Raw genomic sequence first — 57,671 nt, forward strand, 5'->3', positions numbered from 1 at the left:
AAATTATATATTTTGTAATAACAACTTTTCTAATTTTATATTTGATACATCGTATTAATCGATATTATAAAAATTAGATTCAACTACTCTATATTTATCTTTTAGATTTAGTTGTTATTGTTTTAGTAGATTCTAATTTTGTTCTACCTTTATCTTTATAAGTATATACCTTCAATTTGTAATAATTGTTAACGGCATCATGATCGGTATATAAAACTGATTTAAAATAATAAAGTTTAGGATTAGCATATAAACCTATATAAGCTGATAGTCCTCCAGCAAATGATTGTTGAGCTATTGTAGGTAAATATGGTGTTCCAAACGCTAATAAAGCTTGTATAGGACCCTTAATTGTATGCTCTAAATATGTATCAGTATATTTGGTATTTACATATTTCCAATCATAACCACCAGTATTAATTACTACTCTAGGCGCTATAATGTTTTCACTTACTTCTGGTTGAACTTTTACACTATAATCTCCTGCTATCGTTCCATCTTCATTATATATTACTGTCTCCGAGGAAAGCAATTCAACACCATCCTCAAGTTCAATAGGTTGGGTATATATTGTTTCACTTTTCTCTATACCATGTTCTAAAGCAAAATTAATGTCACTTTCAATTTGCTTAAATACATCTACTAAAGCTTCTTCTCCTTTAATATCTTTTGAGCTTTCCTCTGCATTTGCTGTGAAAGGAATTAAACCAATGAATAAAGCTGTTAATACTGCAATTAATTTTTTTTTCATAACTATCTCCTTTGTAAATTTTTATAAAAAAGACTTCCACAAATGACTGTGAAAGTCTTTTTTTATGGGTTAAGGTTACTTATAGTCATCAAATCGTTATTTATAATAATCATAACTGTAATAACCCTGTTAGTGATAGTTCTTAATTGTAACAAAGACATTCAATATTGGAATGTTGTTAAATGACAATATTTGGTATAATTAAAACCTGTCGTTTATAATTATTGGAAAGACAGGTTTAGAATTGTTCCATTGGGAAGTGGCTCAGAAAATAAAAAAAACTGCTAAGTTAGTCCTTAGCAGCTACTTTGTTAAACATTTAATTCTCTTGTTTTTCCGTTAGCGACAGCATCACTTAATCCACTTAACTCTCCACCAACTGTTCTATTTATAATTAAATTTGGATTAAAGAAGTTAATGAAATTATTCTCAAACTCATAAAGGGAATGAGTTTTGAAAGCATTCAATCTAGTCATATCTAACGCACTAAAACTATCTACTGACAACATAGAATTTTCTTTATTTCCGAATATTAAACGGTCAAATTCTTTTTGGGTACTCCAATGTGACATAACACGTTTTTTCATATTCGTACTTTGTCCGATATAAACTTGATTATACTCATCAAATATCATCATGTAATATCCTGAAACTTTTTCTATATCATATAAATTAGTAACTTTAACAAACGGTTTATCATCTATCAGAAAATCATCAATTTCTTTATTAAAATCTTTCATTATTTAATGAGTTAAAAAACTTCATATTCAAATCAAAATTATACAAGCAGTTTTCAGTATGGTTTTAACAAATGAATCATCATAGACTTTACCTTTAATAAACGAGCTTTTATTACTTACCTTTATGTAGTTATCTCTTGTTAGTTTTAGTCCATCTGCTTTCACCCTAATGTTTACTCATTGCCATTCTTAAACCCTCATCTCTATTTTATAATTACATTTATGTATTTTTTACGTTCTGCACCATTTGTTATATAGTTAGTCTACTCTCAATGCCTTAATCTTCTTCCTCTTGAGCTACAGATATAGAGATATCATCACGTACAACAGACAGTTTCTTCTTTTCACCATTTGGATACACAATACTCCAAAACTTATATCCATTGTAACGGTCTGTGTAATTTTCACCCTGAATGTAATTTACTGCGGCAATAGCAGCAGCCGAAGGACTACTGTATTCTTCTCCTTCAAAAAGGATCCTACCACTTGTTAGGTCGATTTCAGCCTTTGTTACGGTATTTCCATAAGTAGACTCTAGATTTTTTTCGTCTTCATTTAGTCGTGAATATATCTCTTTCCAAGAAATATTTGATTTACGAATTGGAGCAGACGTTTTGACCTTCCTCTTTTCAGGTGTCTCATTTTTAACCGCATCGAATATTTCATCTAATACATCTTTGTACTTATCATAGATAGCTACACACAACTCATCATTTACTCTTGCCATCGGCTTATTTACTCCTTTATAGACCATACGAAGATTATGGATATATTCCTCTAAAATATTTTTATTTGCAGTTGTAATTTTGGGATGATTCAAGCTAGGTACAATAACAAAATCATATAGACCTTGATAATCAATTTGAATAAACTCAGGACATTTTGGTTTTACTGTGCCATCTGGAGATAAAAAGACCTTTAATTCATATTGATACGAGTCATCTAAATGTTTTAAGATTTTCGTATAAGTTTCCGTCTGATCTTTGTTTTCTCTTGCCAACACCTTATTCTCCACAATAATTCTCACCAAATCATTCACCAAATACAAATCAAATCGAGCCCGTAATTCCTGATTTGTCTCTGGAACCACCACAGACTCTGCTACCTCAGTTGCAACTTCCATTTCCTCTAGTTGAAGTGAGTCCGATTCAATTAAATCAAAATCAATAACAGTTTTCTCATTTGATAAATTTTCCTCACAAATATAGTAGAGAAAACGCTTTAGTGGAAACGTACCTAAACTTAACGAAGACGTTGGTGAAAGCAACCAACTGATAAAAGAACTATGCATTGTTTCTCGGTGTCCAAACCCCAATAATTGAAATAAACTCTCTTTTTCAAAAGATTCTTGTAAACGCAAGAAATTAGGATCGCTAATCAACTGATTCAACTTGGTTTTTAACTCTTGCTCATTTTTTATCATCTTCTAACCTCTCATTCTAGTTCTTTACCCCCTAATTATATCGTAATCCCTTTGAGTTATTTAATAATTGATTAATTTATAAAATGCGGTATTACTAACGAATTTGCGGGCATTTTTTTATATCAAATTAAATATTGACAGATTCGTCACAAATAGGTTCAGCGTTGAGGTTGAAGCGCGAGGATTAATTTATAAGCTTCATAGATTAGATATAAAAATATTTTTGTCCAACTTTCAGATTGAATTTGCATTCTTTATATGAATAAAATGTGTTCGAAATTCAATTTTTTCGAGGCATTACTAGTAGAGGGATAACGTTTAGTGTCACAGTGAGATCTCTAAAGTACGAGAGTAGCAAACCAAAACGTTCCTTTGAGGTACCATTCTGGTTGGTGAAAGGAGTTTTTACAAGGGTTGTTTTCTGGTGGATCTTACATAATGTACCTTTACCTCCTATGCATTTGCCGTTTTAAGGAAAGACTCCTTTGTTCCTTTATAATGAACAGGGTCATAACTAAAGTTTTGACACCATTCATTATAATAATCAAAAAGCCGACTTCCGAGTTTGGAGAAGGGAGCGGTGAATTTATTAATTTCCAACTGTATTAGAATTAATTTTAAATAAAGTTGAATTTATTTAAAGGAAAATTATGGGTGGGTATAGAATAGTAAACTATACCTCAAAGATTTATCCTTTATGAATAAATCCCAAAAAGGAGTTGGTAGGCATGTCTAAATTTAGATTAATTCCTTACAAGCTGGAAGAAATTAAAGGTAGTACAAACGAAGTACCACCTGGTGTTAGTTTAATAGAAGCTAAATCTATTTGGGAAAAAGGGTTTCAAGGGGAAGACGTGGTCGTAGCAGTTATTGATACAGGCTGTCAGACAGACCACCCTGATTTACAAGAGCGAATTATTGGTGGATATAATTTTACTGAAGATTACGGTGGGGATCCTAACGTATTCTTAGATAATAACGGTCACGGTACACATGTTTGTGGAACGATTGCAGCTTCTGAAAATGGAGAAGGGGTAGTTGGAGTAGCTCCAAAAGCAAAACTTCTCGTTTTAAAAGTACTAACTGGTGCTGGTGAAGGAAGCATTGAATCAATTGTACAGGCTATTGATTATGCGACGAATTGGAAAGGCTCTAATGGAGAAACTGTTCGAGTGATTTCAATGTCATTAGGTGGTCCAGGGGATGATTCTTCGTTACATGAAGCGATTCAAAGAGCGGTTGAACAAAATATAGCCGTTGTATGCGCAGCTGGTAATGAAGGTGATGGGGATGGTTCAACCAATGAATATAGCTATCCAGGTGCCTACGATGAAGTTATAGAAGTAGGTTCCGTAAGTCTTCAAAAACGATTATCCGATTTTAGTAATACAAATGATGAAATTGATTTAGTTGCACCAGGAGAAAAGATTCTTTCAACGTATCCGACAAATCAATTTGCTGTTCTTTCTGGTACATCAATGGCAACACCACATGTATCAGGGGCTATTGCATTGTTAATTCAACAGTTTGAGTCTGAGAATAATGAGAAAATTACTGAACCAGATTTGTTCGAACTTCTAATAAGTCATACAGTACCAATCGGATACAGTAAGTTTGAGGAAGGCCATGGACTTTTAAACCTAGGCGTAAATGTACCCTCAAAATCTCCGAATGTATTAAAATAATAGGTAAAGTCCCGGGTAGTGTTGCTAGACTATTCGGGACTTTTTTGGTGAGTAAAAAAAAGTTAAAATTAATAGAGGTGAAATGATTGTTTAAAAATAAAATAACTGAACTTTTAAAGATAGAATATCCAATTATTCAAGCTCCGATGGCTGGGGGAATTACAACTTCAAATTTTGTAGCTGAAGTATCAAATTGTGGAGCTTTAGGTACAATTGGAGCAGGGTATATGACTCCATCACAAATCCGTGAACAAATTAGAGAAATAAAAAAGTTAACTAATAATAACTTCGGAATTAATTTATTTGTCCCAAATGAATTTATTGTTAACGAGAATGAAATGTCTAAATCTATGGATTTATTACAATCTTTTAATGAAGAATTAAATATAATACAAAATGATCGCATACAAGTTCAAAATTTTAATCGGTATAATGATACATTTCATGAACAAATAAAAGCGATTATTGAAGAAGGTGTTCCTATTTGTTCGTTTACATTTGGCATACCTTCAATGGAAATAATAAACGAGTTAAAGCTCCATAATATTATTTTGATTGGAACAGCAACTACTGTAAATGAAGCGATTGAAATTGAGAAATCAGGAATGGATCTTGTTGTCGTTCAAGGTAGTGAAGCAGGTGGACATCGAGGTAATTTCTTAAACGATAATGAGGAAAGTTTAATTGGATTAATGTCGTTAATTCCACAAGTAATTGATCATGTTCGTATTCCTGTAATTGCAGCAGGAGGAATTATGGACGGAAGAGGTTTAATGGCGTCCCTTTGTTTAGGGGCGAAAGCTGTTCAAATGGGTACCGCTTTTTTAACCAGCATTGAAAGTGGGGCTCATGAGGTACATAAAAATACGATTCTAAATTCTACCGAAGACCAGTTAGTTTTGACTCGTGCATTTTCAGGGAAATGGGCAAGAGGAATCGAAAATAAATTTATTACCGAAATGAAAAAATACGAAGCTGATTTACCACAGTTTCCCGTTCAAAATACGATTACCCAAACAATGAGAAAAGCATCCTCGGTACAAAATAATAAAGAGTTTATGTCACTTTGGTCGGGACAAAGTCCTAGATTATCTAAAAAGGACTCGGTAGAAAACTTAATAAATGAAATAATGGATGAAGCTAAAAAACTAATTCAAGGTATAGAAAAATATTGAGTTAAATGCTATGAATATAGGTTGGTACTAATATTTTTGATTAGGAGGCTTTATCATTATTCGACAGAAGACTCCTTCCTCAATTACGTGAAGGTGTGATAACACCAGTAATAGGTGGGAGATGAATGTCGGTTAGGCGGGGTATGTCTAAAGGCTTTTTTGTTGTCTGCTTCATAACTCAATGATATGCTCAGGCTTAAGTAAAAGAAAGGCTGATATTAAAGTGAAATTAGAAATCAATAATTATGTTCAAACGTGCCTTTCCACAAATTAGAAAAGTGCTATCGGAAGAAATGTTTTGATCAAGAAGTTTCTGCTTACTAACTACTGGTGGTTCTCCCATCAATATAGTTAAGAAATAAATTAAAAATTAAGGAATGAAGTGAGGTGAAAACAATGCTAGTCAATAAAGCATATAAATTCCGTATCTATCCACTAAAGAACAGGAAACACTAATCGCCAAAACGATTGGATGTAGTCGTTTTGTATTCAATCACTTTTTAGGACAATGGAACGACACATACAAAGAAACTGGCAAAGGATTAACATACAATTCTTGTTCTGCTGAATTAACAAAGTTGAAAAAAGAATTAGTATGGCTCAAAGAAGTTGATAGTATTGCTCTTCAATCCCCACTGAAAAACCTCGCAGATTCGTATTCACGATTCTTCAAAAAGCAGAATAACGCACCACGCTTTAAATCTAAAAAGAATCGCGTTCAATCCTATACAACAAAAGAAACAAACGGAAATATTGCCGTTGTCGGAAACAAAATGAAACTACCTAAACTTGGTCTTGTTCGCTTTGCTAAAAGTCGCGAAGTACATGTTCGTGTTTTGAATGCAACCGTTAGACGAACTCCAAGTGGTAAATACTTTGTATCCATTCTTGCAGAAGTAGACGTACTACCACTAGAGAAAGCTGAATCATCGATTGGTATCGACTTAGGCATCACTGATTTTGCCATTTTTTCTGACGGAAGCAAAATTGACAACAATAAATTTACTACCAAAATGGAAAAAAAACTAAAACGTGAACAGCGAAAACTTTCAAGACGTGCGTTACATGCTAAACAGAATGGGATTAACCTTTTAGATGCAAAAAACTATCAGAAACAAAAACGAAAATTCGCTAGATTACACGAAAGAGTAATGAATCAACGTGATGATTTCCTTAACAAGTTGAGTACAGAAATCATCAAAAACCACGATCTAATCTGTATCGAAAACCTGAATACGAAAGGAATGTTACGTAATCACAAATTAGCCAAATCGATTTCTGATGTATCATGGTCTGCTTTTGTTACGAAATTAGAATATAAAGCTACGTGGTACGGTAAAACAATCATGAAAGTGAGTAGATGGTTTCCATCCAGTCAAATATGTTCCGATTGTGGGCACCAAGATGGTAAGAAACCTCTTGAAATAAGGGAATGGACCTGTCCAATTTGCCACGAACATCACGATCGAGACATAAATGCCAGTAAAAATATTCTAGCTGAAGGCTTACGAGCATTGGCTTTGGCTTAAATAATCATAGAACCGTAGGAATCTACAGGGATAGCTTGGCAAATAAGAGAAACCTCTGCTGGCAAAGAAATAACGCTAGCAAGTATGCTCAGTTCCCAAGAATCTCCCACTTCACACAACCAGTAAGGGTGTTAAGTAGTGAGTAGTTCAAGAATTATTGTGAAGGTATTAGAGAAAAGATAGGAAATGCTCCTTTAATTATTGTTCCTCCAAGCGTTGCTATCCTAAATGCTGTAGGTGAAATCTTATTTTATCAAAACGGAGGAGATAATTGGGGGATACCAGGTGGGATTTTACAATTAAATGAATCTGTTGAAGAATGTATTAAACGATCTGTTCTTGAAGATATTGGTCTTAAGTTAAATTCTTTATCATTAATTGGAGTATATTCCGGAGCAGAATTTATAAATAAAGTTGAGGGAAGCGGAGATGAATATCATACAGTAGCAATTGAGTATATTTGTACAGATTTCGAAAATGAAATTTGTCCAGATCAAAATCAATCAATTGAAGTCCAATTCTTTCATTTAAGTCAATTGCCTGATGATATCGATCCGTTTATTAAAAGTCAGTTGAAAAAATTAAAATTTTAGACAAGTAAAAAAGGTTCTAATAGGTTTTTTTCGAAGAACCTATATTTAGAACCTTTTTTGTATTTTTTATCAGTTACTTTTGAAGCATACGATCAATATAAGATTTTATAGCTTCAATTTTACCAGATACTTGTTCTTCTCTTTGTTCATCTTTTTTTATTTTATCTAAAGATTTTTCCAAAATCGTTTTTGCTTCCGCTTGAGGGATTACAACTACTCCATCTGCATCACCAACAATAATATCGCCTGGGTTAACTGATGTACCTCCACATGAGATTGGAATATTAATTTCGCCTATACCAATTTTTCCACTTGCAGCTACAGTTGTTCCTTTACAAAATACTGGGAAATTTAATTTTTTAATACCGCTGATATCGCGGATTACCCCATCAACAACTATTGCACTAACACCCATTGTTTGCGCCATTCCAACAACAAAGTCCCCTGCAATTGCTCGGTATTGATCTCCTTTTGCATCGATTACGATGACATCACCTGGATTTGCTTCACGAATTGCCTTCAATACAGCTAAATTATCTCCAACAGGGATTTTAACAGTCAGTGCTCTTCCAACAAATCTATATTCTTCTTTTAAAGGCTTTATTGACGGATCCATATTATTTAGCCCATCCATTACATCTGAAATACAAGTTGTTGGTATATTTTTAAATTGATTAATAATAGAAATCACTCCCATATAAATCATTTATTTTATAAAATTATATAAATAATTTGATCTCGTGAGCATTTCGAAAAAATTATTAAGCTTGATAAAAAATAATTATCGAATTAAGAAAGGTTGCAATAGATTAATATCGAATAAAATAAGTTGATAATAAAAAATAAAATCGTTAATCAGTTAATAAATATAGAAATGTTTGATGTTGAATTCAAAATACTTTCTAAAATAGTTCATGTAAACAATGAATACGATTGATTATCAATACATTATTAATAATATTTTACATTAAACTATATATAGAACATCTTGTTTCATTTAATTGAGGTTGTTGAGAATGTAATGTAACGTGATTGACTTCATTATTTAATATATAGATTTAACCTTGTATAGTAACATTTAATTAAGGAGTTGAGGTGCTTGAGAAACAAAACTAAATACGTTTATTTAACACACAAGGTTAAAATAGAATCCACTGAAAAACTGGAAAAGCTATCCCAACTTACAGGGAAAACTAGTGCAGAATTAATTGAAAAAATGATAGAAGAAATGTATGACCTCCATATAAATTCAAAAGAAAATGAAGAAGATCTTATTGAAGTTCTTGATGACGAAAATTTATTTGATGAAATTACAGATCAAGAAATTAGAGATGCCGAGCTAAGATGGAGAAACTCAAAACAAGGGGTTAAAGATTTTAGTCAAAGAATGGAAGATTGGAAGAAAGAAGAAAAAAGGAAAAATGCCGAGAAAGCAAAAGAATATAAAAAGAAAATAGTTGATTGGGCAAGAGTCTGGGAAGAGTATTTAAGAAATTACTCTACTTCAATCAAGAAAAATAAAAAACATAATTTCAAGTATTTCGATCCGAATGATAGTGCTGAAGTTTGGAAGAAACAAATGAGGGAATATACTAAGCTTTGGCACCCTGATTATGCACCGGACCATGGAAATCCTCAAAAATTTGGTGAAATGAAAGCTGAATATGATATTTTAAGAGGCAAAATTCCTACTGAAGAATATAGTTTATAAATTAATCGGTAATACATATAAAGATTCAATCTATGGTATCGTTTTATAAGAATAGTAAAAAGTAGTGGAACTAAAATCGTTCCACTACTCATTAAACCTACTCTATTTAATCTTCTTCTTTTGCACTATCCTCAGCAATTACTCTTAGTTCTTGATAAAAAAGATCATGATTACATTCTGGATTTTCAGTTTGTTTATATTTGTCTACAATTTCAAGTAATTCACCAGTATCACCTTTTGCATTGATAATTTCTAATATTTGATTCATATCATCAGTATATTCATCATCTTTTTTCATTACAGACCCTCCATTCACATTTAGATGTTAATTATTATTTGCTAGCATTATGAAAAAAATAGATCGATTTTTGAAAAATATAGACACCTAATTAAAAATTGGTAGATTTTCATACAAACCCCACCATTTGTTGGTCTTGGCCAGACAGTTCATACTTCACTTTTTTTAAATTAATATTAAAATTTGAATTTTCTAGCGGAATAGTATAATTTGGATAGTAATTATGATTACGAAAATACTATTGATTAACTATATACTGGAATAAAGTAGTAAAATCTTAATCATAAATGATCGAAAATGGTGGGGGATAAGAAATGAACTTTAACTTTAATGAAGAACATAATAGAAAAAATACAAATAGTACAAAGTGGGATTCAGTTGATCGAGTATTTGGATGTACGGAAGTACTACCTTTATGGGTTGCCGATATGGATTTTGCTTGTGCACCCGGGATTGTAGAGGCTATGACGAAACGAGCTCAACATCCTATATATGGTTATGGACATATACCAGAAGAATTTTTTGAATCAGCAATGAATTGGGCAAGTAAACGTTATAATACATCGATAAAAAGAGAATGGTTAACAAATATACCTGGTGTAGTTCCAGCATTAAATTTAGCCATTGATGCTTTCACAAAACCTGGTGATGAAATCATCATTCAGCCACCAGTTTACTTTCCATTTTTCAGTACTATTAGAAATAATGGAAGAAACATAGTTGAAAATTCTTTAATTGAAGAAGATGGTTATTATTATATGGATTTAGAAGATCTAGAAAATAAAATTACTTCTAAAACTAAAATGATTATTTTATGTAGCCCTGCAAATCCTATTGGAAGAGTCTGGACAAAAGAGGAATTATCAGGTTTGTTTGAAATATGTAAAAAGAATAAAATTGTTGTAATAGCAGATGAAATTCATGCTGACTTAGTCTATAAGAAAGGTAGTCACATACCTTTTTATTCATTAAGTGAAGATGCAGCAAATATGAGTATTACATTTATGTCGCCAAGTAAAACATTCAATATTGCAGGCTTATTTTCGTCACTTGCTGTTATTCCAAATCAAGAATTATTTACTGAATTTTCTCATGCAATTGCTCGTTCAAGTTTAGAAAACTTAAATATTTTTGGAATTGAAGCAGTTATCGCTGCTTATAACGAAGGTGAAAAGTGGCTTGATGAATTATTGATTTATTTAAAAGGAAATGCGGAGTTTATACATAATTACTTAAAAACAAATATTCCGGGTGTAAAAATGAGAGTTACAGAAGCAACTTACTTAGGTTGGCTTGATTTTAGAGGTTTAGGCCTAAGAGGTGACCAATTAAACGAATTTATGATTAATGATGCTAAATTAGGTTTAAATGAAGGTCGCGGTTTCGGAATAAATGGAGATGGTTTTATGAGATTGAATTACGCTTGTACACGTAAAACATTAGAAGAAGCCATGACACGATTAGAAAAAGCTGTAAAAGCTAAGATGAAATAGATAGGGAGATGGCATTTATGACGTTAAAAATTACACCATGTATTGTAATGAGTGGTAACGCTAAAGAAGCAGTTCATTTTTATGAAAGAGAACTTGAAGCAGTGGTTCTTACTATGCAAACATACGGAGAAATGCCAATTCCTTGTCCAGAAGCATTAAAGAATAGTGTTGCAAATGCCATTTTAAAAATCGGTGAAAGTGACCTTATGTTATTCGATGCCCCGATTCAATCGAATCCGGTTATGGACAAAGAATCTAAACAAAATACACCTAATTATGAAAATAAAAAAGTAGAAGTCACCATTAATCTTTCGATTGATAGCGTAGAAAAAACAAAGCGAATTTTTAATTCATTGCAACAAGATGGGCACGTCATTGCCCCGCTAGAAGCAGTACCATTTAGTCCCGCATTCGGTACAGTTACAGACAAGTTCGGCGTTACATTTATATTGATAACTCAAAAATAAAATATAAATAATTTATTAGTTTGAAATAGGGAGAATAAATGGACAACATAAATGTTGAATTAGTAAAACAATTAATTAAAGAACAATTTCCAATTTGGTCTCACTTAGAAATAAAGCCTGTAGAATTAAGTGGCAACGATAACAGAACGTTCCATTTAGGGGATCATATGAGTGTAAGATTACCAAGCGCAGAATGCTATGTTCCTCAAGTTGAAAAAGAGCATAAATGGTTACCTATTTTAGCGAATAAACTAAGATTACCAGTTTCTAAACCGTTAGCAAAAGGAAGTCCTAGTAAATACTATCCTTGGCCATGGACCATCAATGAATGGATTGATGGAGAAACTTCTATTAAAGAAAATATAATTGATTTAAGTCAATTTGCAAGAGATTTAGGTCTATTTTTAACTGAGTTCCAGTCAATTGATACTAATGGAGGGCCGATTGCAGGAACGCATAATTTCTTTAGAGGTGGAAACTTAGCTGTATATGACCAAGAAACTAGAGATTCAATAGATCAAACTCAAGAGATTTTTAACAAAGATTTACTAACAGAAATTTGGGAAACAGCTCTTAGCTCCAAATGGGAGCGAGAACAAGTATGGGTACATGGCGACATTGCGCCAGGAAACCTACTTGTTAAAAATGGCAAGCTATGTGCAGTCATTGATTTTGGAATACTAGGAGTAGGTGATCCATCATGTGATGCCGCAATGGCATGGACATTTTTCGATACACGCAGTAGAAATGTTTTTAAAAACGTTTTGAACTTTGATGACAATACTTGGAATAGAGCAAGAGGATGGGCTCTCTGGAAGGCTTTAATTACATTTAATGCGAATAAAGAGAATACTACATCAATTAGAGAAGAATCATTTAATACCATAAATGTAATTATGAACGATTTCAAATCTTGATAGAAAATTTACGAGTTGCCTAATAGCAGCTCGTTTTTTTTATCTTAGAATTTCTGTTATAGCTCAAATAAAAAAGTTGAAGCTGCAATTAAATCTTGTAAGTGCAAATAAAATAGCTGAGCTACAATTAAAACTCTGAAAGTGCAAATAAAATTGTCAAATCTGCAAATAAAATTTTGTGAACTGCAAATAAGTTACCAATTTTGAATAAATAGAATGAAAACTACAAAAATTAATAGAAATCATTATTAAAAAGACTTTAAAATCGATAAAAAACAATCAAATATACCGTGAAAATTGCTTAGAGAAGACTAAAAATTCTTCTCTATTTTTATGTAGATAAAAAAGTAACGGAATATAAGCGGATATGTGAAAGATTTACAAGGAAAAAACATGAAAGTATTGATTCTTGTTCATACTAACGTTGGGAGGAATCCGACTATGTTGCAAAAATTACTAGCTAGTTTATTATTAATGACGCAATCAGTTGAACTACCTGACAGCTTAACTGTTATTCAACAGGGGCATCCGATTGCCGTAGTTAATCGTGAAGATTTTACAATGTCGCTTCCAGGTACACCAGTGATAAACGATAAAAAGTTTACTCAATTTATGGAAAAACTTGATCAAGAAATTTACCGTAACCCTATAAATGCGACAATTAATGAACAAGGTAGAATCGTACCAGGTCAGGTAGGATACAGGCTTTATAAAAAAGAGTTCAAGGATAAATTTACTGCATATTTTTATAGTAAAGGACCATCTAAAATTGAAGTACCAGAGTTAGATATTTATCCTAAAGTTGATAGTGAATTATTAGCTCATATTAGAATTCAACAAATTGGACAATATGTAACCTACTTTAATTCGAATAATAAAAGTCGAGTACATAATATTTCACTGGCAGCAAAAGCGATTGATAATTACGTAGTTTTTCCTAATGAAGTTTTTTCTTTTAATAAAGTAGTAGGAGAAAGAAGTGGAGCAAAGGGATACAAACGTGCGCCAGTCATTGTAAGGGGGGAATTGTCTGAAGGAGTTGGAGGAGGAATATGTCAAGTGTCTTCTACCCTGTTTAATGCAGTAGATCGCGCTGGACTAAAAATTATTGAAAGATATTCCCATAGTAGACGAGTACATTATGTACCAGCAGGCCGTGACGCTACAGTTAGTTGGTATGGTCCAGACTTCCGTTTTCAAAATAAATATAATCAGCCTATTTTAATTCGGGCAAAACAATATGGTGGAAGTATGATTGTTACGCTTCATTCTTCCGATGTTATCAATTATGAAATAAGAAATGTACCTATAGCTCCAAAGCGTTTACCAGAAGAAATAAATACTGAAAATGACAAACATTCTTCAAATCCTTCTAGAAAAGGAAAAATAATTCCACCGCATAAGTCTGTAGGGGATTAAAGAGTAATACATACAAAGTAAACCCCACAAGGGAAAGTAATGATCCTTGTGGGGGTTTTTGTATTTTGTTAATATATCGTTTGCAATTTTTTTCGGACAGCGGTCTATTCATTAAACTTGTTCTTAATAAAAATAATGAAAGTCTAATCCTTTCAACACTAGACTTATAGAAACTAAGGATTTAGAATTATAAGAAAGATTGGAAAACAAAGGAGAATTGCATGACAAAAATAAATGTATTATTTGATTCGAAGGATATGGAACGAAATACATTACCTTATTACTACGATTACGGAAAGATCATTTCAACTATTCAAAGTCAGCTATTTGATACATTTGGGGTAGATTTCCAAATGTATTCAGATGAGGATACAACAAATGAAATCTGGGAAATTCTTGAAGAAGATCTTAAAGAAGAATCGAGTGAAGTTCAATTAATCAGCCATATTTATAATGAGCTTGAAACAAAAACTATTTCTTCGAATCACACTGATAAAAAGATGGAACTCATCATTAAACCAAGGGTCGAAAATGGATTATATTATTATCCGAATTACGGAGTAGCTTTATCTAAAGCGATGATCTTTGAAGCGGATAATCAATATAATAGAGATCTAATTTTTGCTAAAAATGATTCATGTCTTTCATCCTTTTTTCAATACGTACTTAAAAGAAAACGAGATTATATTAAAAATTATGTAACAGTCTATACAGATACAGATGACGGTGTCGAAACGTCAATTGAAAATATAACAAAAATGGTTAGAAGAGAAGATGTATTTTTAGAAGAATCATTAAAACGAGAAATTTATCGATCAATTGACCATTTCTTTAATGAAGGTCGAGATTTCTTTAAAACATATGATATCCCCTATAAACGAGGATTTTTATTATATGGAAATCCTGGAAATGGAAAAACAACATTAGTAAAATCTATTGCAAGTAGTATTAACGCACCGGTTGCATATTGGCAAATTACTGAATATACATCAAGTTACACAATTAAAGAAGTCTTTAGTTCAGTGTTAAAATTAACACCAATGGTACTAGTAATCGAGGATATTGACAGTATGCCTGCTTCGGTTCGCTCGGTATTCTTAAACACAATCGATGGTGCAACTTCTAAAGAAGGTTTATTTTTAATTGGAACGACTAACTATCCTGAAAGAATCGATCCAGCTTTAATGAATCGCTCTGGAAGATTTGATCGTGCATATGAAATTAAACAACCAACAAAAGAAATGCGTTCTGACTATTTACAAAGGAAAAATTTAAATCGAATTTTAAATAATGAAGAATTACAGCAACTAATCGATTTAACGAATGACTTTTCTTATGCTCAATTAAACGAGTTATATATTTCAATCATAATTGAATGGGACTGTGAACAAAAAGTAGATATCATTCGACTATGCAACGAAATGAGAACAATTTTGCGCAAACAAAAAAAGCAAAATTGGGAAAAGAATCAAACTGTAGGTTTTTCTTTTGAATAAGTGAGCAAAAAATAAATTAGGGGCAGTCATGACTATCATGACTGCCCCTAATGATTAAATGGATAGAATCCTACTCGATGCTTTTATTGATTATAAAGTTAGCCCGCCATCTACAAGAACAATTGAACCAGTCATATAGCTTGCTTTATCTGATGCTAAGAAAGCAACCATTTCAGCGAGTTCTTTTGGATCAGCATAACGACCCATTCTCATATTTGGAAGGTCTTCTGGAACATAACCACCTGTTGCAAACTGAGCTTCAACACTTGTTGTTAATGCTGTTTTCACACCTCCTGGACAAAGTGCATTAATTCGAATTCCTTTTTTCGCATATTCTAATGCAGCGCCCTTCGTTAAGCCTACAACCGCATGTTTGCTTGCAGAATATACTGCTACACTGTGTTCAGGACGAACCCCTGCAGTAGAAGCAGTATTAATAATAGAGCCACTTCCTTGCTCCTCCATCACCTTTAACACATATTTCATTCCAAGGAAAACCCCTTTTACATTGATCGACATAATGCGGTCAAATTCGGATTCTTCTACTGAAGTGAAAGGTGCGAACTTTTGGATAATACCTGCATTGTTGAAAAATATATCAATACGTCCAAATGTTTCGACTGCTTTATTTACATAATTTTGCACATCCTCAGTTTTCGAGACATCTGCTTGGATGAAGATACCTTCTCCACCTTGTTCTTTCACAAGTTTTAACGTTTCTTCTCCTGTTTCCTGATTGAAATCGACTAATACTACTGTTGCACCGTTACTAGCAAGTTTCAAACTGCTTGCTCTTCCGATTCCACTACCTGCACCAGTTATGACAGCAATTTTATTTGATAATTCCATGTCTAATTCCTCCTTGCTTATACTTCTTACAGGAATCATTATATTGCTTGTTTAAAAATGCTTATTGTATTATTTTACGATTAATAGTATTTATTAAATATAGTTTTTAAAAATGGACTGAATTAAAAAGATATTGAAGGGAGAGTATAGAATCAATGGAAATAGACATACAAGATTTACAATATATATGTGAGCTTATTTATAAAGTTCATAAGATACCTGTTTATTATGTCAATCAATTTGGTGAGATTGAATACGATTTTTCAAGTAAAGAACTACGGGATCATCCATACAACAGCCCGTTCAAAGAGCAGATTAGTGTGTATACTTTTGAAGATAATCCAAAGGATTTTCCTATATTCTTCTCTAATTCAAATTTGAACTTTTTCTTTGTCAATCTTAAAAAAATGAATCTATTTTTAGGTACCATTGTTTTAGGTCCTACGCTTGATTCAGAAATATCTGGTGAAATGATAAGCAAGATCATAGATGCTTTTAATGGAAATCTAAATAAAAGGAAACTCATTGAATACTATTATTCAATCCCAATTATTGATAGTCAACAATTCCTAACGATCAGTCTATTGGTTTATTATTTGATGTATCATAAAAAGCTTGATCAAACGATGGTCATTCAAAATAATGAAGAGTTGAACCTTGATATGATTGTATTAGAAAATCCGGAACTTGAGCTTTCAAAAGGGAGAAGGAATTTTATTTTTCATTCCAATCTTTCATATGAACGGGTTTTGCTTGATTATGTCAAAAACGGAAGGATAGATAAATTAAAGGATATCTTCGATTACTCTATAATCGGTGAGGCGGAATTAGGATTATTGTCGAAACGAAATCGCCTAAGAAGTGAAAAAAATTTAATGATAACTGGGATTGCTCTTGTTTGCAGAGCGGCTATTGAAGGTGGTTTAAATGATGAAACTGCCTTTACCTTAAGTGATTTCTATATTCAACAACTCGAGGAATTAGGAAGCTTAAAAGCAATATTAATATTAACGGAAGAAGCGATAATGGATTTTACCAAACGTGTGCACCAATTAAATGAAGAAAGATATTCTCCAACAATTACAGCTTGTCAACATTATATTTATGACCATCTTTATGACGATATCACCCTTGATCATCTTGCACAAATATGTCGGTTAAGCCCGAATTACCTATCATCATTTTTTAAAAAAGAAGTTGGTATACCAATAAGTGAATACATTCAAAGGAAACGAATTGACGAAGCAAAAAAGCTATTACAATTAACAAATTATTCGATTTCAGACATCGGCACATCGTTAAATTTTAACGACCAAAGTTACTTTATAAAAATCTTTAAAAAATACACAGGTTTAACTCCCAAGCGGTTTAGAAATGATCATTTTTCCGATCATACATCGTCATAATTAATTATCAATGAACATTTGAGCAACAGATCAAATAAGTTTACTAGCATTCATAACATATACTTATTTAGTTTTTAGTCGTAATGACGGATCTATTCTTTTATACCGTTTCTATTTATAAGTAGAGTTTGGTTAAACCTAATAGTTGATTTTGCTTAGGCTAAAGGGTATATTACTTCCAATATATGTCATCGTATAATTGTGTGAAAAGTGAGAATAACAGTGCAAATGGAATCTGTAACCCAAAACGGATATACTTATGTAAGTAATAATCCAATACAATATATTGATACGAATGGTAAATCACAAGCTGGTATTGGTATATGGGACGAGCCAATGGGTTCAACTGCAGGGAGTGTTGCAGGTACTGCTATTGCAGTTGGTGGAGGAATCTACGTTGGAAATAAAATTAAAGCAAAAAAAGCAAAAAAGGTAAAAAAGGTAAAAGTAAATAGAATAACTGCAGATGAAATAATTTCAAAAGAAAAAAAAGGTAGCATTAGAAAAGAATTTCCAACTGAATGGTTAGATAATACAATTGAGGAAATCGAAGAAGCTGCAAAAAAGGGACTTAAAAATGCTAAAAAAGCAAAGAAATTACTTACCGATAAAGAATTTAATAAAGGTTCTAATTCTAAAAGATCTAAAAAGGGTAAATAGATTTTTAAATTAAAATCCATCTCATGGGGAATTGTATATGCTAAAAAGCAATATACGAATGTATAATAACTATAAACCCCATCCTAAGAATGGGAAGGTTGAACGGATTTTTTTAATTTGTAAATTGTATTGGGATAGTTAATTGTTAATATAAGCTTGAAATTTTAAATTTAATTCGTACCAAAATTGGTTATATAAAAATTAGATTTTAATAGTCTGTACTTGTAAAAAATATAAAAGAACTGATTCCCTTCCAAAGAATCAGTTCTTTTATTAAAGGAAATATTATGCTAAAAAGATCTGTATTGACTAAAGAAAAATAAATTTAGGAGCTGAGACTAGTGAATTTGGATTTAAATGCCTTTTTAAATAAGTTGGAAGAAAGTAATATAGCATATAGTTTAAAAAAAGTTCGTGATGAAGGCATTATGATAGCTATTCGTGTACCAGGTGAACGATGGGAGGTAGAATTTATGAATGATGGCACAGTAGAGATTGAAAAGTTTATAAGTGATGGGGATTATTATGATTATAAAGAATTAGAGACATTATTTAGGGAATTTAGTGATTAACATTTATTTTATTCGTTCAATTAATTATTTATAGAAGATATGGCTATCTCATTTTAATTTTGAAACTATAGAGTACGATAAAAATATTAATCGTACAAAAGTAACTTTATCAAACAGCCAAGTTGTTTACAAATATGATTCTTTGAATCAATTAACATCTGAAGAACTTCCAGATGGAACAAAAAAGGTTTATAGTTATGACGGGTTTGGTACCGTACAAATATGAAAGTAACTAAAGATGGTGTAATAACTGAAACAAACTCCCAATTTAATAATGAAAATCAATTAACTGAATATGGTAATGACCCAATTCAGTATGATTCTGATGGTAATCGAACAGATGATGGAGATTATCATTACAAGTGGAATCCATTAGGCCAACTAATTTCAGTTACGAAAAACGGAGAAAGTACACCATTTGCGACATATAAATATGATGAACAAGGCCGTCGTATTGAGAAGACTGTTGATGGTGTAATAACTAAGTATTTTTATGATGGAGACAGTATTAACCTCTTATATGAAACTGATGGTGATGGTGTAGTTTTACGATCTTATGTTTATTCAGCAACTGGTCAGCGTCTTGCGATGAAAACCCAAGGGCAACTGCTTTATTATCATTATAATTCTCATGGCGATGTTATTAAATTAACAGATGATAATAACCAAATGGTTGCTACATATTCATATGATGCATGGGGGAATGTGACTGAGTCTAATGCACAAGGTTTAGCTGCAAATAATCAATTTGGTAGGGAAATAGGACGAATTGAAAAGACTTTATTTATATTAGACTATATTTTTACGTCGAAGAGTACAACGTGGACTAAATAAAGGGGAAGCGATGAACGCATTAGCTAGAGCTATCTTCTTTGGAAAACAAGGAGAATTTAGAGAAAAATCTATACAGGATCAGTTACAAAGGGCAAGCTGTTTAAATCTTATAATTAATTCAATCAGTATTTCGAATACAGTTTATCTTTCAAAAGTACTGGAACATATGAAAAGAACAGGACATTATCACGAAGAATAACTATCACATGTTTCACCATTAGCATGGGAGCATATTAATTTTTTAGGAGAGTATTCGTTTAAGTCTGAGTTCTCGTACTCAGGTACTGAATTACGTCCTTTAAAAATATAAAACAGCCTGATTTTTTTACTTAGAGTAAAGAAATCAGGCTGTTTCTGTTTAATATATCCCTTAGCGTATAAAATCCGCGTTTTGACGGCAGGACCCCTAGTTGAAAAAGGAATTAATAAAATATGTAAATAATTAATTGTATCTTCCTCAATCTATTATACTTTTACGATTAAAATCAACTAAATTAGGATCTAATTAAGCGCAATTAAATAAGACTGCCGAAGCAGCCTTTATAATGTTCAACTATGCATGGGTTAGCGGGATATCATATGTTTATTAAATTAAGGATATCATCACTTTTTGTTTGCTGTTGAAAATATTTTTTTCTTTAAAGCAAGTCTTTTATCTAATTCATTAAATTTTTGAACTATGTCGGGCATATTTTGTTTATCTGCTAGTTCTTTCCCTTTTTTAATAGATGTGGAAGCTTCATCAAATAAATTAGCTTTTATTTGTGAATCTGCGAGGCAATACCAATAAAACCAGGCATTCAACTTTGATATTTTTTCTTTATAAAAATTATCTATTGTTGGATAGTACTTCGAAAATAATTGTTCATCAAAAACAATCTTACTACCATTCCAACTCATAACATCCACTAAATAACTATCTACTAAAAACATCTGCCAAACTGCAATTCCTACTTTATTTTTCTCAATTACTAGATCAATTTCATTATTTGGGATATCGGCAATTTGTTTAAATTTATTATTTGACCATTTATAAACATCAAGATTGCCACCAACTGCGGCACCGATAGTTACACCAAATAGATACTCTTTTGTACCGTCACCCGTAATGTCAGCTAAGCCGGAAAAATACAAACCGACTCCTTGTGTTTCTGTCTCCCATATTTTTCGCCATTTGTTATTATCGTTCATTAATAAAATTGCTCCGTACTGAGAAGGGGAAGGTTGAGTCTGTGCTTTAGTCTCATATGTTACTATTATTTCATTGATCCCATCATGATTAAAGTCATAAAGTTGAATTGGCTTTGTATTGGGAGGTTTTTCTGGACTAATTAGTATAGAATTTTTGGGTAAAAACTCCTTTACAACGTTTGTTAAGTCATTATTTTGATCCCGAATTTGAACATTTCCTATCGAATTGTTTATAACCAGTATAAAAAGTAGTAAAATTTTCATTTCATATTACTCCTTAACTTTTATTATTGTTGGTTATAATCCCCTAAAAGCATCTTATATATTATGGTATTTTTTTTAAAAACATTTAAAACAAAATCCACATTTCCATATTTTAAGAAATAGGAAATGTGGATTAATCCAAATTTTATTTATTTTTTTTTATACCTATTGAATAACTAACTATTACTCCTTTATCTGTATTCCATAATGTTTTTACTTTCTTGGTTTTAAAATTATAATATGAAAGCATACTTTTCTTTGGTATTTCTATTGCATTATAATTCTTACTATTATTCAAACTTGATAAAAAAAAGAATCCTTTTTTATTAACGTCGTATTTTACAGCTCTTATATTCGAATAATTACTCTTACTTTTAAGAATAGTATTTTCCATACCTGTACTAACATTAATCTCTTCAACCTGAGTTATTGAACTATTTAAAGATTCATTGAAACTTAATAATATTGACCTTTTATCTGATGAGAGAGAAACACCTGTGATAAACTTCTCAATATTATTTATATGTCTTTCAATTTTTCCTTCAGTATCCAAAATATCTATACTATATTTTGGAGGAGACATAGTAGTTTGATTTTTATTAGCCTCCTCAAGTTTTTCTGTAGCTTCTGCAACAGAAAATGAAACAACGGCTAAATTGTCACTTTGGTTATAATCAAAATCCAAGATACTATTATCATTATTAGATTCATTCCATATTTTTAAGTTATTTGTTTTAATATTATAAGTTGCAATATGAAAATTCCGGAATTCATTTCTTAACATAACCCTCATGAATATAATATTTTGTTTTTTGTCAATTTTAATAAAATCCATATAACTTAGTTCGGTTGTTAATTGTCTTATTTGATGGGTTTTCAAATCTCTTACAAACAATTGTTTTGTATTATCTTTACTTTTATCAGTAAAATACAATTTATTATTATTAGAATAAGAGTATGAAACGGATGGACAAAATCAGGTAACAAAGTCGTTTATTTATTCTGAATCTGGCCAACTACTCGCGATGAAGAAGGGAACCGAAAAATATTTCTATCATTACAATGCACATGGCGATGTTATTGCTTTAACAGATAAAAATGGCCAAGTTGTCGCATCTTATGAATACGATGCGTGGGGTAACCCATTAAAAACAGAAGAAGATACTGTAGTAAATGATAACCCATACCGTTATGCGGGTTATCAATACGATGAAGATACAGGTTTCTATTACTTGATTGCAAGATATTATCATCCTACACATGGTGTATTTTTATCACTTGATCCAGATACTGGAGATGAGGATGATATACTTACACAAAATGGTTATGTGTATGCAAACAATAACCCAGTGAAATTTATTGATCCAGATGGAAATTATAGACAAATAATTGGGCAATTGGGAAAAATACTAGGAAAATATGGTAAAAAGGGATACAAGGCTTCAAAAAGTTATATTAAGAAATCTTGGGAAAATAGGAAGTGGGATGTTAAAGGTCCAAGCAAGGATGGTAGAATATTTGCAGTTATTAATAGAAGAAAAAAAGCAAATAAAACTACTGATTCAAGATTATTTGGAATAGATTACCATCAAATAAGAGAAAATAAAAAACGGACAACTAAAAAAGTCCTTCATTTTCATTGGAGATATAAAAAGAATAAGCATTATTTTATTTACCCCTCCAGGAAGAGAATAAACTGGGAGTGAGTCTGTTAGAATAGGAGTTTATGTATGTATTTAAAATTTCAAAAGATTAATCCAACAAAAAATCAGCAATTATATATATCAAATAGAAATTGTAACTTCTATGAAACATATTTTGGTGATAGTGATTTTAAGGATTTGACAAAATTACTGAAAAAAGATGTTAAAAAAGTAATCTATCAATATGATAGTGATATTTTAGAAAGTTATAAAGCTTTGTTTTTCGAAGAAGGAATTAGTTATAATTTTTTTAATTCTAGAAATAAAAAAGAGTTTATTATTTTTAGCAACATCAAAGAAGAACAAATTGAACTAATTCTTGAATCTTATTTTCAAGTTTGCTCAATAAATGGATTGGGCTTACTTTGTTTAGGAGATGATATTCAAATTGAATTTGAAAAAAGTTCTAAATTATTATATTTAGAAAAAATATTTGGAGAGAGTTGGTTCCCTAAATGTACACTTGGTAAAAAGTCAGCATGTTTATATCTGCAATTTGATGCTGGATCACTAGTCTTAGTTGAAGAAACCGATCATTACATGACTAAAATTGGTGAATATTGGGTAATTAAATAAGGCTTTATTAATGGAAATTGAAGAACATTTTATTTTCTTCCTATTTTACATGTGTGTAATATCTGAGATATTATTTAATTGTTTGAATTTGGCTATTAAATTGTAAATATTTTAATGAATTCTATATTGCAATAGTAAAGAGTTGTTTTGGGATATTACATAATTTGTAATATCCTCTTTTTACTAATATAGGCTGTTTGAAACTATCAGTGTTTTGGTATAAAGCTCTGTACTTATTACATACTTTTACTTATTAAAAATGACGGGTCCTATACAAAGAGGTTAACTGCCCATAATTTGCCCATAAAATTATATCTTTTCGAACCTCAGCTAAATTAGATGGAAAGAAATATACAAAAATACATACTCAAATGTTCGAAATTTCAGATTGGGCGAATAAACAAGAAATTGTAGAGGGGATGGAGAGTTTATACCATGATCCCAATATGAAGATAGCATTAGCTATGGAAACCATGCAGACAGAAACGGAAGAACAACATGAAAAAGTAACTCATTATGCTTCCAATGTAACTGCAAAAATTCCTGAGGAAGCATTTATAAAATTTACTGAGAGACATTGTATCGACGCGAATTATTATCATATTCAGAATCGTAACGCCTCATTTCTTATTGCGATATTTCGAGAACTGGAACAAATGTATGGGGTTACACGTGAGAAATGGTGGTGGCATAATAGTACGTTTACTTTCTGGTACTACCGATTGAAGGATGATCGATTAAGGTTAACACTTGAGCTTGGTCCACTGGAATCTTATCAACGGTTAGCCATCATCAAAAGACTAGAATCATTAGAGCTCTCTTTTTCCACTCAATCGAAGCAACCAACCGCAAATATACTCGTATATTTTCAAAATCTAAAGTCATAACTAATTGGGAAGATGAAGAATTGATTTATGAAGAGATGGAATTGTTGTTTAGTGACCCAAAAATCAAGAGATCTTAAACAAAATCGAAACTTTAAAAAGTCCAATTCCATTAGAAAAGCAATGAGAATTCTAGTTTTGTTTATTTACTAGTCGAATACTTTGCGAATGTTAACTAAATAGTAATATTAAAAAATGTCTGAAAATCCAATGTGATTTTCAGACATTTTTATATGGTTAGGGTACCATCGTTGATTTTTAACCATTCTTTTCGTTGTTCATAATCTGGTAGTAGCATCTGTAAGGTATCCCAGTATTCTTTGGAATGGTTCATATGTTTTAAGTGAACTAATTCATGAGCGAGTACATAATCAATGATAGAAGTGGGGGCTAAAAAGATACGCCAATTTAAGAAGATGTTTCCAGCAGGTGTACAACTACCCCAGCGTTGTTCTTGTTCTTTAATGACAACTTTTTGTGGCTTCAACCGAGATAGATAATGTTTTGCGACGTCCACTTGTCTTAAGTGTATACGGAATCGAATTAATTGATTTCCAAATTGAATTGAATGCATCAATCCATTCCATTAGCATTAAAAGAATGTATTTCACGTATTGCTTATCTGACGGATCAAACGGTTAAGGATCTTGGTGAAAACATTTGCAGAGAAGGATTATCTTCTAAACTAGTCATTGAAATATTATCTCAGAATTTCAAAAGAGATTACTGGTATAATTCTACGTTACTAATCGGTGATCTCGGTAGGCATTCTTTACAAAGAGTGAGTCTAGGTTCTGATAGTGATCGGATAACGCTAAAAGTGCCTTATGAGCTGAATGAAAAAATTAAGGCCCTTACCTATTCTCTCGATGTTACACCTTCAAAAGCAACTGCTCTATTAATGTATTTAACATTAAAAAATACGAATTTTATTAATGAATACATAAAAAAATATAAAACTTCAAACTTAAATTATCATTTTGTAAAAGAATTAAAGGAAATATTGGCTTTTATTAATAAGAATAACAGCTACAATGAAGTGTATGCTTGGAGTGCATTTCTTTCTTATCTATACGGTGAAATGAGAGGTAACAAAGTGTTTGTGTCAGAAGAGATTTTTCATTGGATAAAAGCCTACGAATAAGAGGGGCATTTTAATGATTCCTAGCTGTCGAAAAAGTGGATTTACTTGGATGTTTTAAATGATGAAGACGACCGTTTTTAGAGAATCAATCCCTTAAGGGATAAGAGATTTATAGATATATTTTGGGTGGCAGCACTACGGACTGTACAGAAAGAGAAGGGCGTCTTTCCGTCAATCCGTACGTGTCACTTAGATATTAAATGGATCGATAACTACGGCTTGTACGGACGTGCGCCTACATTCTGTAGGTTCCTGTTCCATTTATGGCAAGCCGTCATACCGAACGAACCGAAAACCTTTAAGATCAAGAGAATAAAAGAATAAAAGAATAAAAGAATAAAAGAATAAAAGAATAAAAGAATAAAAGACCATAAGGAAGCAGCCGATTAATCGGCTGCTTTTTATTGTTATTTTTCCCTTTTGCCTTCCGAATCGTAAAACAGCGCAATCCGACTAAGCTTCTTCACCGGTAGGGCACCCGAACCTTACCGGCAGGAAGGAAGGGCGTCTAGTCAATCGGTCAAGGGGCAAAAAACTTTTTGATTAAGAGCGGGGGAAAACTAGTTATACAATATAACATTCAGAAGCTCTATTTAAAATAAATAGAGAAGTCTTTTCCTTAAAACAATGAAGCAGGGTTGACCCTGCTATTTATCTTTATAGTTGGTTTATAACTGACTTTGATGCTTTTGTTGCTAGAAATAGGTAAATGATTAAATTTTGAAGTTAATCAAGTTATGAATAGTTTAATTGAAAGGAGAAGTTCTTTTGATAGAAGTGTCTCCTAATCACTATATTGAAATTAGAATAACTATAAAACTATCAAATAAAAATTATGCAGGATTTTATACAAAAATTGACGAATAAGTTATGATAGATGAGTATCCCAAAATCCTGTTAGATCAACGATGTATAAAAACCTGTATATCGTGAGAAAAAGCGGAATTGCCCACCCCTTGATTCACAAGGAGTGGGCCTTTTTTTGACTTCCGTTAAGAACTTTTATGTAAACTAGAAATGAATGTGATATTCATTAGAAAAAAAGTGATTTTCGTTTGTTTGGTGTTCAGGATAGTGAAAAAAATTCTATTTTAAAGAGGGGTACAGTGAGGAATACTGAAGCTACCCCATATTCTACAAAAGAAGATAAAATTCAGCAATTTAACTTATGGACAGGAGTATTAACATTGTAAATAATGAAACTAAATACCAGTTTTTAACAAATTCAGAATGGAGATTAATCAAAAATGAAAAGTGGAAAAATTCTAATTTATTTTTTAGTTACCATTTTAATAGTGTTCAGCTTCTTTTACATAGAGATAAATAGTGAAAAAAAAACCGTGCATAACGAGAGTAATAACAAAGAATTAACACTTAAGGAGGCTATATATCTTGGCTTAAATAGAGCAAAAACATGGAATAAAAATGCTTCTTTAACGAGGATAACAAGTGTCGACGAAAATTTGGAAGGTTCAAAGGGAGAAACTGGGAAACGGTATAATTGGAATATGGAATTTAGTGCATCAAATCAAAAATTATTATCTATAGGAATTTCTCAAGGGAAAATATCCTTTAGCCGTGAGCATGTAGGGGATAATAATGGAACGATAAAATTGGAGGATATTAAGTTTGATAGTCCATACCTACTAAATATAGCAAAAAAAAAATATGGTCTCCAGAAAGGATTGGATTGGGCTACAGGTTACCAGTATACTCTTGATCTTATCGAAGGGAAACCAAGTATAACCATTTTGGGTACTGATAGAAATAAATTATTTACACGAATTAGCTTCGACCCTAAAAATGCGGAAGTTACAGACGTAATGCACAAAGTGCCACACGGAGGAGGTTTATATACTATATCATTAAATTCCAGTTCACCTAAATTATTATTAAATGAAAAAGGAAGGGCTATTAAGGGGATTTCAACTAATAATAAAAATTTGGTTAAATGGGGAGATCGAAAGCCAAGAGTGTTTAATTTTGCAGTGCAACCTTTCGTAGAATTAAGTGGAAATTCCGGAAAAACATGGGATAAACTTGACTTTAATCAAAATATACTCAATGCATGGATTAATTCCAATAACGAATTATATGTTGCAACTGAATCAGAGATTTTACGACTTAACTCATCTGGAAATAAAAAGAAGAGAATTTTAACATTAAAGACAAAAATTGAGAAAATGGATTATTCACAGAACAATAACATTGCTGTTTTATCTGACAATTATATATACACAACAAACGATGATGGTGAAAATTGGAAGAAAAATAGTGTGCCTAAATCTCTCTCTATCATTTCACTTCAAATTTCTGATAAGGGTACTTTAATACTTTTAACAAATGATTGGAAAGTAATTCTCAAAAACCATGATAAATGGATTCATTTAAATTTACCTCATAAATTAGGTGCTCCCTCAAATCTACGGCTAATTGGTGATGATTATTTAGTTGTTCAATCAGAGCAATCAATATGGATTCATAATTTAAAAGATTACAGTTGGCACAAACTTGAAATCAATGATCAAATAAGTATATTAATTAAAAAGAGAAACAATTTATTTGGAATCTCTGAAAATGGAACAATTTATTTAATTAATTTAGGAGGTGATAATAATGAGTGGATAACAAAAAGTATATATAAATTTAAAAAAGGAATTATTACAGATTTAGATTTTACCCATAATAATTTATTTATTGCAACTGTACCAGACTTTTATTGGGAAAACATGAATTGAAAGTAAAATCATTAATTTAAGTATATATTTTTAATAAAATCAGATGGAAGAAAAATTAAATAAAAGTACTTTTAAGTGGGAGAGGAAATTACATGAGAAAGAAATTGAACATACTTTTTATCATAAGTTTAATTTTTGGTTTAACACCATTGTTGGCATCTGCCAGTACAGATTCAGTTCCTGGTTACTTTACGGAACCTGCTCAAAATGTAACTGCTTATACAGCAAGCCAATATATTACACCAGGTGTAAAAAGGTATACAGCTTCTAATAAACTTCCAACTGATGGTATTGTTGCAATGAAAAAATCCACAATTGATGCTAGGGTTCCATTTGGATCACAGGTTGTTACACCACAATTAATAACAAATTATAGTGGGTATACTACCGACACTTATTATGTACAAGATTCAGGGGTTGACCCTACTCTAACAACTTATGCTATAGATATTTGGTGGGGTTTTTGTCGTACTGATGCGTATTCAAGCGTTAATTTAGGTTGCTCTACGAGTGATGCTACTTATAAAAGTGCAAAACTTTGGGGAAAGCCACCAATGAATCTTAAATTTTATACCAATAGTAATTAGATTAGACATCTAAATTTTTTCGAAACAAACTCTTTTCCGTTATCAATTGGAAAGTTCAATTCCAGGATTTACAAACTACAAAAATTCTGATTCTTAGTTTCTTTATTACTATTTTCCTTGCCTTATATGTCCAACAATCGCAGAAATCGACTTTTTAATACGCTCATGTTCAGCTATCACTGCGATAGTTATATAAGCAGCAAAAAAAAGAATCTTCCTTGGAAGGTCCTTTTTTTATTGCCGATAAGCGTACTTATGTAAACTACATCATTTTTTATAGTCTACCAATAATGGTAGGCTTTTTTTAATCGAAATTTCCTTTTTTTACAAAATTAACCCAATTTTCCCTAATTAACTATGTTATTTTTTGTCGTTTAAAACTCGAAAATATACGAATCAGCTACATATCGAGGGAATGAATAACCCAATTGACCAATAATTTGAATTAAAAGATACTTAAGCTGTTAGTCAACAGTAGCAACTATAAATAACAATTAAATTTATTAGAAAAGGAGAAATTATTATGAAAAGAATATTATTAAAAAATGTAACAAAACCATTAATTATTACAGGTCTATTAGCTGGTAGCCTCGCATCGCCCCTTTCCACTAAGGCTGCTGAGACCAGTCCAATTAAAACTTCAAATTCAATTAGTTCTTATACAACAAGTGAGATACCTGACCCTCGCACTATCGGTGGAACAGTTTCAGATTTAAGTGAAGAAACTATTCAAAAAGCTGATCCATACATTAAACTTAATGGATTCCGATTTGAAATAACAGATAACACAGCTCTACAACAAGTATTAACTATAGATGAATATGCAAGCGTTTCAGCTGAACTTAGTCAAATGAATACAGACATTAATCAAGAATTATTGGATGAAGAAACACCAACTTATCAAGTTTTTACACCTACAGAAAATACTATATCTTTTTATAATAGTGCACTAGAAGCAGACCCAGTATTCGAGGAACAAGCTAAAGCTACTAAAGGTGTAACTAAAGTCGTTTCACATTGGTGGGGATGGAATATTTATCTGAATGATTCTGATACAAAAGCATTAAGAAATATCGCTATAGGGGGAGGAACATTATCTGCAATCTCAGTAAAACTGGCTCCTATTCTTCCTGGACCAGGTGCTATAGTTGCGCTTATAGCTGAAATTATTACTATATCTGCCGGTGGTTTGACTGCACTCCTTATTGAAAACAATGAAGGTAAAGGTGTGATATTACGTTTAAACAAGACTTTCATTACTCCTTTTCCAGCTCTTACATGGGTTAAGCCTCAATAAGAAATGATTAAGAAAAGACTAAATCTAAAAAGGATTTAGTTCTTTTTATTCAATGTTTTTTAGCATTATAAATTGTTGATATAATAAAGGGCAATGTATTAAATATTATTAATACAATTAGCATTGTTTTTATATCAGATATTTTATTTAGTGAATATAATATTGCTAAAGTAAAAATAATGAGTGTTTCTATTACATATGCAAAAGTACTACTCTTATAGATAATAAATTTATGTCTTTCATCTTTCATGGTATCCTTTGGAATATATCTCTCTAATAAAATGCTTTGAAAACCAGTTGCTAGTAATAACAATCCAAACATTAAGAATTGAGATTTTAAAACAAAAATAAAAATTATTCCTAAACTGATCAATAAAACTGAAAATAAGTAAGAAATTATTTTAGATACATTTAATGTCATTTTCTCATTCCTCCTCTGGTTGAAATATTTCTTCGATACTTAAACTAAAAACTTTAGAAAATTTAAAAGCTAACTGCAAAGATGGGTTAAATTTTCCTTTCTCAATAGAAATAATAGTTTGCCTAGAAACATCTAGCATATTTGCTAATTTTTCTTGAGAAATTCCTCTTGTTTCTCTTAAATCTTTAATATTATTTTTCACGGTTTATCACTAACCTTCAATATAATGTTAAGTTTATTTTACGTAAAGTTTTGTTTACAGTCAAGTTTATTTTACAATATATAAAAAGATTTGATTGAACAAATGGAAAAAAGGATCTTCAAAAATTTGAAGATTCTTTTTTCATTGCCGATAAGGTCCATTATGTAAACTGGTGCTGCATGCTTTATACATAAAAAACCTGTGTTCCTTATACAATTAATGGCAGTATAGTTGAACAAGGAAAATTTAATTTTTAAGCGAATCTGTATTTAGTTTGTATAGGAGGTTAAAAATGATAGAACAAATTAAAGTTGTTGCAAACGCCGACTATCCGTTGGAAGGGATATTGACGTTGCCAGATTCTCATACTGAAAAAGTCCCTGCAGTTGTATTTGTACACGGTTCAGGTGCCTTAGATAAAGATGAAACCATTGGTGCAAACAAGTTTTTTCGAGACCTTGCTGATGGACTTGCAAATCAAGGGATTGCATCGCTTCTGTATGACAAGAGAACATTCGCTTTTGGTAAGCAGATGGTTCAAGAACTCGGCGGTAAGCTTTCAGTCAAAGAAGAGGTCTTAGAGGACGCTATTATGGCTGTTGAAATGCTAAAAAAAGATCCCCGTGTGGATGCAAATCGCATTTTCATAATTGGACATAGTTTAGGCGGGACGCTTGCTCCAAGAATCGATGCAGAAGGCGGAGATGTGGCAGGCTTAATAATCTTAGCCGGCACTCCTCGAACACTTGAAGAAGTTATCCTAAACCAAAATGAAGATTCCATAAAGCAGCTTGAGGCATCTCAACAAGAGATCGATTTAAAGCAAGTAAAAGAACTGCAAAACAAGTTTGATGCCATATCCGACATGACGGTTGAGATGGCGGAGCAGACCATTTTGTTCGGTTCTGTTTATGCTTGGTATTTTAAAGAAATGAATCAACATCCTACAAAGGATTATCTATCGCAAAATAAAAAAGCGATTTTCGTCGTACAGGGTGATAAAGATGTACAGGTTTCCGTTGAAAAAGATTTCAATCGATACCGTGAAATGTTAAAAGACCACCCCGATGTCACATTCAAGCTCTATCCAGGTTTGAACCACATGTTTATGAAAGCAGTATTTGGTACTTTGAAAGACATTTGGAATGAATATAATATTCCACAATCCGTGGATAGGAATGTTTTAGAAGATATAGCAAAATGGATATTGTCGAAATAAGTCAAATCAAGTTTGTGTGATTACACCTCATGGCGACGTACACCGTAGGAACTACGGGGTTAGCTTGGTAAATAAAAGTAACCTCTGCTGGTAAAGAATCACTAGTAAGTATGCTTTGTTCCCAAGAATCTCCCACTTCAAACAACCTGTAAGGGTGTTAAGTGGTAAGTAGTTCAAGTTAATAACAGAAACATTAGTTGAATTAAAAAGACTAGCGCTTCTACTAAAAAGGACCCTATAGAATAGACACTTAAAAAGTCTATTTTATAGGGTCCTTTTGTGTATTATTTGAAAAACCGGAATCGTGGAAATTTGAGATGAGTTAAAAAGCAGTTAGTTCAAAAGGTATCACTTACATTGAATTTAAGCGTAATTGTGGTCCTTTTCTTTAGCTCAAAAATCAAGTTTTAAATTTAACAAAGACTTTATTTAAAATAAAACTTTTTCTTTTCCCAATAATTTACTAGATTAGTATGCATTTCCTTTGGTTTTTCAATTTCAAACCATTCAATACTCCCACTATATCTCCAAAAAATATTTTTTAAGGGAAGTTTATGTCTTAAACGAACTTGCTCTTCTTTCGAATAATGAACACGAACAAAGGTAGTTCTGGAAGATTTTGTTTTAATAAATTCAATATTTTCAATTTCATCCCAAAATATTTTATTACCAACGAAGTCTACAACTACACCTTCCTCGTCCCAGTATATCCCGATCCCTTTTTTACGATAATTCCAAAATTTTATTGAATCCCAAAAAAGTAAAAAGATAAATACCAAGAAGCCAATGATTACAAAAATTTTTGAAATTGAGAAATGCTTTGTACTTGTTATTGCCATCAAAAGTATAAAAAGAAATAGTATACCAAATATGGCAAAAATGAATATTGTTAAAATCTTTGGTTTATATACTTTCACTTTTCTTTACACGTCTCCTTATCTACATCTATCTTTATTTTACTAAAGAATATATTAAAAATGTGTAGGAAAAAAAGTAATTGGCATTTTCGTTACTAAAGAAATTTATTTAACAGACCCATTTGGTATACGGAAAATGGGTTAAAGAAAATTGGCAACCTAAAAAAATAATACTTTTAATTCCATTTTTGAATAAAATTTAACGAGTAATATAGCAAATTTTCAGAAAAAGTAATTGAAAAACGACATCAGTGTCGTTATAATTAAATAAAAACGACATGCGTGTCGGTTTCGAGGGGGCTAAGCAAGATGAAGGGTCTAATGAATAATAAAGGTTTCTTAACATTAATGGTTGCTCAAGCGATTTCAAATATTGGTGATTGGTTAAGTATTGTCGCAATCATTACGCTTGTAGGGTTAAAATGGAATGCTTCACCAATTGAAGTATCATTTATTATTTTATGTCTCGCTGTTCCGATGGCGTTATTAGGACCTGTTGCGGGAACGATAGCAGATCGTTTTAGTAGAAAGCAATTAATGGTTTTATCTGACATTGTCCGTGCTGGTTTATTTGTTTTACTGGCATTAGCAAATACTTTGTGGATGGTCTATATTTGTTTGTTTATCATCGGATTGTTTTCAGCTGTTTTTAATCCTGCGAAAAATGGTAAGTTAAAAGAACTAGTTCCGAATGATGAAATAAAGAGCGCTATGTCAATTACAACTATGATTGACTCAGCTACAAAAATTTTTGGACCGATTTTGAGTGGGATACTCGTATCGGCAGCTGGAACAACGCCAGTATTTTATATTAATTCAGTATCATTTATTATCTCTGCGATCTTAATTTTCATGCTTCCAAAAGTTGCCCAGCAGATTAAAGAAGAAAAAGTGAAAGATCAAGCTAAATCTTCCTATAAATCTGAATTTATGGAGGGCGTTACATTTATTAAATCAAATACTCAGATTTTAGTAGGTATGCTATTTTTAGGTTTTAGTCTCTTAATCTTGCAGTTATCTGATTCGCAAATTATAGTTTTAATTAGGGAACTTAAACATGCGTCGCCAGGTTTATTCGGCTATTTAGTAACAGGATCTGGAGTAGGAATGTTTTTTTCTAGTTTAATTTTAGCGAAAAAAACAAATTATCGTGCCTATAATTTAATGCTAATTGGGGTTTGTGGAATGGGAATTGGTTTTGGTATGATGGCTTTATTCACACATTTTAATCTCAATTTTTCAATTATTTGGGCACCATTATTAGGTTTGTTTGCAGGATTTGCAGCTTGCTTAGTATTTGTTCCATTCCAAGCATCTGTTCAAGTCGATACCCCTGTTGAGTTAACTGGTAGAGTATTTGGCGTAATAGGAAGTGTTACTACAACAGCAACTATTATCGGACCTTTATTAGGTGGATGGCTATCAACAGTATTAGGTGTCATTCCAACATTTATTATAACTGCATCACTTTTAGTATTTGTCTCGTTAATAGGATTCTTAACGAAAAATAGAGTAGAGCGGGGGAAGAAAGATGTCTCCGAAAGTCAGCAAGGAGCACCAACAGCAACGTCGAACTAAAATATTAGAAGCTGCAAAACAAGTGTTTATTGAAAATGGGTATGAAAGAACGACTATGAAGCATGTGATGGACGCATCAAATGTTAGTAGAGGTGGGTTATATCAATATTTTGCTAATAAAGAAGAAGTGTTTGAATCACTTTTATATGAGTCACTATTGAGAGTGTCTGAAGAGACAAGTGAATTATTGAATCAAAATGTAGATTCATATTGGGAATTACTTTTATTAAGAATGTTCGGTAAAAGCAGAGTGCCAAATGATCGAATGGATCCTTTGGCACCAGTTACTTTAGAGTTTTTCATAACTGGGAGAAATGATGAACGAAGAAAAAGGTATGGGCAAGAACGATACTTTTATGGTACTAAAATCTTTTCTGATGTCATAAAAGAAGGTCAAAAAAACAAAGAATTTAGTAAAAAGTATGATAGTGAAGTTTTAGCAAGAATGATTGTTTCATTTATTGATGGACTTGCACTAGACTATGCAATACTCTCAGCGGAAGAAATAATGATGGAAGAACAATCGATTTTGTTTGTTCAATTTTTAAAATTTGCTCTTGATATAGAATGAATAATCGTTTCCGAGCCTGAATTAAGCGAATATGAATGGGGAGTTTGGAAGGAGTTCAAAGTACAAGACTTGGACGGATATGTAATTGGATTCAGAACAGGGCATAAAATTGAAAACTAAGAAAATGGCTATACTAATCGTGACTAAAGGAGTGATTAGATGAATTTTCGATCAAAGGAACAAATTTTAACCGAACAGCCATCAATTGAAAGAAAAATTGAATTCAGAGGTAATAAATACAAATTAGTTGATACAGTTCATGATGTTTCACACGGTGGGTTTTTTGATCTTACATGTTATACATACCGCAATGAAACAGATAACGCAGAAATATTGCTATATGTGCAAAAAGGTAAAATCGTAATTGTTGAACCTTAAAAATAGGTTTTAAGGCTGCCTCGTATACTTCAGGCAGTTTTTATTTATTTTAAGACTAATATGACGATATTAAGAGATATTAAGTAGAAAAATGAAACAATAGATTTGGAAAAGAAGGGGGAAGTGGATTGAAAAAATTTAGTTTTTTATTCTTAATTCTTCTGTTAACTGCTTGTTCGCATGGCAACGGTGCAGTTGAATCATTAAAAAAAGAATATCCTAAAACTGTAAAGCAAGTAGTTAATCAATTACCTAAAGATGTACAAAAAGAACTAGTTGTACCAGAATGGATACCGTTTAGAGCAAAGGATGTCACAATGGATGTACAAAAAAATGGAGCTATTAACGCTACCTCCTTTAATTACTCAAATGAAGAAGTAGAGGTCACAATGTTTGTCATTACTTATCATAATAAAAAACCATCTTTCCCAGATGAACAACAACCTTTAAAAACAACAAAATTAAAAGATGGAACAAAAGTTTTGATTGTTGCTGATGATGATAATACAAAAACAATTCGTTGGAAGAAAGACGGGCTTTATCATTCAATTTCACTTCTTTTTTCAGAGGAAACTGGTAAACAATACACTATTCGAGATTTAGTAAAAACTGCTAATTCAATGAGTAAATAATTAAAAGAGACCGCCAAAAAAATGACGGTCATTTTTTTTACATTTAAGAAAGTATAAATTGGCAAACAGGGAAGAAAAATCGACGTAGAGCCATTTTTAGGTATAGGTATAAATGCATCTATGCCTCTGAATTCTCCTAACAGCTCGCCAATCGTCTTTATGAATTTTTCACTTCATTAAGAGCTTCAGTATTTGATTTACTTGGAGCAAAATAACCTTCTGAATTAACTGCAGCTGGTGTAGGTTGCCCTTTATCTTTGTTCTTCTTTTTTACATGTGGATTTTGATTGTGACCCATGAATATCACCTCCAAATTTAGTATGTGCTATATTTCCTACTTACTTTCGGAATTGTTATTAACAATAAGTGGGAAGATTGCTATGCAATTTTCTTCTCTTTTTGGGTATGTTTTCTTGAACGGTTAAGAATTAGTAAAGCCAAAATTGAAAAGAAAATTGGTCCTGCAATCATCCAGATTGTTGAGTTGAAATCACCTTCAATAGCCGGTTGAATAATCGTAAAAAAGTTTGCAAATCCAACAACCAAAATAACGAGAATGCTCGCAAATAAAGAAGATGAATTTGATTTTAAAATTTGAAATGGCTTGTCGATTTGTTCATTTCTTTTAAACATTGGATACGCAATACCTAAAAATATATAAGGTAAAGTCATTGAAACATTTGTCATTAAAGTTATTTTATTAAAAAATGCTGATGCTCCTTGGCCACCAAAGGAAGTAAGGACAATAATGATTGAAACAATTGAAAATTGTACCCACATTGCATTGACAGGCATACCTTTTTCATTTGTGTCAGAAAATTTTGTCGGCCATAAGTATTTTGGTGTGCCTTTAATGATTGTTTTTAACGGTGCATAAATTAATGTGAAAAATGCTCCGGTATATGCAAGAAACATTGATAAACCAGTAATTCTTGCAAACCAAATACCAATTTGATCGGCAGTATGTGATGATAAAGTAAAAGCTTTTCCAAGTTCTAATCCTAAATTGTACATAAGTACATATGTTATGTTCCCTAAATTCGTAGTGCTAGCACTTAAATCATTTGACCAGTTTATAAAGATTCCTACTAAAAAAATGCCTAACGAATATCCTACGGAAATAATAATTGCTGAAATGGTAATCCCTTTTGGAAAGTTCCGTTCAGCGTTCTCCGTCTGATCAACTAAACTACCGATTGCTTCTAGCCCACCATATGCAAAAATCGCAAATACAACAAATGATAGTATCGCAAGGGTTGAAAGATAGTTTGGATTTGGTGAGTGAGCAAATGCTGATGAGAAACTTTTAATCGGTTGAGCAAATTTGCCGCCATTTAATACCAAAATAATGATACTTGTAATTAACAGCACTATATTTAAAGAGAAAACTGTAATACCACCAATTGTTGTAACTTTACTAATGCTTTCAATTCCTTTCGAAGCAAAAAATGTCACAACTAACATCCAAAGTAATGCTAATAATCCGATAGATTGAGTAGAAGTAAGTCCAAATAATGAAAGTGATTGCGTTTTGTCACTACCAAAAATGAACGTTGATAGTGGAATCCAAACCTTTGAGGAGACACTTACCATATAAATTACATAAGAGGAGAACCACATAAAGGTACCTATAAAAGCGAATCTAGGTCCAACCGAATCAGCCATCCATGTATAAATTCCACCTTCTGAATGCTTATATGCAGCTCCGAACTCAGCCATCATAAATGCAAAAGGAATAAAAAACGTTATAGCAGAGAGTAAGTACCATGGAATTGCACTATATCCCATTAAATAAAAAGCGGTTGGTATATTTCCAAAACCATATACAGTGGTAAATACCATTAATATTAAGCCAACAAGTGAAAGTTTTTTACTCAAGATCTCACCCCAATAAATAGTCGATTATAAATGAATAGTAATATTTTCTTCAATAATCGGTAATTTATGAGGACATACACACAGTTAGGTTTAAACTTATTTTTTAGAAATAATAAAGAATAGTTTCGTTCTATTTTTCAAACGCTAAGTTGATTAATAAATACTTAAAATGGTTTTTTGAAAGAGAAAGGATGAAATAAATGAGCTTTAATGAAGTAGTATTTAGGGTCATATGCTCATTTTTTGTTTTATTTATTTTAACGAGATTAATGGGGAAAAAGGAAATTAGTCAATTAGATGTATTTACATTTATAACAGCCATTACAATAGGGAATGTAGCAGCATCTATAACGACATCTAAAACATTAGATATTGAAGATGGGATCATTGGATTAGTTGGCTGGGCAGTTTTGACGATCATCATGGGGTATTTAAGTTTAAAATCTAAATCTTTACGTCGGATGATTCTTGGGGAACCAATTATTTTAATTAGACAAGGAAAAATAATGGAAAATGCATTAAAAAAAGCTAGATTAGATACAGAGCAATTTCAAGGAATGCTTCGTAATGAGAATATTTATTCGTTGAAAGATGTAGAGTACGCTATATTTGAAATTGATGGCAGTCTATCAATTATGAAAACAAAAGATGTTAAAACGAAAAAAAATAAAACATGGAAAAAAACTTTGTTATTTCCAACGTCAACAGCAGTGGTATCTGATGGGGAAGTAAACGAAGATGCATTATCAAATTTAAACTTGGATAAAAAATGGTTAATAGCTCAACTTGAAAGGGTAGGCATAACATCAATTTCAGATGTGTTTTTTGTTGAAGTACAAACAGATGGGTCGTTATATATCGACTACCGAGAAGATCATTTCAATGAAGAAGAAAATTAATTGACTCACATCCTAAAGAGGATATGAGTCAATTTAGTTTTTATAAAAATTATTCGTAAATAGGTACCCAACCTTCAGTCGTAACAAATAATCGAACAGCTACTACTTTACGATCCTCTGCTAAAGTGAAGTAGTGGCGTACATTTGGTGGTACAGAAATTAAATCTCCAGGATTCAAATTAACATGGAAAAAGCCTTCATTTCCCTCGATAATAAACGTACCGTGACCGCTAACGATGAAGCGAACTTCGTCATCCGTATGATGATGCTCACGATTGAAGTTTTTAAGTAATTCATCAAGATTTGGAGTTGCTTCTGAAAGAGTAATAATATCACTCGCTAAATAGCCACGTCTTGATGAAATACTGTCGATTTCAGCTTTAAATGTTTCAAGAATTGCTGCTTTTTCATCATCTGATAAAATAAATTTTTCTTGTAACGAACTATGTAATTGTTCGATATTCCAATTTTCGTAAATTACACCTTGTTCTTCTAAATAAGCTTTTACTTCAACATCACTTGTAATATGATAATCTTTTTTTTCTACCCAAATTGTTGCCATTCTTCATTCCTCCAAATTAATTCTTTATAAATGTATTTTTTTGAATACCTTGTAATGCATATTGGAATAGAAACTCATAAGCTTCTAAATGCTTTTTAGCTTCAAATGCTGATTCGGCCCAAACTGTTATACCATGATTATGAATTAATACAGCACCATGATCATTCTTTATATGTGGAAGAAATTCATTTGCAAGAGTAGGGATATGCGCAAGATTTTTTATGATTGGAATTGTAATTTCTGCATCTTCTTCCCATAATCCTAATGCTTTAATAATTTCGATACCAGAAAAAGATAACTCATCTTGATATGGAAAATCCTTTGTTATAAAGTTATTTGCTAAAGTGTGTACATGAAGTACGCATTTTGCATTTGTATGTTGATAAATTAGCCGATGTAAAATGGCTTCAGCTGATGGTTTTTTTGATTCATCCCAAACAGATTGGTCAAATTCATTAACGAGTAAAAAATCGTCATAAGTATGTTTAGTTTTATCTTTACCACTAGTTGTCACTAAAAAGTTTAAAGGTTCGTCATTTACTTTAATTGATAAATTCCCGCTAGTTCCTAAAAACCAATCTCGATCAGCTAGTACTTTTTTTACTTCACGGATTTCATCATAATGTTTGAAAAAGTCCTTCATACTAGCACCTCCTTCTCTAATGAAGCTCGAATATCATAGAAATTTTCAAAAGGAATGAAAGGTAAAGATAGTTCTTCACATTTATCTTTTAAGAAATCTCGAGCATAAATTAAATTGGCTTCTTTTGCAATTTGTAAGTCAGTAATTGAATCGCCAATGACAATGATAAAATCATTTGATTCACTAAATTTTCTTTTAACAGATGGTTTACACATTCCACAATCATTCGTACAGTTTTCATCACAAGAATGATCCCAATGAATTTTTACAGTTTGGCCCGTAAAGTCAGTACGATTACATAAAATATCCGAAGGTTGAAGGTAATCCGCTAATATAGGATGAACAAAAAAATCTAGCCCGCCACTTACAACTTTTAACGCATATTGTTGAACGCTTACAAATTGAATAAAATCGCTAAAACCATCTCGAATGATAGTACGATCGATTACAAAATCAGTCATTTCTTGTTTTTTCGTTGAAGGAATCGTAGCAAACATTTTCTCTACGCCTTCTCGAATCGATAGATTGCCATTTAATACTTCACTTGTTAATTCACTTACTGAAGGAGGAGCAAATTCTTTAATTAAATTAACGATATTGTCTCCCTCAGTAATTGTTCCATCAAAATCACAAAAAATCTTTATTGCCATTGTTGTTTACCCCCAAAGTTGTAATGCTTTTTGTAGTGATGTATTTGGAAGTGCGTATTCTTTTAGCCCAACTCCAGACAGTGTTGCTGAAATTGCTTCTCTAAATGCATTACCTCCACCAATCGGACCATCCGGATGACCATGAACACCGCCACCAGCGTTGATGACTTGCTCAATTCCAAAATCTTGAATTAATTGAGGCACTAGCGCAGGGTGAATTCCAGCAGAAGGTACTGGGAATGTCTCTTTTAATCCATTTGATACAGTTAAATTTTCAGCGATTTTTAAAGCTGTCTCTTTTTGTAATGCAACTGAACCATATGGCGAAGGGAATAGACTAAAATCTGCACCTGCAATTCGTAAAAGTTTCCCTAATAATAATCCTGCGTCAATTCCATAAATTGGTGATGCTGTAAACGCACCCGAAACAGCAGGATGGGCCATAATTGGAACATTAATTGATGGATCCTCTGCCAAACCTTGAAGTACATCAATTCCATACGAGAATACATTTAATAAAAATACATCCGCACCAGCTTCTGCAGCACGTAATGCTTTTTCTTTTAACTCATATGTACGGCCAGTTAAATTCACCGCGTATAATGTTTTGTGTCCTGTTTTTTCATAAACTTGGTTCAAAATATTTTTTCCGTGAGTGACGCGATCTGTTATAGATGTATTCGTGTCAAAAAGTATCTCGTCGTCTTTAATTAAATCAACGCCGCCTAAAGCTTGCTTTTTTAATTCCTCTGAAATGTATTGAATGTCTCTGCCGATTATTGATTTGAAAATGCTCATTAATAAAGGTCGATCATATACATCCAATTTTTCTCGAATGCCTTTAATACCAAATTTTGGACCCGGAAATAAATTTAAAATGTCATCAGTAAAATTTAAATCTATTAGTTTAATTTCGCCATCAAGGGATAGCTTACCGAAAACTGTTGTTAAAATAGCTGGAAGATCAGCTGAAAAATTTAAGCTAGGATAATAAATTTCAATAATCCCTTTTGTTGGTTTATATCCTAAAAAGTTAACGATATTTTCTTCGCATTCTATTTCACGAACTGAAAGAACTTTACCTTTATGCTTTTGTAATTGAATTTGATCATTTTGAGGTAATGACGTCCAAGAACCAACCGTTAAACCTAGAGCGATTGACTCTGCCTTTTTTTCTAAATGATGATTTTTATCATAAACTTGGTAAGTTGCTATTACTCCACTCATTTCAAAACCTCCAAAAAGTTTTAATCAAACAAAAAACCTCTCCACTAAGGAGAGGTTTACCTACACCTTATCTGTCAGCAAATGCTGCGAGAATTAGCACCGTACTAGTTAACTAGCCGGTTGCCGGGTTTCGTCGGGCTCGGTCCCTCCACCTACTCTGAATAAAGTTAATATTTAATTTTGAATTATTAATCTAATCGCATTATTTCATGAACAATCATAATTGTCAAACATTAAATTTTGAAAATACTTCAATCTCTTTTAATCTAGCAACTGTTTCCTTCAGTCTATCAGTATCTGATAGTAGGCCGACTCTTACATACCCTTCACCATATTCTCCAAATCCATTTCCTGGAGCGACTGCAATATGAGCCTTTTCAAGTAATAGATCAGCAAATTCCTGTGATGTAAAACCTGCTGGAATTTTTAGCCATGCAAAAAAGGACCCTGCTGGTGCAGTTACTTCCCATCCAATTTCGTGACAACCGCTAATAAATACATTTCTACGCTCTTCATAAAGTGCTAATAGTTGTTTTACACTTTCTTGAGATTCTGTAAGCGCAACAGCGGCAGCTTCTTGAACAGCAGGGAAGATGCTAACGTAAAGATGATCCTGTAATAGATTAATTGCTGAAATAACCTCTTTATTTCCAACTGCAAAACCGATTCTCCAACCAGCCATATTATAAGTTTTAGAGAGGGTATAAATTTCAATCCCGCATTCCTTTGCTCCTGGCGTTTGAAGAAAACTTAAAGGTTTTTTGCCGTCAAAACCAAATGCGCCATAAGCAAAATCATGACAAACTGTAATTTGATTATTTCTTGCAAGCTTAACTGTTTCTTTAAAAAATTCTTCTGTTGCGATAGCGCCAGTGGGATTATTTGGATAATTGATAAATAATATTTTACTAGCATCCAAAACATCCTGAGGAATTAATTTATAATCTGGTAAAAATTGATTTTGTTCAAGTAATGGAAGCATGTATGGTACTGTTTTTGAAAGAGATATACCAGATAAATAGTCTGGATAGCCTGGATCTGGAACTAAAATTGTATCTCCAGCGTCACATAAACAAAGTGGTAGCTCAACTAATCCAGCTTTTCCACCGAATAATATGGCTACTTCTTCCTCTGGGTCTAAATCAACATCATACTCTCGTTTATAAAATTCTACAACAGCATTTTTTAGAGAGCTCATCCCTCTAAACGGAGAATAACGATGAGTTAAAGGGTTTTCAACAGACTTTTGTAATGCTTTTATAATATGGTCGGGTGTTGGCTGATCTGGATTTCCTTGACCAAGATTAATGACATCGTGACCATTACTAATTGACTGATTCACTTTTTGGACTAGTGAAGCAAAAAATTGTTTAGGTAAATTGTTTAATAGTTTACTATGATTCAAGTTAATCACTCCAAAAATATAATTAATTTAAGTTGATTAAATCGTTACTTAATCGAATGATTTTCAGGAACGATTGTTGCAATAACTTTCACCATCATATATGCTCGATTTAAAAATGTCTATAAAATTTAGAATAGGGTGAATAAATTGTGATTAAAATTGCGTGTATTCAATCTGACGTTATTTTAGGTAAATCAAAGTCTAATTTAGAGAAAATGAAAACTCAAATAAACGAAGCTGTTAAAGAAAATGTTCAGGTTATCGTATTACCAGAGTTATGGACAACAGGCTATTGTTTGGAAGAGATTGGCTTGCACACAGGTGAACAAGAAGCGATTATTTCTGAACTTCAGTCGATTGCAAAATCAAATAATGTAATATTGATTGCTGGTTCGTTCCCAATTGCAAGAGAAAATGGGGTAACGAATACGTTAATTGTTATTAGCAATACTGGTGAATTAGTAAAATCTTATGATAAAGTTCATTTGTTCCAGTTAATGAACGAGCATCACTATCTTCAATCAGGGGAAACAGACGGTCTTTTTGAAATCGAGGGATTAACAGCTGCAGGTTTTGTTTGCTATGATTTGCGTTTTCCTGAATGGATTGGAGCTCATTCTCAAAAAGGTGCAAAAGTTTTATTTTTTGTCGCTGAATGGCCAATTCAAAGAATGAATCATTGGGAAATCTTGTTAAAAGCAAGAGCAATTGAAAATCAGTGTTATGTTGTTGCTTGTAATCGAGTAGGAAAAGATTTAGCGAATACATTTGGCGGAGGATCAATGATCATTGACCCTTGGGGAGAAGTAATTTCCAAAGGTAGCACGAATGAAGAAATCGTATTCGGTGAAATTGATCCGAAAAAAGTCGATGAAATACGCGGTACAATCCCTATTTTTGAAGACAGAAAAGAAGAAATTTACAAAAAAATTTAAAAAAGTGATTGACAAATTAAAAATTTATAAACTAAAATACGATTATAAAATCAAATATGCGAACTCTTATTTCGAGTAGGCGGAGGGATTTGGCCCGACGATGCCCAGCAACCGACCGTAATACCATTGTGAAATGGGGCGTATTGTATACGCCTGAGCTTAAATGCTCAGTAAGGCACGGTGCTAATTCCAACAGAAAAGAAATTTTCTGGTAGATAAGAGACGAAAGCCAATTAGTATTGCCTCTTTTCGTCTCGGAAAAGAGGCTTTTTATTTTGCAAAATTCAAGGGGGATGAATTTAGTGACTGTCATTGAACGAAAAGAATATAGACCTTTAACAGAAGCAACTGCAATTACTTATTTACAAAAACTTGGCTATTTTAAAAATGAACTATGTGAAAGTATAGAAATCGGGGATGGGAATCTAAATTTAGTGTTTAAAGTTAATCCCGTAGGAAGCGAGAAAGGGTTAATTATAAAACAGGCTCTACCATACGCAAAAGTCGTTGGAGAAAGCTGGCCACTTACATTAAAGCGAGCGACGATCGAGAGTAATGCGACAAAAATATACAATGAGCTAATCCCATTACATGCACCAAAAATTTTAGAACATGACGAAGATCAAGCTGTAACTGTAATGGAGGATCTATCTCACTTGCAAATTTTACGAAAAGGTTTCATTGAGAAAAAAAGCTATCCGTTTTTAGCTGAACATATTGGAGAATTTTTAGCTAAATCATTATTCTTCACTTCAGACTTTGGAACTTCACCGGCTAAGAAAAAAGAGTTAGAGTATCTTTTTAATAATCCTGACTTATGTGATATAACAGAAAATCTTGTTTACACGGACCCATTTTTTAACAGTGAAACAAATAGTTTTGAAGAAGAATTAACAGATGAAATTCAAAATCTATGGAATGATGAAGATCTACAAATTGAGGTTGCGAAACTAAAATTAGATTTCTTATCGAAAAAAGAAGCTTTATTACATGGTGATTTACATACGGGAAGCATTTTCGTATCTGAAACAGAAACAAAAATAATTGACCCGGAATTTGCATTTGTCGGACCAATCGGATTTGATTTAGGGCAAATTCAGGCAAATTTACTTTTTCAACTTTTCAGTCGTACTGAACTAAAGGACGAAATTATTGAACACATTTTAAACATTGAAAAAGTTTTTAATGAAACATTTATTCGCCTATGGGAAGAGCATAGTGTTAGACCGTTTAACCAAAAAGCTTTAATTAAAGAAAAACTAGAAGGATATTGGGTGGATGCAATTGGGGTTATTGGATGTGAATTAATCCGAAGAAGTATCGGTCTTGCTCATGTTGAAGATATTGATGCACTGGAACATAATCAAAAAATTGAAGCAAAGAAAAAAGTCTTAAAATTCGGAGTTTATTGTATAAAAAATAGATTTACTATTAGAAATATTGGAAATTTACTTAATGGATTGGAGTAATAATCGATGACTACATTACAGCAAATACCTGAATCATTACAATGGAACGGTGAAAGCTTAAAAATTTTAGACCAAACAAAATTACCAACTGAAATATACTATTTAGATGCAACAACATTATTAGATGTACGTGAAGCAATCGTAAAATTACAAGTAAGAGGAGCACCAGCGATCGGTTTAGCAGCTGCGTATGGACTTTATTTAGGTGTTCGAGAAATTGAAACTGAACAAATTGAAGAATTTCATCAACAAGCAAGATTATTAGCGGATGAACTAATTAGTGCTAGACCAACTGCAGTAAATTTAGCATGGGCAGTTGAAAAACTAATTGGATCTAGTAAAGAAGCAGTTACTGTATCAGAAGCTAAATTAATCATCATGGAAGAAGCGATAAAATTACATTTAGCAGATGAGGCAACTTGCAAGGAAATCGGTGAAAACGCTTTAACATTATTACATGACGGTGCAGCGGTATTAACTCATTGCAACGCAGGAAGTATTGCGACAAGTCGCTACGGAACAGCTTTAGCTCCACTTCACTTAGCAAAAGAAAAAGGTTGGGAAATTTCAGCCTATGCAACAGAAACTAGACCAGTATTTCAAGGGGCAAGACTGACATCTTGGGAATTGAACCAAAGTGGTATCCCAGTTACATTATTGACAGATAATATGGTCGGCTACTTATTACAAAATAAAAAAGTTGATGCAGTTATAGTTGGAGCTGATCGCATTACTGCTAATGGGGACACTGCAAATAAAATTGGAACATTACAATTAGCGATTTTAGCAAACTTTTACCAAATCCCATTTTATGTAGCAGCTCCTTTATCAACAATTGATTTATCAATCGAATCAGGGAGCGAAATTGTAATTGAACAACGCGATCGTACTGAAGTAACACATATCGGAAATGTTCAAATAGCACCTGATGGAATCGATGTATTAAACCCAGCGTTTGACGTGACGCCGAATGAATTAATTACGGCGATTATTACAGAAAAAGGAATTGTTTCTAGCGATTATAAGGAAACTTTTAAAAGTTGGGAGCAAGAGTAATTTATTGATTGCATTTAATAGAGAAAAACGATTACCATTTATTCGTTAACTTCTTCCCTAGGAAATAGTTAAAAAGAGCAATTTTTTCTGATTTTTATAAAATTTTAACACTTTATCAATATAAGATTTGGTGGGCGATTATTGCAATTTAAGTTGTTATTAAAAAATATAATAAGCCCTATTATCTAGATTTTGAGTTTCGAAATATTCGTATTTGTGAATCGGGAAATTCTATTTATATAGAAAAAATAAAAATGAATTAATTGTCATTACTTTAAATGGAAAATATTTGTAGAAATAACATTATTGTAAAAATGAATTACTATATAGGAAGAAACTCATATTGCTAAAGTAGCAATAATTCAAAAACAAATGATTTAACACTTTCCGAGAATCTTAACGGATTGGTCAATTTTGTTCGATTAAATGGGGGGTTCGAATCAACTGAATTTTTTCAGACAGTTTAACATATTTTCGTTTGATGTTTATTCTAGTTATAAGTTAAATTCATTATTAATGTATTATTTATATAAAAATAAGAGAAAACTCAAAAAAGCCAATTCCTAATTGTAGAAGGGATTGGCTTTTTGTTGACTATCATTAAGAATCATTATGTAATTAGGATAAATTGTTCCAAATGGAAGCGATATGGTGAAGCTGTTCCGTACAAAAATTAAATGACCGTACTGAACAAGAAGGGGAAATTGGAGAAGGTTTTCCTTAAAAACAAATTGAAGAGAGATTGGAACATGAAAAAGCATTGTTTAAGGGGTTTGCAGTTTATAAAGAAGAGAAGTACGCTATCTTGGGAGGGTGCTGAATAATATAGAAAGCGAAGAGGGGAAAGAAGAGTTCAAAAGAAGAATTGAAGCAGTAAAAAATTAATAGTTATATAGGAAGACAAAATATCTCGTCAGTAGTACATAAATAATATAAACATTAATTGATGGAATTAGAAATTGAATTTAATTAAAGTCACTTTTGAACTAGATCAAATCATAAATCCCATAGAATATTTAGAGGATGTGCAACGATCTCTACAATTGTAAAAAGATGACTAATTAGAGAAATACTCTGACACTAAAAGATTACTTTTATATGATATGCGCAGAAGAGTTTCTACAATCTTCTGCTAAAAAGTCCGCTAAAAATTGTAACTAAGATTGTTAATTGAGGAGGGTATATAATGGCAATTAAGCTCTGTCCCATGTGTGGTAATGAGAATAAGTGCTCAAGTGGGAAGACTTGTTGGTGTAATGATGAGTATTTCCCAAGAGAGATATTTAATCAGATACCACAAGAAGAGGTAAGAAGATCTTGTATATGTAAGTCGTGTTTAGATAAGTATAAAGAAGATAACAAAATAGAAGACCTAAAGCCTTCTGATATCGGACCAAAAGTATTTAGTCGGAAGAGTGGAGTTGAACAGGACGATGAAGTGTGTTACTGCTATGAAAAGTTTAAAGATAATCTTAAGCCAGGAACAGTAACCAAGTGTTTCAAAGAGAAATGTGCTAATTACCTAAGTTGCACAGAAGAACGTAATAAAGGAGTTTGACTAGGGAGTTAATCAAGAACACGCCGTTCTTTCGTTTAGGTTGTATTCTTGTATAACTAAACCAACTAATAGTTTGTCAAAAATTTTCAATTATCCAGACAAAATGTGAATCTTTTTATTGGAAAATTGGCAGGTTTGCTATAAAGAGTAAACCTGCCAATTTTGCGTAATAAATAAAAATTGTATGCAAAAAGCTACATCCTATTTAGAATGTGCTTGTCTAACTTAATTATCTTTCTTTTACTTTGTTGGTATAAAAATCATATAACTTTTCAATGGATGAATTGGACAAAAGAGGTATCGCTCTCTTAACTAATTCTCTATCCCAATCAAACCAACGCATTTTCATTAGTTTATTAATCTCTGAATCTGTGAAGCGTTTCTTTATTTCTTTTGCAGGATTTCCACCAACTATTGTATATGGAGGTACGTTTTTAGATACCACAGAACCTGCTGCAACGATTGCGCCTTCACCAATTGTAACACCAGGCATTATAATAGCGTTCATGCCAATCCAGGCATCGCTTTTAATAACTGTGTTACCTTTTGGTTCATAAGATTGTCCTATTTGTTCAACAAATGGATAAACAGTGATCCATTCTAAATGGTGGTTATGATTACCACCCATTAAAATGACAACTCCACTTGCAATACAAACATAATTTCCAATAATGAGTTTATCTAGATGCCAACCAAACTGTTCAATTGGATTGAAAAGTTCTTGAGATTTAGCATCACCCCATAAATATCTTACACAGCCATCTTCAAAATTTTGATTACCATAATACCCTGAATAATAGGAATACTCCCCTACTTCAATGAGTGGATTTGTCACTATATCTTTTAAATACTTTGTTTCAGACCAATGATTAAATAATGGATGATTCATAATTATTTTCCTCGCTTCTAAGTATTGTAGATTCTAGAACTTACTTAGAAGCTTAATACCACAGCGACATTTTTAAACTTTTTTAAACGACGAATCATTATCCTCAGCCTTTCTATAAAAGTAAAAAAATCATAACTTAATAAATTACTTTAGTCAAATTGTAGAAATATGTACTTAAACTATTCGTGCGTTAGTTGAAGATTAACTGGCAATATGAGTCTTTTTTATTAAAGTAAATGGATAGTTAAACAAGAATGCAATATTTAAGAAGAAAAAAGGAGGAATATGGTAAAATTTAATATGCTACCACTGTAAAATCTTCTTAGCGAAAACAATTATGTAATATTTACTTAATAATCGAATGAAACAGAATAGGAGAAAAGTTGAAATGGATCTACATATAACTAAAGATTTAAATGAGAAAGATAAAAATTATATTAATAGTAGTTTGTATGAATTTAATTTAAAACATTTTCCTGAAGATTTAAGGGGCAGATATCAAGAGATTAATATATTTCTTAAGAATGAAAATGGTAATGTGCGTGGCGGAATATTAGGTGAGATTTGTTGGAATTGGTTAGAAATTCATACTTTTATGATTGATGAAGATATTCGTAAACATGGATATGGAACCAAATTGTTACTTGAAGTTGAACAAATTGCACTTGAAAAGAATTGTGACTTCATAAAGGTAGATACTTTGAGCTTTCAGGCTTTAGATTTTTATAAAAAGTTCGGCTATCATGTTTATGGAACACTTGATAAAGTGGGAAGAGATTATGAGCATTTCTTTTTAAAAAAAGATTTATCATTTTAAAGTACTTAGTGAATATCATATCAGTTAAATTTGAGGACGTTCAAATGAAACCAAGATTAAATACGCTCAACAAATAAACGTATTTAATCATATATGAAGAGAATACAAACCGTTATAATCTCCAAACTAATGGAGATTATTTTTTTTAATTAAATAGTAGAATTTTAACTAATATTGCATAGAATAAAAAACAAATAATTTCATGTTAGGTTTTCTAACATTGTATTGACAGATTATCTAACATGAAATAAAATACTTATAGATGAACGAAAGGAGCATTGCTATGAATGATCAAGTAAGACGCTCAACGCCACTTTTCCCAATCGGAATAGTCATTTCGTTAACTGAATTATCCGCAAGACAAATTCGATATTATGAAGAGCATGATTTAATACGTCCAGCTCGTACTGAAGGTAATCGTAGATTATTTTCTTTCAATGATGTCGATCGATTATTAGAGATAAAAACTTTTATAGAACAAGGCTTAAATTTAGCAGGAATTAAAGAAGTACTCAATTTAAAATCGTCAGAAAAATCCAAAGAAACAGTGGTTCAACAAGTCATTGTTGAAAAATCAATATCAGATGAACAGCTTCGAAAAATGCTTCGTCAAGAGTTATATCAAAATGGTAAATTAGGTAGAACTTCTTTACGACAAGGAGATATGTCTCGATTCTTTCATTAAGTTATTGATTAAATCCGGATTATTCTAGCTTTTATATTTATATGGGGGGAAATATAAATGAAAAAGGAAACGATTTTAAATAGTGTTGAAGAACACAGTCTTGAATTTGTACAGTTATTTTTTACAGATGTAGAAGGGGTATTCAAACAATTAGAACTACCAATCACACAAATTGAAAAAATACTTAATAATGAAACTATGTTTGATGGCTCTAGTATTAACGGATTCACAAAAATTGAAGCAAGTGATATGATGCTTTTCCCAGATTTGAATACTTGGAAAGTCGATACTATTGAAAAAGTTGGACTCTTCATTTGTGATGTTCATTATCCGAATGGTACACCTTTTGAAGGTGATCCAAGAAATGTGCTTAAACGAGCAATTGAAAAAGCGACTGACAAGGGATTTGCTTCTTTTAATGTAGGACCTGAACCTGAGTTCTTCTTATTTAATAAGGAAGGAAATCAGTTAGTTCCAAATGACAATGGTGGATATTTTGATGTAGCCCCCCTAGATAAAACAGTTACAATACGACGTGAAATTACGAAGGCCCTGCAGGCGTTAGGGTTAGAAGTTGAGGCTTTACATCACGAAGTTGCAATCGGTCAACATGAGATCGATTGGAAATACGCACCAGGATTACAAACAGCTGATAATATTCAATTATTTAAATATACAGTTAAAACAATTGCTGAGAAAAATGGTTTAGTTGCTACATTCATGCCAAAACCAATTTTTGGAGAAAATGGCTCAGGTATGCATTGTCATATGAGTCTAGGAAATGATAATGGTAATGCCTTTTATGATCAGCATGATTCAATTGGATTATCTGAAACAGCGCGACAATTTATTGCAGGTGTATTAACACATGCTCGTGCAAATGCTTCAGTTACAAATCCAACAGTTAATTCATATAAGCGTTTAGTTCCAGGCTATGAAGCACCAGTTTATGTAGCTTGGTCACAAAGTAATCGTACATGTACAATTCGTATACCAGCTGCAAGAGGTGCAGGTACTAGAATCGAAGTGCGAAATCCAGACCCATCTGCAAATCCTTATTTAGCTTTAGCTGTTTTATTATCAGCCGGCTTGGATGGTATTGAAAGAAAGTTAACACCTCCAGTCGAGCGTAGTGAAAACCTGTATTTGATGGATGACGTAACTAGAAAAGCAGAAGGCATTGAAACATTGCCTGGAAGCTTACTTGAAGCAGTTACTGAACTAGAAAACAGTGAATTCCTACAGCAAGTTTTAGGGAAACATGTATTTTATTCATTCCTTCAAAACAAAAAAGATGAATGGGATGCATATCGATTACGTGTATCGGAATGGGAAAAAGAAACATATTTAAACTGCTAATCACTAAACTTAAAATAAAAAAATAGAAAAGTGGAAGTAGCATATCTCTACTTTTCTATTTTAAAGTGTGTTAGACTAATTTTGTTTGTTGCATACGAAAGGGGAACTTTTATAATGGCTAAGTTTACAAAAGAAGATATTTTCCGTATTTCAAAAGAACAAAACGTAAAGTACATACGTCTACAATTTACGGATTTACTAGGGATTATCAAAAACGTTGAAATACCAGTAAGTCAGCTTGAAAAAGCTTTAGACAATAAAATGATGTTTGACGGTTCTTCAATCGAAGGATTCGTTCGTATCGAAGAATCAGATATGTATTTATTCCCTGATTTAGACACTTGGGTAGTTTTCCCATGGACTGCTGAAAAAGGAAAAGTAGCTCGTTTAATCTGTGATATTTACAATGCAGATGGCACTCCATTTGAAGGAGATCCTCGTAATAACTTAAAACGTATGTTAAAAGAAATGGAAGCTTTAGGCTTCACAGATTTCAACTTAGGGCCTGAGCCAGAATTCTTCTTATTTAAATTAGATGAAAAAGGTGAACCTACTCTTGAGTTAAATGATAAAGGTGGTTACTTCGACTTAGCACCAACTGATTTAGGTGAAAACTGCCGTCGTGATATCGTTCTTGAACTTGAAGAAATGGGCTTTGAAATCGAAGCATCTCACCACGAAGTAGCTCCAGGACAACATGAAATTGATTTCAAATATGCTGGTGCAATTAAAGCTTGTGATGACATTCAAACATTTAAATTAGTTGTAAAAACAATCGCACGTAAACATGGTTTACACGCGACATTCATGCCAAAACCATTATTTGGTGTAAACGGATCAGGTATGCACTGTAACTTATCATTATTTACAAATGGCAAAAACGCATTTTACGATGAGACTGGTGAATTAGGTTTAAGTGAAACTGCACGTCACTTCATCGCAGGGATCTTAAAACATGCTCCGAACTTTACAGCTGTTACAAACCCAACTGTAAACTCATACAAACGTTTAGTACCTGGCTATGAAGCTCCATGTTACGTTGCTTGGTCTGCAAGAAACCGTAGTCCACTAATTCGTATTCCTGCATCTCGTGGCTTAAGCACACGTGTAGAAGTACGTTCAGTTGACCCAGCTGCAAACCCATACTTAGCATTATCAGTATTATTAGCAGCAGGTTTAGACGGAATCAAAAATAAATTAGAAGCTCCAGCTCCAGTAGACCGTAACATCTACGTTATGTCTAAAGAAGAGCGCGAAGAAGTTGGAATCATCGACTTACCAGCAACTTTAGCAGCTGCATTAGATCTATTAAAAACTGACGAAGTAATCGTTGGTGCATTAGGATCACACTTATTCGAACACTTTGTAGAAGCAAAAGAAATCGAATGGGATATCTTCCGTACTCAAGTTCACCCTTGGGAAAGAGATCAATACATGTCAGTATATTAATCAAATCAACCCTTGACGCTATTGGCGTTAAGGGTTTTTATTTATGGGCAGTTTGTTGGTTTCATATCAATTAATTAGGTTACCCATAAATCGCCCACAAAAGAATATATACGAAATCAACTACAAGATGGGCGGAACAGTTAAGCATGATGGAATACATAGATCTATTTACTGATTAAGAGATACAGAAAAAGAAAAGAAAGTAAGCAGAAGGCCTTTGAGGTCTGGCCGGTAAAAGTAGAACTTCAGGCGAACTGTTCAGTAGACCTTTAGGATTTACTCAGTAATAAAGGCTTTCAGCCGCAGAGCAAACCACCCGTTATCACGGCTGGTTATGTTTGAATACGTTGAACGATAAATTGAATGTTCACATTTATTTCTTAATAATTAACTTTTAAGTATATATAATTATGATAAACTATTAAAAAATATTAATAAAGATTTTTAATACGTAGTATTTAGAAGATATAACAAAATTGTGAACACTATAAGAATTGGGACTTGGAATGATTAAGGAAGTGCGCTTACGCGATATCTAACTCGAATGATCTATCAAACTAAAATTAGAATATGATATACAGACTAGTTCGAATAAAGTGATGAGATATAACCAAATTTTAGGCGTGATTGTGGATATAATAATCATTGAAGTTTATCAACGGAAAAAATGTTATTAGAGTTCTGGAGGAGTAGTAACAAAAGATGTTCAAGTAAATATGAATGAGGTTGTGCTATTGAAAGGACTATTAAAGCAATTTACATATAATACTACGAAAAAGAAAGTAATAGAAAGAAGTGAACAATTTGATTCTAGTCACAGGTGCAAAAGGTACTGTAGGTAAAGAAGTTGTGAGAGAACTGGTAAAGCTACATGCTAATTTTAAAATATCCACAAGTAAAAAAAATACTAGTGATGTTTATTTAAACTTTGAAGATCCCAAATCTATTAGACCTGCTTTTCAAGGGATTACAAAGCTTTTTTTAATACGTCCTCCACATCTTGCTGATAAGAAATATTTTGAACCAGTTATTGAAATTGCAAAAGAAGTGGGGATTGAACAAATTGTATTTTTGTCTTTATTAGGTGCTGATAAAAATAAGGTAGTTCCGCATTCCAAGATAGAGGAATTAATCATCAACTCAGGGATCCCTTATACATTTTTACGACCAAGTTTTTTCATGCAGAATTTATTAAATCAACATGTAGAAGAACTGATAAAGGAAAATATTATATTTGTACCAGCGGGTAAAGGGAAAACGAGTTTTATCGATACAAGAGATATCGGTGTGGTGGCCGCAAAAGCACTAACCGAAAATGGTCATAGGTTCAAAGCTTATTCGTTAACTGGAAATGAAGCTATTAGTTATTTTGAAGTGGCTGAGATCTTATCAAAGCACCTACAAAAAGACATAACATATACAAATCCAAGTATTTTAACCTTTTGGAGAAAAATGAGAAAAAAAGGGTTAGCTCGCGATTTTATTATAGTTATGATCGGTATATACACAACCGCAAAATTAGGACTTGCAAAAAAAATAACAACAGATTTAGAGGATTTATTAGGGAGGGAATCAACTAGGTTTGAACAATTTGTTATAGACTATTCAGACTTGCTTAAATGATGAATTGTATTCAAACTAATACATAAATTTTTTAATTTGGTAGAATAATTTCAAAGTATTTAATCTACCGGTTCTATTAATACTAAATATAGAAATTTTGTTAAGTTGCTTGAAAGTTGGTAACTCTCAAATTTACGATATACTGATTTATTTTAAATTGTTTAAAAATGAAATAGAAGTTTAGTGCACTTCGACAGATAGATGAAAAGCGCAAATAGAAGAGCTTATTCTTATACTAGATGAATAAGTTCTTTTTGTATGAGTATTAAAGATATCCATTACTGTAGAATGTTCGAACATAGAAATTTTGAAGTTCGTGAATTAGAGTCTGCTAGTTCTTTTTGTTCGAAACAAAACAGCTTAACTGAAGAACTCGATCTAAGTGAAGATAAGTATTTATTCTAACGAAAAAGTAAGGAAAATAAAGTTACTGATAAAGCATGGGAGAATATAAGAGACCAACTTGTGGTTAGTCGGTAAATGGAGGATTTACATATGGATATTTAATTTTATAAAGAAAATAATAAAATTATCATTCGCATTTTGTTGTTTTTATGTCGAATATACAGGCTGCTTTCTTTTACTTACTTAGGTATATCTGGTCTTAATTAATTGAATAATATAACCATTAAATATTTCTATCTCAGAATAATAGTTTAGCTAAGGAGAATTTAATGACCACTATTTCTAGAATTAAGTATTCAAATTGGAGATATGTAAGATTATGTCTGCAATTGATTGTAAGTTTTATTCCAATTATTATCTTAGTAAGTTCTTTAAAAACTTTACTTTATGAATTTAGAATGGTTGGCATTTTTTTATCATTTATCATTGTGATATTTGCAATAACAGCATTTTTTAACAAAAGTGAAGAATTTCTAAAGTTAACTCGAATTCTAGTTTTTTATAACTTTGGCTTAGTAATTGTCATTTTTTTAATTTATTACATATCTAATATTATGGTTATAACTAATTATTATGGTTTTGAAGGACTGTTTAGAAAAAATATAAAAATTGCTAAGTTTATCTATTTTTTACTCTGTTTTTTCCACCCAATTGCTTTGCCGATTCCAGAAGCAGTCACTGTCTTAGCTGCAAGTACAGTGTTTGGTTCTTTTTATGGTTTTATTATTGATTTTGTAGGTATAGTTTTAGGGAATATTACTATGTTTTTTTTAGCAAGATATGGAGGATTAAAGGTAGTTAATCGATTTATTAAAACAAAGCACCTTACAAAATATAATGAAATGGTTAAAAAAAATGAAACGCTATTTATTACAATTTTGTTGATTGTTCCTGTTTTGCCAGATGAAATTGTCAGTGTTGGAGCAGGAATTACTAATGTTTCCACTAAAAAATATATAATAATCGTATGTATTTCTAAATTAATAACATCTTCACTACTCGCTTACTCAATAAAATTAACTAAGATATTATCTTTATCAACAAACCAAATAATAATATTAATTTCAATTGTAGTCCTAGTATTCTTTTTTCTTACTACATTTATAAAAAAGAAAAAGCTTAAAAAGATTTAAACTTAAAAAAGGAGCCTAAAGCTCCTAAATTAATTCCTATATTAAATTCTCTTGTAAATATATAATGCACTTATCTTTAGCCAGATTACAATAAAGGTGAAAATATGCGAGTTAGTGACTCAATTAACTTTTTAAATAAACTACGTTCTATAAATTGCTTACGATCTAATTGAGTAGAAACAGAAAAATCATTTAAAAAGGATTGGTTCACTTGAACAACAGCATCTGATTCATATAAAAACGAAGTTAACTCATAATTTAAATGCAAACTTCTTACATCTAAATTAGCAGTACCAACTGAAGCGATTTCATTATCGATTAAAATAACCTTTGAGTGAAGGAAATTCTTTTGATATGTATAAATTTTCACGCCACTTTCTAATAGGGGAGCGAAATATGACTTAGATGCTGAATCACTCAAAATACTATCGCTTTTTCCTGGATAAATTATTCGTACATCTAATCCAGACATTGCTTTAAGTTTTAAAATCGTGAAAATTTCTTGGTCTGGAACGAAATAAGGAGTGGCAATCCAGATACTGTTTTCAGCGATTGTAAGCAGAGTATGAAAAGCATTCCTCATGGTTGGTTCCTTCGTGTCGGGTCCACTTCCAAAAATTTGAACAGCACCTTTTACCTTATTACTTTCATTTTGAAGAAATTGAACATAACTTTTTGTATGATTATAATTTAATCTGTTAATTTGAAT

General features: G+C 31.9%; 55 protein-coding genes, 5 pseudogenes and 2 riboswitches (1 of these 62 running past the window's edge). Of the genes and pseudogenes, 39 read left to right on the forward strand and 21 right to left on the reverse strand.

Annotation, left to right across the window (positions count from 1 at the left end; genetic code table 11):
- Positions 1–94 precede the first annotated feature (94 nt).
- The 3 genes from ACFWM3_RS17805 to ACFWM3_RS17815 all read right to left on the reverse strand — a co-directional run bounded on the left by ACFWM3_RS17805 (position 95) and on the right by ACFWM3_RS17815 (position 2,914).
- Positions 95–751 (reverse strand): hypothetical protein, encoded by a 657-nt coding sequence (locus ACFWM3_RS17805; RefSeq protein WP_390312297.1) that lies wholly within the window; start codon positions 749–751, stop codon positions 95–97.
- A gap of 311 nt (positions 752–1,062) precedes the next feature.
- Positions 1,063–1,386, reverse strand: coding sequence for a GIY-YIG nuclease family protein (locus tag ACFWM3_RS17810; protein ID WP_390312298.1), 324 nt, complete (start codon positions 1,384–1,386; stop codon positions 1,063–1,065).
- Positions 1,387–1,768: 382 nt separating this feature from the next.
- The gene (locus ACFWM3_RS17815) at positions 1,769–2,914 is read right to left on the reverse strand and encodes a PD-(D/E)XK nuclease family protein (protein ID WP_056470175.1); all 1,146 of its coding nucleotides are present in this window, start codon (positions 2,912–2,914) and stop codon (positions 1,769–1,771) included.
- Between the two features lie 728 nt (positions 2,915–3,642).
- Between ACFWM3_RS17815 and ACFWM3_RS17820 the strand changes: the two genes are divergently transcribed.
- From ACFWM3_RS17820 to ACFWM3_RS17840, 5 genes and pseudogenes are all read left to right on the forward strand, one after another.
- Complete coding sequence (locus ACFWM3_RS17820) at positions 3,643–4,599, forward strand: S8 family peptidase (RefSeq protein ID WP_390312299.1); 957 nt, start codon at positions 3,643–3,645, stop codon at positions 4,597–4,599.
- Between the two features lie 86 nt (positions 4,600–4,685).
- The gene (locus ACFWM3_RS17825; protein ID WP_390312300.1) at positions 4,686–5,774 is read left to right on the forward strand and encodes an NAD(P)H-dependent flavin oxidoreductase; all 1,089 of its coding nucleotides are present in this window, start codon (positions 4,686–4,688) and stop codon (positions 5,772–5,774) included.
- Between the two features lie 245 nt (positions 5,775–6,019).
- A pseudogene (locus tag ACFWM3_RS17830) lies at positions 6,020–6,136 on the forward strand (IS200/IS605 family transposase); the annotation flags it as partial.
- Between the two features lie 34 nt (positions 6,137–6,170).
- Positions 6,171–7,303 (forward strand): annotated as a pseudogene (tnpB, locus tag ACFWM3_RS17835) (IS200/IS605 family element RNA-guided endonuclease TnpB).
- A gap of 221 nt (positions 7,304–7,524) precedes the next feature.
- A complete protein-coding gene (locus ACFWM3_RS17840) occupies positions 7,525–7,896 on the forward strand; it encodes an NUDIX domain-containing protein (RefSeq protein WP_390312367.1) in 372 nt (123 codons plus the stop codon).
- Between the two features lie 73 nt (positions 7,897–7,969).
- Here the strand turns inward: ACFWM3_RS17840 and ACFWM3_RS17845 are convergent, their stop codons facing one another.
- Positions 7,970–8,587, reverse strand: a complete 618-nt coding sequence (locus tag ACFWM3_RS17845) for an RraA family protein (RefSeq protein ID WP_056471145.1) — start codon at positions 8,585–8,587, stop codon at positions 7,970–7,972.
- 408 nt (positions 8,588–8,995) lie between these two features.
- Between ACFWM3_RS17845 and ACFWM3_RS17850 the strand changes: the two genes are divergently transcribed.
- A complete protein-coding gene (locus tag ACFWM3_RS17850; protein ID WP_390312301.1) occupies positions 8,996–9,607 on the forward strand; it encodes a hypothetical protein in 612 nt (203 codons plus the stop codon).
- Between the two features lie 106 nt (positions 9,608–9,713).
- On the opposite strand, the gene ACFWM3_RS17855 is transcribed toward ACFWM3_RS17850, so the two are convergent.
- Entirely contained in the window at positions 9,714–9,905 is a 192-nt protein-coding gene (locus tag ACFWM3_RS17855; RefSeq protein WP_056470162.1) for a hypothetical protein, read from the reverse strand.
- Between the two features lie 314 nt (positions 9,906–10,219).
- Between ACFWM3_RS17855 and ACFWM3_RS17860 the strand changes: the two genes are divergently transcribed.
- From ACFWM3_RS17860 to ACFWM3_RS17880, 5 genes are all read left to right on the forward strand, one after another.
- On the forward strand, positions 10,220–11,398 hold the full coding sequence (locus ACFWM3_RS17860; RefSeq protein ID WP_056470159.1) for a MalY/PatB family protein: 1,179 nt from the start codon (positions 10,220–10,222) through the stop codon (positions 11,396–11,398).
- Between the two features lie 17 nt (positions 11,399–11,415).
- Entirely contained in the window at positions 11,416–11,865 is a 450-nt protein-coding gene (locus ACFWM3_RS17865; RefSeq protein WP_390312302.1) for a VOC family protein, read from the forward strand.
- A gap of 38 nt (positions 11,866–11,903) precedes the next feature.
- The gene (locus tag ACFWM3_RS17870) at positions 11,904–12,782 is read left to right on the forward strand and encodes an aminoglycoside phosphotransferase family protein (protein ID WP_390312303.1); all 879 of its coding nucleotides are present in this window, start codon (positions 11,904–11,906) and stop codon (positions 12,780–12,782) included.
- Between the two features lie 441 nt (positions 12,783–13,223).
- Positions 13,224–14,201 (forward strand): VanW family protein, encoded by a 978-nt coding sequence (locus tag ACFWM3_RS17875; protein ID WP_056470151.1) that lies wholly within the window; start codon positions 13,224–13,226, stop codon positions 14,199–14,201.
- Between the two features lie 221 nt (positions 14,202–14,422).
- Entirely contained in the window at positions 14,423–15,697 is a 1,275-nt protein-coding gene (locus ACFWM3_RS17880) for an ATP-binding protein (RefSeq protein WP_390312304.1), read from the forward strand.
- Between the two features lie 90 nt (positions 15,698–15,787).
- Here ACFWM3_RS17880 and ACFWM3_RS17885 read toward each other — a convergent pair whose 3' ends face one another.
- Entirely contained in the window at positions 15,788–16,546 is a 759-nt protein-coding gene (locus tag ACFWM3_RS17885; RefSeq protein WP_056470148.1) for an SDR family NAD(P)-dependent oxidoreductase, read from the reverse strand.
- A 155-nt stretch (positions 16,547–16,701) separates the two neighbouring features.
- Here ACFWM3_RS17885 and ACFWM3_RS17890 point away from each other — a divergent pair, with 155 nt between their 5' ends.
- From ACFWM3_RS17890 to ACFWM3_RS25000, 5 genes and pseudogenes are all read left to right on the forward strand, one after another.
- Entirely contained in the window at positions 16,702–17,952 is a 1,251-nt protein-coding gene (locus ACFWM3_RS17890; protein WP_390312305.1) for a helix-turn-helix domain-containing protein, read from the forward strand.
- 228 nt (positions 17,953–18,180) lie between these two features.
- Entirely contained in the window at positions 18,181–18,612 is a 432-nt protein-coding gene (locus ACFWM3_RS17895) for a hypothetical protein (RefSeq protein WP_483867274.1), read from the forward strand.
- Between the two features lie 341 nt (positions 18,613–18,953).
- Positions 18,954–19,184 carry a hypothetical protein gene (locus ACFWM3_RS17900; RefSeq protein WP_390312308.1) on the forward strand — a complete coding sequence of 77 codons (231 nt, stop codon included), beginning with the start codon at positions 18,954–18,956 and terminating at the stop codon, positions 19,182–19,184.
- Between the two features lie 222 nt (positions 19,185–19,406).
- Positions 19,407–19,847 (forward strand): annotated as a pseudogene (locus tag ACFWM3_RS24995) (hypothetical protein); the annotation flags it as partial.
- A 90-nt stretch (positions 19,848–19,937) separates the two neighbouring features.
- Positions 19,938–20,328 (forward strand): annotated as a pseudogene (locus tag ACFWM3_RS25000) (Tn3 family transposase); the annotation flags it as partial.
- Between the two features lie 293 nt (positions 20,329–20,621).
- Here the strand turns inward: ACFWM3_RS25000 and ACFWM3_RS17915 are convergent.
- The gene (locus ACFWM3_RS17915) at positions 20,622–21,473 is read right to left on the reverse strand and encodes an FG-GAP repeat domain-containing protein (RefSeq protein ID WP_390312309.1); all 852 of its coding nucleotides are present in this window, start codon (positions 21,471–21,473) and stop codon (positions 20,622–20,624) included.
- A 145-nt stretch (positions 21,474–21,618) separates the two neighbouring features.
- On the reverse strand, positions 21,619–22,353 hold the full coding sequence (locus tag ACFWM3_RS17920) for a hypothetical protein (protein ID WP_390312310.1): 735 nt from the start codon (positions 22,351–22,353) through the stop codon (positions 21,619–21,621).
- 103 nt (positions 22,354–22,456) lie between these two features.
- Between ACFWM3_RS17920 and ACFWM3_RS17925 the strand changes: the two are divergent.
- The 3 genes and pseudogenes from ACFWM3_RS17925 to ACFWM3_RS17935 form a co-directional block, all read left to right on the forward strand.
- Positions 22,457–23,179, forward strand: a pseudogene (locus tag ACFWM3_RS17925) (RHS repeat domain-containing protein); the annotation flags it as partial.
- Between the two features lie 24 nt (positions 23,180–23,203).
- Positions 23,204–23,752 (forward strand): hypothetical protein, encoded by a 549-nt coding sequence (locus tag ACFWM3_RS17930; protein WP_390312312.1) that lies wholly within the window; start codon positions 23,204–23,206, stop codon positions 23,750–23,752.
- A gap of 419 nt (positions 23,753–24,171) precedes the next feature.
- Positions 24,172–24,639: a hypothetical protein gene (locus ACFWM3_RS17935; protein ID WP_390312313.1), complete on the forward strand. Its 468-nt coding sequence runs from the start codon at positions 24,172–24,174 to the stop codon at positions 24,637–24,639.
- Positions 24,640–24,865: 226 nt separating this feature from the next.
- Here ACFWM3_RS17935 and ACFWM3_RS17940 read toward each other — a convergent pair whose 3' ends face one another.
- Positions 24,866–25,210 carry a M48 metallopeptidase family protein gene (locus tag ACFWM3_RS17940; protein ID WP_390312314.1) on the reverse strand — a complete coding sequence of 115 codons (345 nt, stop codon included), beginning with the start codon at positions 25,208–25,210 and terminating at the stop codon, positions 24,866–24,868.
- Between ACFWM3_RS17940 and ACFWM3_RS17945 the strand changes: the two genes are divergently transcribed.
- From ACFWM3_RS17945 to ACFWM3_RS17960, 4 genes are all read left to right on the forward strand, one after another.
- A complete protein-coding gene (locus ACFWM3_RS17945; RefSeq protein ID WP_390312315.1) occupies positions 25,205–25,780 on the forward strand; it encodes a hypothetical protein in 576 nt (191 codons plus the stop codon). The two genes, ACFWM3_RS17940 and ACFWM3_RS17945, sit on opposite strands and share 6 nt — an antisense overlap.
- 1,247 nt (positions 25,781–27,027) lie before the next feature.
- On the forward strand, positions 27,028–28,518 hold the full coding sequence (locus ACFWM3_RS17950) for a beta propeller repeat protein (RefSeq protein ID WP_390312316.1): 1,491 nt from the start codon (positions 27,028–27,030) through the stop codon (positions 28,516–28,518).
- Positions 28,519–28,610: 92 nt separating this feature from the next.
- On the forward strand, positions 28,611–29,105 hold the full coding sequence (locus ACFWM3_RS17955) for a hypothetical protein (RefSeq protein WP_390312317.1): 495 nt from the start codon (positions 28,611–28,613) through the stop codon (positions 29,103–29,105).
- A 523-nt stretch (positions 29,106–29,628) separates the two neighbouring features.
- Complete coding sequence (locus tag ACFWM3_RS17960) at positions 29,629–30,402, forward strand: hypothetical protein (protein WP_390312318.1); 774 nt, start codon at positions 29,629–29,631, stop codon at positions 30,400–30,402.
- 49 nt (positions 30,403–30,451) lie between these two features.
- On the opposite strand, the gene ACFWM3_RS17965 is transcribed toward ACFWM3_RS17960, so the two are convergent.
- Complete coding sequence (locus tag ACFWM3_RS17965; RefSeq protein ID WP_390312319.1) at positions 30,452–30,823, reverse strand: hypothetical protein; 372 nt, start codon at positions 30,821–30,823, stop codon at positions 30,452–30,454.
- A 4-nt stretch (positions 30,824–30,827) separates the two neighbouring features.
- Positions 30,828–31,025, reverse strand: coding sequence for a helix-turn-helix transcriptional regulator (locus ACFWM3_RS17970; protein ID WP_390312320.1), 198 nt, complete (start codon positions 31,023–31,025; stop codon positions 30,828–30,830).
- A 292-nt stretch (positions 31,026–31,317) separates the two neighbouring features.
- On the opposite strand from ACFWM3_RS17970, the gene ACFWM3_RS17975 reads away from it, so the two are divergent.
- Positions 31,318–32,244: an alpha/beta hydrolase family protein gene (locus ACFWM3_RS17975; RefSeq protein ID WP_390312321.1), complete on the forward strand. Its 927-nt coding sequence runs from the start codon at positions 31,318–31,320 to the stop codon at positions 32,242–32,244.
- Between the two features lie 425 nt (positions 32,245–32,669).
- On the opposite strand, the gene ACFWM3_RS17980 is transcribed toward ACFWM3_RS17975, so the two are convergent.
- Positions 32,670–33,161 carry a hypothetical protein gene (locus ACFWM3_RS17980; protein ID WP_056470137.1) on the reverse strand — a complete coding sequence of 164 codons (492 nt, stop codon included), beginning with the start codon at positions 33,159–33,161 and terminating at the stop codon, positions 32,670–32,672.
- Positions 33,162–33,470: 309 nt separating this feature from the next.
- On the opposite strand from ACFWM3_RS17980, the gene ACFWM3_RS17985 reads away from it, so the two are divergent.
- From ACFWM3_RS17985 to ACFWM3_RS18000, 4 genes are all read left to right on the forward strand, one after another.
- Positions 33,471–34,739, forward strand: coding sequence for an MFS transporter (locus ACFWM3_RS17985; RefSeq protein WP_390312322.1), 1,269 nt, complete (start codon positions 33,471–33,473; stop codon positions 34,737–34,739).
- Complete coding sequence (locus ACFWM3_RS17990) at positions 34,693–35,310, forward strand: TetR/AcrR family transcriptional regulator (RefSeq protein ID WP_056470134.1); 618 nt, start codon at positions 34,693–34,695, stop codon at positions 35,308–35,310. Before ACFWM3_RS17985 ends, ACFWM3_RS17990 begins: the two co-directional genes overlap by 47 nt.
- Before the next feature lie 159 nt (positions 35,311–35,469).
- Positions 35,470–35,688, forward strand: coding sequence for a hypothetical protein (locus tag ACFWM3_RS17995; RefSeq protein ID WP_390312323.1), 219 nt, complete (start codon positions 35,470–35,472; stop codon positions 35,686–35,688).
- Between the two features lie 128 nt (positions 35,689–35,816).
- A complete protein-coding gene (locus tag ACFWM3_RS18000) occupies positions 35,817–36,320 on the forward strand; it encodes a hypothetical protein (RefSeq protein WP_390312324.1) in 504 nt (167 codons plus the stop codon).
- 157 nt (positions 36,321–36,477) lie between these two features.
- Here the strand turns inward: ACFWM3_RS18000 and ACFWM3_RS18005 are convergent, their stop codons facing one another.
- Positions 36,478–36,618 (reverse strand): hypothetical protein, encoded by a 141-nt coding sequence (locus tag ACFWM3_RS18005; protein ID WP_156339654.1) that lies wholly within the window; start codon positions 36,616–36,618, stop codon positions 36,478–36,480.
- An 80-nt stretch (positions 36,619–36,698) separates the two neighbouring features.
- Positions 36,699–38,198 carry a glutamate/gamma-aminobutyrate family transporter YjeM gene (yjeM, locus tag ACFWM3_RS18010; protein WP_390312325.1) on the reverse strand — a complete coding sequence of 500 codons (1,500 nt, stop codon included), beginning with the start codon at positions 38,196–38,198 and terminating at the stop codon, positions 36,699–36,701.
- Positions 38,199–38,398: 200 nt separating this feature from the next.
- On the opposite strand from yjeM, the gene ACFWM3_RS18015 reads away from it, so the two are divergent.
- Entirely contained in the window at positions 38,399–39,097 is a 699-nt protein-coding gene (locus ACFWM3_RS18015; protein ID WP_390312326.1) for a DUF421 domain-containing protein, read from the forward strand.
- A 49-nt stretch (positions 39,098–39,146) separates the two neighbouring features.
- Here the strand turns inward: ACFWM3_RS18015 and ACFWM3_RS18020 are convergent, their stop codons facing one another.
- The 5 genes from ACFWM3_RS18020 to ACFWM3_RS18040 form a co-directional block, all read right to left on the reverse strand.
- Positions 39,147–39,659: a cupin domain-containing protein gene (locus ACFWM3_RS18020; protein ID WP_335474224.1), complete on the reverse strand. Its 513-nt coding sequence runs from the start codon at positions 39,657–39,659 to the stop codon at positions 39,147–39,149.
- Positions 39,660–39,675: 16 nt separating this feature from the next.
- A complete protein-coding gene (locus ACFWM3_RS18025) occupies positions 39,676–40,302 on the reverse strand; it encodes a methylthioribulose 1-phosphate dehydratase (RefSeq protein ID WP_390312327.1) in 627 nt (208 codons plus the stop codon).
- Complete coding sequence (locus ACFWM3_RS18030) at positions 40,299–40,952, reverse strand: 2-hydroxy-3-keto-5-methylthiopentenyl-1-phosphate phosphatase (RefSeq protein ID WP_390312328.1); 654 nt, start codon at positions 40,950–40,952, stop codon at positions 40,299–40,301. The genes ACFWM3_RS18025 and ACFWM3_RS18030 overlap by 4 nt, the downstream gene beginning before the upstream one ends.
- 6 nt (positions 40,953–40,958) lie before the next feature.
- Complete coding sequence (locus tag ACFWM3_RS18035; RefSeq protein WP_056470111.1) at positions 40,959–42,179, reverse strand: 2,3-diketo-5-methylthiopentyl-1-phosphate enolase; 1,221 nt, start codon at positions 42,177–42,179, stop codon at positions 40,959–40,961.
- A 64-nt stretch (positions 42,180–42,243) separates the two neighbouring features.
- A riboswitch (SAM riboswitch) is annotated at positions 42,244–42,347 on the reverse strand.
- Positions 42,348–42,405: 58 nt separating this feature from the next.
- Positions 42,406–43,593 carry a pyridoxal phosphate-dependent aminotransferase gene (locus tag ACFWM3_RS18040; protein ID WP_390312329.1) on the reverse strand — a complete coding sequence of 396 codons (1,188 nt, stop codon included), beginning with the start codon at positions 43,591–43,593 and terminating at the stop codon, positions 42,406–42,408.
- Positions 43,594–43,736: 143 nt separating this feature from the next.
- Here ACFWM3_RS18040 and ACFWM3_RS18045 point away from each other — a divergent pair, with 143 nt between their 5' ends.
- From ACFWM3_RS18045 to ACFWM3_RS18060, 4 genes are all read left to right on the forward strand, one after another.
- Entirely contained in the window at positions 43,737–44,519 is a 783-nt protein-coding gene (locus ACFWM3_RS18045; RefSeq protein WP_390312369.1) for a carbon-nitrogen family hydrolase, read from the forward strand.
- Between the two features lie 63 nt (positions 44,520–44,582).
- Positions 44,583–44,741: riboswitch (SAM riboswitch) on the forward strand.
- A gap of 71 nt (positions 44,742–44,812) precedes the next feature.
- On the forward strand, positions 44,813–45,988 hold the full coding sequence (gene mtnK, locus ACFWM3_RS18050) for an S-methyl-5-thioribose kinase (protein WP_390312370.1): 1,176 nt from the start codon (positions 44,813–44,815) through the stop codon (positions 45,986–45,988).
- 6 nt (positions 45,989–45,994) lie between these two features.
- Complete coding sequence (mtnA, locus tag ACFWM3_RS18055; RefSeq protein ID WP_390312330.1) at positions 45,995–47,044, forward strand: S-methyl-5-thioribose-1-phosphate isomerase; 1,050 nt, start codon at positions 45,995–45,997, stop codon at positions 47,042–47,044.
- Between the two features lie 1,186 nt (positions 47,045–48,230).
- Entirely contained in the window at positions 48,231–48,602 is a 372-nt protein-coding gene (locus ACFWM3_RS18060) for a cysteine-rich CWC family protein (RefSeq protein ID WP_056470097.1), read from the forward strand.
- 229 nt (positions 48,603–48,831) lie between these two features.
- Here the strand turns inward: ACFWM3_RS18060 and ACFWM3_RS18065 are convergent, their stop codons facing one another.
- Complete coding sequence (locus tag ACFWM3_RS18065; RefSeq protein WP_390312332.1) at positions 48,832–49,491, reverse strand: CatB-related O-acetyltransferase; 660 nt, start codon at positions 49,489–49,491, stop codon at positions 48,832–48,834.
- A 388-nt stretch (positions 49,492–49,879) separates the two neighbouring features.
- On the opposite strand from ACFWM3_RS18065, the gene ACFWM3_RS18070 reads away from it, so the two are divergent.
- The 6 genes from ACFWM3_RS18070 to ACFWM3_RS18095 all read left to right on the forward strand — a co-directional run bounded on the left by ACFWM3_RS18070 (position 49,880) and on the right by ACFWM3_RS18095 (position 56,962).
- Positions 49,880–50,308: a GNAT family N-acetyltransferase gene (locus ACFWM3_RS18070; protein WP_390312333.1), complete on the forward strand. Its 429-nt coding sequence runs from the start codon at positions 49,880–49,882 to the stop codon at positions 50,306–50,308.
- Positions 50,309–50,591: 283 nt separating this feature from the next.
- Positions 50,592–50,993: a MerR family transcriptional regulator gene (locus ACFWM3_RS18075; RefSeq protein ID WP_056470089.1), complete on the forward strand. Its 402-nt coding sequence runs from the start codon at positions 50,592–50,594 to the stop codon at positions 50,991–50,993.
- A gap of 57 nt (positions 50,994–51,050) precedes the next feature.
- Complete coding sequence (locus ACFWM3_RS18080; protein WP_390312334.1) at positions 51,051–52,352, forward strand: glutamine synthetase family protein; 1,302 nt, start codon at positions 51,051–51,053, stop codon at positions 52,350–52,352.
- 114 nt (positions 52,353–52,466) lie between these two features.
- Positions 52,467–53,801 (forward strand): type I glutamate--ammonia ligase, encoded by a 1,335-nt coding sequence (gene glnA, locus ACFWM3_RS18085; protein ID WP_056470085.1) that lies wholly within the window; start codon positions 52,467–52,469, stop codon positions 53,799–53,801.
- 804 nt (positions 53,802–54,605) lie between these two features.
- Positions 54,606–55,424, forward strand: coding sequence for an SDR family oxidoreductase (locus ACFWM3_RS18090; RefSeq protein WP_390312335.1), 819 nt, complete (start codon positions 54,606–54,608; stop codon positions 55,422–55,424).
- A 674-nt stretch (positions 55,425–56,098) separates the two neighbouring features.
- Complete coding sequence (locus tag ACFWM3_RS18095) at positions 56,099–56,962, forward strand: TVP38/TMEM64 family protein (RefSeq protein WP_390312336.1); 864 nt, start codon at positions 56,099–56,101, stop codon at positions 56,960–56,962.
- An 85-nt stretch (positions 56,963–57,047) separates the two neighbouring features.
- Here ACFWM3_RS18095 and cls read toward each other — a convergent pair whose 3' ends face one another.
- Positions 57,048–57,671, reverse strand: partial view of a cardiolipin synthase gene (cls, locus tag ACFWM3_RS18100; RefSeq protein ID WP_390312338.1) — the 3' portion only. It continues 840 nt past the right edge of the window; the window shows 624 of its 1,464 coding nt (coding positions 841–1,464); its start codon lies beyond the right edge, outside the window; it ends in the stop codon at positions 57,048–57,050.

This window comes from Gottfriedia sp. NPDC058432, from assembly GCF_042721555.1.
Taxonomy (GTDB): domain Bacteria; phylum Bacillota; class Bacilli; order Bacillales; family Bacillaceae_G; genus Gottfriedia.

Bases quoted from the DNA above. Each gene is read 5' to 3' on its own strand.
- ACFWM3_RS18030 (WP_390312328.1), bottom strand. From the start codon at position 40,952: ATGGCAATAAAGATTTTTTGTGATTTTGATGGAACAATTACTGAGGGA.
- ACFWM3_RS17805 (WP_390312297.1), bottom strand. From the start codon at position 751: ATGAAAAAAAAATTAATTGCAGTATTAACAGCTTTATTCATTGGTTTA.
- ACFWM3_RS18070 (WP_390312333.1), top strand. From the start codon at position 49,880: ATGGATCTACATATAACTAAAGATTTAAATGAGAAAGATAAAAATTAT.
- ACFWM3_RS17885 (WP_056470148.1), bottom strand. From the start codon at position 16,546: ATGGAATTATCAAATAAAATTGCTGTCATAACTGGTGCAGGTAGTGGA.
- ACFWM3_RS18080 (WP_390312334.1), top strand. From the start codon at position 51,051: ATGAAAAAGGAAACGATTTTAAATAGTGTTGAAGAACACAGTCTTGAA.
- ACFWM3_RS17995 (WP_390312323.1), top strand. From the start codon at position 35,470: ATGAATTTTCGATCAAAGGAACAAATTTTAACCGAACAGCCATCAATT.
- ACFWM3_RS17940 (WP_390312314.1), bottom strand. From the start codon at position 25,210: ATGCATTCAATTCAATTTGGAAATCAATTAATTCGATTCCGTATACAC.
- ACFWM3_RS17950 (WP_390312316.1), top strand. From the start codon at position 27,028: ATGAAAAGTGGAAAAATTCTAATTTATTTTTTAGTTACCATTTTAATA.
- ACFWM3_RS17865 (WP_390312302.1), top strand. From the start codon at position 11,416: ATGACGTTAAAAATTACACCATGTATTGTAATGAGTGGTAACGCTAAA.
- ACFWM3_RS18035 (WP_056470111.1), bottom strand. From the start codon at position 42,179: ATGAGTGGAGTAATAGCAACTTACCAAGTTTATGATAAAAATCATCAT.
- ACFWM3_RS17975 (WP_390312321.1), top strand. From the start codon at position 31,318: ATGATAGAACAAATTAAAGTTGTTGCAAACGCCGACTATCCGTTGGAA.
- ACFWM3_RS18015 (WP_390312326.1), top strand. From the start codon at position 38,399: ATGAGCTTTAATGAAGTAGTATTTAGGGTCATATGCTCATTTTTTGTT.
- mtnK (WP_390312370.1), top strand. From the start codon at position 44,813: ATGAATTTAGTGACTGTCATTGAACGAAAAGAATATAGACCTTTAACA.
- ACFWM3_RS18095 (WP_390312336.1), top strand. From the start codon at position 56,099: ATGACCACTATTTCTAGAATTAAGTATTCAAATTGGAGATATGTAAGA.
- ACFWM3_RS17935 (WP_390312313.1), top strand. From the start codon at position 24,172: ATGGAGAGTTTATACCATGATCCCAATATGAAGATAGCATTAGCTATG.
- ACFWM3_RS18060 (WP_056470097.1), top strand. From the start codon at position 48,231: ATGGCAATTAAGCTCTGTCCCATGTGTGGTAATGAGAATAAGTGCTCA.
- ACFWM3_RS17820 (WP_390312299.1), top strand. From the start codon at position 3,643: ATGTCTAAATTTAGATTAATTCCTTACAAGCTGGAAGAAATTAAAGGT.
- ACFWM3_RS18075 (WP_056470089.1), top strand. From the start codon at position 50,592: ATGAATGATCAAGTAAGACGCTCAACGCCACTTTTCCCAATCGGAATA.
- mtnA (WP_390312330.1), top strand. From the start codon at position 45,995: ATGACTACATTACAGCAAATACCTGAATCATTACAATGGAACGGTGAA.
- ACFWM3_RS17860 (WP_056470159.1), top strand. From the start codon at position 10,220: ATGAACTTTAACTTTAATGAAGAACATAATAGAAAAAATACAAATAGT.
- ACFWM3_RS18065 (WP_390312332.1), bottom strand. From the start codon at position 49,491: ATGAATCATCCATTATTTAATCATTGGTCTGAAACAAAGTATTTAAAA.
- ACFWM3_RS17815 (WP_056470175.1), bottom strand. From the start codon at position 2,914: ATGATAAAAAATGAGCAAGAGTTAAAAACCAAGTTGAATCAGTTGATT.
- ACFWM3_RS17945 (WP_390312315.1), top strand. From the start codon at position 25,205: ATGCATCAATCCATTCCATTAGCATTAAAAGAATGTATTTCACGTATT.
- ACFWM3_RS17930 (WP_390312312.1), top strand. From the start codon at position 23,204: ATGTATTTAAAATTTCAAAAGATTAATCCAACAAAAAATCAGCAATTA.
- ACFWM3_RS17880 (WP_390312304.1), top strand. From the start codon at position 14,423: ATGACAAAAATAAATGTATTATTTGATTCGAAGGATATGGAACGAAAT.
- ACFWM3_RS18005 (WP_156339654.1), bottom strand. From the start codon at position 36,618: ATGGGTCACAATCAAAATCCACATGTAAAAAAGAAGAACAAAGATAAA.
- ACFWM3_RS17890 (WP_390312305.1), top strand. From the start codon at position 16,702: ATGGAAATAGACATACAAGATTTACAATATATATGTGAGCTTATTTAT.
- ACFWM3_RS17965 (WP_390312319.1), bottom strand. From the start codon at position 30,823: ATGACATTAAATGTATCTAAAATAATTTCTTACTTATTTTCAGTTTTA.
- ACFWM3_RS17810 (WP_390312298.1), bottom strand. From the start codon at position 1,386: ATGATATTTGATGAGTATAATCAAGTTTATATCGGACAAAGTACGAAT.
- ACFWM3_RS17960 (WP_390312318.1), top strand. From the start codon at position 29,629: ATGAAAAGAATATTATTAAAAAATGTAACAAAACCATTAATTATTACA.
- ACFWM3_RS17985 (WP_390312322.1), top strand. From the start codon at position 33,471: ATGAAGGGTCTAATGAATAATAAAGGTTTCTTAACATTAATGGTTGCT.
- ACFWM3_RS17870 (WP_390312303.1), top strand. From the start codon at position 11,904: ATGGACAACATAAATGTTGAATTAGTAAAACAATTAATTAAAGAACAA.
- ACFWM3_RS18025 (WP_390312327.1), bottom strand. From the start codon at position 40,302: ATGAAGGACTTTTTCAAACATTATGATGAAATCCGTGAAGTAAAAAAA.
- ACFWM3_RS17895 (WP_483867274.1), top strand. From the start codon at position 18,181: ATGGAATCTGTAACCCAAAACGGATATACTTATGTAAGTAATAATCCA.
- ACFWM3_RS17955 (WP_390312317.1), top strand. From the start codon at position 28,611: ATGAGAAAGAAATTGAACATACTTTTTATCATAAGTTTAATTTTTGGT.
- ACFWM3_RS18020 (WP_335474224.1), bottom strand. From the start codon at position 39,659: ATGGCAACAATTTGGGTAGAAAAAAAAGATTATCATATTACAAGTGAT.
- glnA (WP_056470085.1), top strand. From the start codon at position 52,467: ATGGCTAAGTTTACAAAAGAAGATATTTTCCGTATTTCAAAAGAACAA.
- ACFWM3_RS17915 (WP_390312309.1), bottom strand. From the start codon at position 21,473: ATGAAAATTTTACTACTTTTTATACTGGTTATAAACAATTCGATAGGA.
- ACFWM3_RS17875 (WP_056470151.1), top strand. From the start codon at position 13,224: ATGTTGCAAAAATTACTAGCTAGTTTATTATTAATGACGCAATCAGTT.
- ACFWM3_RS17855 (WP_056470162.1), bottom strand. From the start codon at position 9,905: ATGAAAAAAGATGATGAATATACTGATGATATGAATCAAATATTAGAA.
- ACFWM3_RS17990 (WP_056470134.1), top strand. From the start codon at position 34,693: ATGTCTCCGAAAGTCAGCAAGGAGCACCAACAGCAACGTCGAACTAAA.